The 56,497-nt window shown below is 47.3% G+C and carries 59 protein-coding genes and 4 tRNA genes (2 of these 63 running past the window's edge); 32 read left to right on the forward strand and 31 right to left on the reverse strand.

The window, feature by feature from the left end:
- The 5 genes from I8H75_00310 to ruvA form a co-directional block, all read right to left on the reverse strand.
- Positions 1-562 carry the 5' portion of a type 2 isopentenyl-diphosphate Delta-isomerase gene (locus I8H75_00310; GenBank protein MBH2005787.1) on the reverse strand. Its footprint begins 452 nt before the window's first position, so 562 of the gene's 1,014 nt are visible here — the first part of the coding sequence; its start codon is at positions 560-562; the stop codon falls past the left edge of the window.
- A 71-nt stretch (positions 563-633) separates the two neighbouring features.
- A complete protein-coding gene (locus I8H75_00315; GenBank protein MBH2005788.1) occupies positions 634-1,503 on the reverse strand; it encodes an Rpn family recombination-promoting nuclease/putative transposase in 870 nt (289 codons plus the stop codon).
- Between the two features lie 78 nt (positions 1,504-1,581).
- Entirely contained in the window at positions 1,582-2,280 is a 699-nt protein-coding gene (locus I8H75_00320) for a hypothetical protein (protein MBH2005789.1), read from the reverse strand.
- 84 nt (positions 2,281-2,364) lie between these two features.
- Positions 2,365-3,366 (reverse strand): Holliday junction branch migration DNA helicase RuvB, encoded by a 1,002-nt coding sequence (gene ruvB / locus I8H75_00325; protein ID MBH2005790.1) that lies wholly within the window; start codon positions 3,364-3,366, stop codon positions 2,365-2,367.
- Positions 3,363-3,923 carry a Holliday junction branch migration protein RuvA gene (gene ruvA, locus I8H75_00330; protein MBH2005791.1) on the reverse strand — a complete coding sequence of 187 codons (561 nt, stop codon included), beginning with the start codon at positions 3,921-3,923 and terminating at the stop codon, positions 3,363-3,365. The genes ruvB and ruvA overlap by 4 nt, the downstream gene beginning before the upstream one ends.
- A 12-nt stretch (positions 3,924-3,935) precedes the next feature.
- Here ruvA and I8H75_00335 point away from each other — a divergent pair, with 12 nt between their 5' ends.
- From I8H75_00335 to I8H75_00350, 4 genes are all read left to right on the forward strand, one after another.
- The gene (locus tag I8H75_00335) at positions 3,936-4,346 is read left to right on the forward strand and encodes a VanZ family protein (protein MBH2005792.1); all 411 of its coding nucleotides are present in this window, start codon (positions 3,936-3,938) and stop codon (positions 4,344-4,346) included.
- Positions 4,347-4,410: 64 nt separating this feature from the next.
- Positions 4,411-4,737 (forward strand): nucleotidyl transferase AbiEii/AbiGii toxin family protein, encoded by a 327-nt coding sequence (locus I8H75_00340; GenBank protein ID MBH2005793.1) that lies wholly within the window; start codon positions 4,411-4,413, stop codon positions 4,735-4,737.
- A 171-nt stretch (positions 4,738-4,908) separates the two neighbouring features.
- Positions 4,909-5,271 (forward strand): DUF1566 domain-containing protein, encoded by a 363-nt coding sequence (locus I8H75_00345; protein MBH2005794.1) that lies wholly within the window; start codon positions 4,909-4,911, stop codon positions 5,269-5,271.
- A complete protein-coding gene (locus tag I8H75_00350; GenBank protein ID MBH2005795.1) occupies positions 5,268-5,483 on the forward strand; it encodes a DUF1566 domain-containing protein in 216 nt (71 codons plus the stop codon). The genes I8H75_00345 and I8H75_00350 overlap by 4 nt, the downstream gene beginning before the upstream one ends.
- A gap of 172 nt (positions 5,484-5,655) precedes the next feature.
- On the opposite strand, the gene I8H75_00355 is transcribed toward I8H75_00350, so the two are convergent.
- Positions 5,656-6,321 carry a DUF1566 domain-containing protein gene (locus I8H75_00355; GenBank protein ID MBH2005796.1) on the reverse strand — a complete coding sequence of 222 codons (666 nt, stop codon included), beginning with the start codon at positions 6,319-6,321 and terminating at the stop codon, positions 5,656-5,658.
- A 229-nt stretch (positions 6,322-6,550) separates the two neighbouring features.
- Here I8H75_00355 and I8H75_00360 point away from each other — a divergent pair, with 229 nt between their 5' ends.
- The gene (locus I8H75_00360) at positions 6,551-8,905 is read left to right on the forward strand and encodes a hypothetical protein (protein ID MBH2005797.1); all 2,355 of its coding nucleotides are present in this window, start codon (positions 6,551-6,553) and stop codon (positions 8,903-8,905) included.
- Here I8H75_00360 and recF read toward each other — a convergent pair.
- From recF to I8H75_00385, 5 genes are all read right to left on the reverse strand, one after another.
- Positions 8,813-9,910 carry a DNA replication and repair protein RecF gene (recF, locus tag I8H75_00365; GenBank protein MBH2005798.1) on the reverse strand — a complete coding sequence of 366 codons (1,098 nt, stop codon included), beginning with the start codon at positions 9,908-9,910 and terminating at the stop codon, positions 8,813-8,815. The two genes, I8H75_00360 and recF, sit on opposite strands and share 93 nt — an antisense overlap.
- A complete protein-coding gene (locus I8H75_00370; protein MBH2005799.1) occupies positions 9,891-10,415 on the reverse strand; it encodes a hypothetical protein in 525 nt (174 codons plus the stop codon). Before I8H75_00370 ends, recF begins: the two co-directional genes overlap by 20 nt.
- 32 nt (positions 10,416-10,447) lie before the next feature.
- Entirely contained in the window at positions 10,448-11,296 is an 849-nt protein-coding gene (locus I8H75_00375; GenBank protein MBH2005800.1) for a hypothetical protein, read from the reverse strand.
- A gap of 93 nt (positions 11,297-11,389) precedes the next feature.
- Positions 11,390-12,688, reverse strand: a complete 1,299-nt coding sequence (locus tag I8H75_00380) for an AAA family ATPase (GenBank protein MBH2005801.1) — start codon at positions 12,686-12,688, stop codon at positions 11,390-11,392.
- A 98-nt stretch (positions 12,689-12,786) separates the two neighbouring features.
- Positions 12,787-12,981: an AAA family ATPase gene (locus I8H75_00385; GenBank protein ID MBH2005802.1), complete on the reverse strand. Its 195-nt coding sequence runs from the start codon at positions 12,979-12,981 to the stop codon at positions 12,787-12,789.
- Positions 12,982-13,023: 42 nt separating this feature from the next.
- On the opposite strand from I8H75_00385, the gene I8H75_00390 reads away from it, so the two are divergent.
- Together I8H75_00390 and I8H75_00395 are read left to right on the forward strand one after the other, a co-directional pair.
- Positions 13,024-13,233, forward strand: coding sequence for a hypothetical protein (locus I8H75_00390; GenBank protein ID MBH2005803.1), 210 nt, complete (start codon positions 13,024-13,026; stop codon positions 13,231-13,233).
- A gap of 35 nt (positions 13,234-13,268) precedes the next feature.
- On the forward strand, positions 13,269-13,763 hold the full coding sequence (locus I8H75_00395; GenBank protein ID MBH2005804.1) for a hypothetical protein: 495 nt from the start codon (positions 13,269-13,271) through the stop codon (positions 13,761-13,763).
- A gap of 69 nt (positions 13,764-13,832) precedes the next feature.
- Here I8H75_00395 and I8H75_00400 read toward each other — a convergent pair whose 3' ends face one another.
- Genes I8H75_00400 through rplC form a run of 3 tightly spaced genes read right to left on the reverse strand, consistent with a single transcriptional unit; the run spans position 13,833 to position 16,670 of the window.
- Positions 13,833-15,641 (reverse strand): ABC-F family ATP-binding cassette domain-containing protein, encoded by a 1,809-nt coding sequence (locus I8H75_00400; protein ID MBH2005805.1) that lies wholly within the window; start codon positions 15,639-15,641, stop codon positions 13,833-13,835.
- Entirely contained in the window at positions 15,620-15,910 is a 291-nt protein-coding gene (locus I8H75_00405) for a hypothetical protein (GenBank protein ID MBH2005806.1), read from the reverse strand. The genes I8H75_00400 and I8H75_00405 overlap by 22 nt, the downstream gene beginning before the upstream one ends.
- Before the next feature lie 13 nt (positions 15,911-15,923).
- Entirely contained in the window at positions 15,924-16,670 is a 747-nt protein-coding gene (gene rplC, locus I8H75_00410; protein MBH2005807.1) for a 50S ribosomal protein L3, read from the reverse strand.
- 160 nt (positions 16,671-16,830) lie between these two features.
- On the opposite strand from rplC, the gene I8H75_00415 reads away from it, so the two are divergent.
- Positions 16,831-17,718 carry a hypothetical protein gene (locus I8H75_00415; GenBank protein ID MBH2005808.1) on the forward strand — a complete coding sequence of 296 codons (888 nt, stop codon included), beginning with the start codon at positions 16,831-16,833 and terminating at the stop codon, positions 17,716-17,718.
- Here the strand turns inward: I8H75_00415 and I8H75_00420 are convergent.
- A complete protein-coding gene (locus tag I8H75_00420) occupies positions 17,675-18,805 on the reverse strand; it encodes a hypothetical protein (GenBank protein MBH2005809.1) in 1,131 nt (376 codons plus the stop codon). The two genes, I8H75_00415 and I8H75_00420, sit on opposite strands and share 44 nt — an antisense overlap.
- Between I8H75_00420 and priA the strand changes: the two genes are divergently transcribed.
- From priA to I8H75_00440, 4 genes are all read left to right on the forward strand, one after another.
- Positions 18,759-20,786, forward strand: coding sequence for a primosomal protein N' (priA, locus tag I8H75_00425; protein ID MBH2005810.1), 2,028 nt, complete (start codon positions 18,759-18,761; stop codon positions 20,784-20,786). The genes I8H75_00420 and priA overlap by 47 nt on opposite strands.
- A gap of 152 nt (positions 20,787-20,938) precedes the next feature.
- Positions 20,939-23,659, forward strand: a complete 2,721-nt coding sequence (gene secA, locus I8H75_00430) for a preprotein translocase subunit SecA (protein ID MBH2005811.1) — start codon at positions 20,939-20,941, stop codon at positions 23,657-23,659.
- Positions 23,656-24,462, forward strand: a complete 807-nt coding sequence (gene rsmA / locus I8H75_00435) for a ribosomal RNA small subunit methyltransferase A (GenBank protein ID MBH2005812.1) — start codon at positions 23,656-23,658, stop codon at positions 24,460-24,462. Before secA ends, rsmA begins: the two co-directional genes overlap by 4 nt.
- Complete coding sequence (locus I8H75_00440) at positions 24,435-25,499, forward strand: KamA family radical SAM protein (GenBank protein ID MBH2005813.1); 1,065 nt, start codon at positions 24,435-24,437, stop codon at positions 25,497-25,499. The genes rsmA and I8H75_00440 overlap by 28 nt, the downstream gene beginning before the upstream one ends.
- A gap of 9 nt (positions 25,500-25,508) precedes the next feature.
- Here I8H75_00440 and I8H75_00445 read toward each other — a convergent pair whose 3' ends face one another.
- The 4 genes from I8H75_00445 to dnaN form a co-directional block, all read right to left on the reverse strand.
- Positions 25,509-27,602 (reverse strand): AAA family ATPase, encoded by a 2,094-nt coding sequence (locus I8H75_00445; GenBank protein MBH2005814.1) that lies wholly within the window; start codon positions 27,600-27,602, stop codon positions 25,509-25,511.
- 174 nt (positions 27,603-27,776) lie between these two features.
- Positions 27,777-28,214 carry a hypothetical protein gene (locus I8H75_00450; GenBank protein MBH2005815.1) on the reverse strand — a complete coding sequence of 146 codons (438 nt, stop codon included), beginning with the start codon at positions 28,212-28,214 and terminating at the stop codon, positions 27,777-27,779.
- Between the two features lie 307 nt (positions 28,215-28,521).
- Positions 28,522-28,761, reverse strand: a complete 240-nt coding sequence (locus I8H75_00455; protein ID MBH2005816.1) for a hypothetical protein — start codon at positions 28,759-28,761, stop codon at positions 28,522-28,524.
- Positions 28,762-28,764: 3 nt separating this feature from the next.
- Positions 28,765-29,889 carry a DNA polymerase III subunit beta gene (gene dnaN / locus I8H75_00460; protein MBH2005817.1) on the reverse strand — a complete coding sequence of 375 codons (1,125 nt, stop codon included), beginning with the start codon at positions 29,887-29,889 and terminating at the stop codon, positions 28,765-28,767.
- 538 nt (positions 29,890-30,427) lie between these two features.
- On the opposite strand from dnaN, the gene I8H75_00465 reads away from it, so the two are divergent.
- From I8H75_00465 to I8H75_00475, 3 genes are read left to right on the forward strand one after another with little or no spacing between them, the layout of a single operon-like run.
- A complete protein-coding gene (locus tag I8H75_00465) occupies positions 30,428-31,057 on the forward strand; it encodes a class I SAM-dependent methyltransferase (protein ID MBH2005818.1) in 630 nt (209 codons plus the stop codon).
- A gap of 18 nt (positions 31,058-31,075) precedes the next feature.
- Complete coding sequence (locus tag I8H75_00470; GenBank protein ID MBH2005819.1) at positions 31,076-31,858, forward strand: ParA family protein; 783 nt, start codon at positions 31,076-31,078, stop codon at positions 31,856-31,858.
- Positions 31,855-32,718: a ParB/RepB/Spo0J family partition protein gene (locus tag I8H75_00475; GenBank protein ID MBH2005820.1), complete on the forward strand. Its 864-nt coding sequence runs from the start codon at positions 31,855-31,857 to the stop codon at positions 32,716-32,718. Before I8H75_00470 ends, I8H75_00475 begins: the two co-directional genes overlap by 4 nt.
- A gap of 6 nt (positions 32,719-32,724) precedes the next feature.
- On the opposite strand, the gene I8H75_00480 is transcribed toward I8H75_00475, so the two are convergent.
- Positions 32,725-33,447: a DUF2974 domain-containing protein gene (locus I8H75_00480; protein MBH2005821.1), complete on the reverse strand. Its 723-nt coding sequence runs from the start codon at positions 33,445-33,447 to the stop codon at positions 32,725-32,727.
- A gap of 129 nt (positions 33,448-33,576) precedes the next feature.
- Positions 33,577-34,725, reverse strand: a complete 1,149-nt coding sequence (locus I8H75_00485) for an alanine--glyoxylate aminotransferase family protein (protein ID MBH2005822.1) — start codon at positions 34,723-34,725, stop codon at positions 33,577-33,579.
- A 29-nt stretch (positions 34,726-34,754) separates the two neighbouring features.
- Here I8H75_00485 and I8H75_00490 point away from each other — a divergent pair, with 29 nt between their 5' ends.
- The 3 genes from I8H75_00490 to I8H75_00500 all read left to right on the forward strand — a co-directional run bounded on the left by I8H75_00490 (position 34,755) and on the right by I8H75_00500 (position 36,936).
- A complete protein-coding gene (locus I8H75_00490; protein MBH2005823.1) occupies positions 34,755-35,393 on the forward strand; it encodes a hypothetical protein in 639 nt (212 codons plus the stop codon).
- Positions 35,371-35,447, forward strand: a tRNA-Lys gene (locus I8H75_00495). Before I8H75_00490 ends, I8H75_00495 begins: the two co-directional genes overlap by 23 nt.
- 91 nt (positions 35,448-35,538) lie before the next feature.
- Positions 35,539-36,936: a cysteine--tRNA ligase gene (locus tag I8H75_00500; protein MBH2005824.1), complete on the forward strand. Its 1,398-nt coding sequence runs from the start codon at positions 35,539-35,541 to the stop codon at positions 36,934-36,936.
- 20 nt (positions 36,937-36,956) lie between these two features.
- Here I8H75_00500 and I8H75_00505 read toward each other — a convergent pair.
- Both I8H75_00505 and I8H75_00510 read right to left on the reverse strand, forming a co-directional pair.
- Positions 36,957-37,031: transfer RNA gene (locus I8H75_00505), tRNA-Gly, on the reverse strand.
- Positions 37,032-37,067: 36 nt separating this feature from the next.
- A complete protein-coding gene (locus tag I8H75_00510) occupies positions 37,068-37,466 on the reverse strand; it encodes a hypothetical protein (GenBank protein MBH2005825.1) in 399 nt (132 codons plus the stop codon).
- Between the two features lie 164 nt (positions 37,467-37,630).
- Between I8H75_00510 and I8H75_00515 the strand changes: the two genes are divergently transcribed.
- The 3 genes from I8H75_00515 to I8H75_00525 all read left to right on the forward strand — a co-directional run bounded on the left by I8H75_00515 (position 37,631) and on the right by I8H75_00525 (position 39,497).
- Positions 37,631-37,704, forward strand: a tRNA-Cys gene (locus I8H75_00515).
- Entirely contained in the window at positions 37,705-38,640 is a 936-nt protein-coding gene (mvaD, locus tag I8H75_00520) for a diphosphomevalonate decarboxylase (protein ID MBH2005826.1), read from the forward strand.
- Entirely contained in the window at positions 38,637-39,497 is an 861-nt protein-coding gene (locus I8H75_00525; protein ID MBH2005827.1) for a hypothetical protein, read from the forward strand. The genes mvaD and I8H75_00525 overlap by 4 nt, the downstream gene beginning before the upstream one ends.
- On the opposite strand, the gene I8H75_00530 is transcribed toward I8H75_00525, so the two are convergent.
- Genes I8H75_00530 through raiA form a run of 4 tightly spaced genes read right to left on the reverse strand, consistent with a single transcriptional unit; the run spans position 39,453 to position 42,284 of the window.
- Positions 39,453-40,211 (reverse strand): heme-dependent peroxidase, encoded by a 759-nt coding sequence (locus I8H75_00530; protein ID MBH2005828.1) that lies wholly within the window; start codon positions 40,209-40,211, stop codon positions 39,453-39,455. The genes I8H75_00525 and I8H75_00530 overlap by 45 nt on opposite strands.
- Complete coding sequence (locus tag I8H75_00535) at positions 40,208-40,900, reverse strand: tetratricopeptide repeat protein (protein ID MBH2005829.1); 693 nt, start codon at positions 40,898-40,900, stop codon at positions 40,208-40,210. The genes I8H75_00530 and I8H75_00535 overlap by 4 nt, the downstream gene beginning before the upstream one ends.
- Positions 40,900-41,745, reverse strand: a complete 846-nt coding sequence (rapZ, locus tag I8H75_00540; GenBank protein MBH2005830.1) for an RNase adapter RapZ — start codon at positions 41,743-41,745, stop codon at positions 40,900-40,902. The genes I8H75_00535 and rapZ overlap by 1 nt, the downstream gene beginning before the upstream one ends.
- Positions 41,742-42,284 (reverse strand): ribosome-associated translation inhibitor RaiA, encoded by a 543-nt coding sequence (gene raiA, locus I8H75_00545; protein ID MBH2005831.1) that lies wholly within the window; start codon positions 42,282-42,284, stop codon positions 41,742-41,744. Before raiA ends, rapZ begins: the two co-directional genes overlap by 4 nt.
- A 66-nt stretch (positions 42,285-42,350) precedes the next feature.
- On the opposite strand from raiA, the gene I8H75_00550 reads away from it, so the two are divergent.
- Both I8H75_00550 and I8H75_00555 read left to right on the forward strand, forming a co-directional pair.
- Positions 42,351-42,427: transfer RNA gene (locus I8H75_00550), tRNA-Asp, on the forward strand.
- Between the two features lie 115 nt (positions 42,428-42,542).
- On the forward strand, positions 42,543-44,123 hold the full coding sequence (locus tag I8H75_00555; protein MBH2005832.1) for a S8 family serine peptidase: 1,581 nt from the start codon (positions 42,543-42,545) through the stop codon (positions 44,121-44,123).
- A 120-nt stretch (positions 44,124-44,243) separates the two neighbouring features.
- On the opposite strand, the gene I8H75_00560 is transcribed toward I8H75_00555, so the two are convergent.
- Positions 44,244-45,083 (reverse strand): lysophospholipase, encoded by an 840-nt coding sequence (locus I8H75_00560; GenBank protein ID MBH2005833.1) that lies wholly within the window; start codon positions 45,081-45,083, stop codon positions 44,244-44,246.
- A gap of 84 nt (positions 45,084-45,167) precedes the next feature.
- Between I8H75_00560 and I8H75_00565 the strand changes: the two genes are divergently transcribed.
- The 7 genes from I8H75_00565 (at position 45,168) to I8H75_00595 (ending at position 53,099) form a co-directional block, all read left to right on the forward strand.
- Positions 45,168-45,974: a symmetrical bis(5'-nucleosyl)-tetraphosphatase gene (locus I8H75_00565; GenBank protein ID MBH2005834.1), complete on the forward strand. Its 807-nt coding sequence runs from the start codon at positions 45,168-45,170 to the stop codon at positions 45,972-45,974.
- 62 nt (positions 45,975-46,036) lie between these two features.
- A complete protein-coding gene (locus I8H75_00570; GenBank protein MBH2005835.1) occupies positions 46,037-48,685 on the forward strand; it encodes an insulinase family protein in 2,649 nt (882 codons plus the stop codon).
- Positions 48,682-49,293 carry a CPBP family intramembrane metalloprotease gene (locus I8H75_00575; GenBank protein MBH2005836.1) on the forward strand — a complete coding sequence of 204 codons (612 nt, stop codon included), beginning with the start codon at positions 48,682-48,684 and terminating at the stop codon, positions 49,291-49,293. Before I8H75_00570 ends, I8H75_00575 begins: the two co-directional genes overlap by 4 nt.
- The gene (gene panB, locus I8H75_00580) at positions 49,290-50,063 is read left to right on the forward strand and encodes a 3-methyl-2-oxobutanoate hydroxymethyltransferase (GenBank protein MBH2005837.1); all 774 of its coding nucleotides are present in this window, start codon (positions 49,290-49,292) and stop codon (positions 50,061-50,063) included. The genes I8H75_00575 and panB overlap by 4 nt, the downstream gene beginning before the upstream one ends.
- 30 nt (positions 50,064-50,093) lie before the next feature.
- Positions 50,094-50,726, forward strand: coding sequence for a DnaJ domain-containing protein (locus I8H75_00585; protein ID MBH2005838.1), 633 nt, complete (start codon positions 50,094-50,096; stop codon positions 50,724-50,726).
- 97 nt (positions 50,727-50,823) lie between these two features.
- Positions 50,824-51,015, forward strand: coding sequence for a hypothetical protein (locus tag I8H75_00590; GenBank protein ID MBH2005839.1), 192 nt, complete (start codon positions 50,824-50,826; stop codon positions 51,013-51,015).
- 71 nt (positions 51,016-51,086) lie between these two features.
- A complete protein-coding gene (locus I8H75_00595) occupies positions 51,087-53,099 on the forward strand; it encodes a hypothetical protein (protein MBH2005840.1) in 2,013 nt (670 codons plus the stop codon).
- On the opposite strand, the gene I8H75_00600 is transcribed toward I8H75_00595, so the two are convergent.
- Positions 53,048-53,377 carry a hypothetical protein gene (locus tag I8H75_00600; protein MBH2005841.1) on the reverse strand — a complete coding sequence of 110 codons (330 nt, stop codon included), beginning with the start codon at positions 53,375-53,377 and terminating at the stop codon, positions 53,048-53,050. The genes I8H75_00595 and I8H75_00600 overlap by 52 nt on opposite strands.
- A gap of 113 nt (positions 53,378-53,490) precedes the next feature.
- Between I8H75_00600 and I8H75_00605 the strand changes: the two genes are divergently transcribed.
- Complete coding sequence (locus I8H75_00605) at positions 53,491-53,982, forward strand: acyl-CoA thioesterase (GenBank protein MBH2005842.1); 492 nt, start codon at positions 53,491-53,493, stop codon at positions 53,980-53,982.
- On the opposite strand, the gene I8H75_00610 is transcribed toward I8H75_00605, so the two are convergent.
- A complete protein-coding gene (locus tag I8H75_00610) occupies positions 53,957-54,232 on the reverse strand; it encodes a hypothetical protein (protein MBH2005843.1) in 276 nt (91 codons plus the stop codon). The two genes, I8H75_00605 and I8H75_00610, sit on opposite strands and share 26 nt — an antisense overlap.
- Positions 54,229-55,818, reverse strand: a complete 1,590-nt coding sequence (gene mutY, locus I8H75_00615) for an A/G-specific adenine glycosylase (GenBank protein MBH2005844.1) — start codon at positions 55,816-55,818, stop codon at positions 54,229-54,231. The genes I8H75_00610 and mutY overlap by 4 nt, the downstream gene beginning before the upstream one ends.
- Before the next feature lie 20 nt (positions 55,819-55,838).
- On the opposite strand from mutY, the gene I8H75_00620 reads away from it, so the two are divergent.
- On the forward strand, positions 55,839-56,497 hold the 5' portion of the coding sequence (locus tag I8H75_00620; GenBank protein ID MBH2005845.1) for a S1 RNA-binding domain-containing protein. The gene runs 955 nt beyond the window's last position; 659 of the gene's 1,614 nt are visible here — the first part of the coding sequence; its start codon is at positions 55,839-55,841; its stop codon lies off the right edge, out of view.

Here is a 56,497-nt window from a genome sequence, read left to right on the forward strand (position 1 = left end):
CACCACGTTTCTGAAAATATTCGCAAAGGCGGACCATGGAAGGCTCTAGTTTGCGATAATCAACGTCTCCTTTTTGGCACACTTCTTGCATGGCATTAAAGTGAACAAATAAAGCATTGGCTTCCAACATATCCACGGCACGTTGAATGCTTTCGTTCGGCAAACCTTGAGCGACCTGCGCGGCACCGATATTGGCAAAAATACAAACATCAGGAGCCAAAGATCGGATTGAAAACGTTGATTCAAGTTCCGGATTCTCGATCGCTACACGCTGACTCCCGACTCCCAAGGCAATGCCAAAGTGCTGCGCAGCTCGAGCCCATAGCCGGTTCAGCTCAGCTCCTCGCTGCACTCCCCCAGTCATCGGTGCAATCATCAAAGGAGCTTTCAATTTCTGATTCAAAAATGGAACGGAGAGATCGATTTCTTGGAGCGCAATGCTTCTTCCCGCCTGATTCTCAAGCTCAACACACTCAAATCCAGCGCTCTTTCGATACAAAACTTCGTCGCTCAGACAAGCTTCTAGATGGGCCAGTTTGGAATGCGGATCACGAATACTCATAGAGATTCCGATGTTGCTATGGGATGCAGCAACCGTCAATCGGTCCTGGAATGACGATACGCACCCGCTCCTTAAGAATTTAGTTCTTTCTCAAGCTGCTCAATTTGCTCAAGGACGAGATCGGTGGCTGCCGCAATCAGAGATTTATCCAGACCAAGCTTTAACAGCTTGATCGCTGTTTCTACTTTGCCTTCGGCTCGGCCTTTCGCTTCGGCACACAGGTAGTAATCTTGCTCGGAGGCACTTTGTTTCAGATACCGCCAATAGTCCCTGCGCTCGACATCCGTCATCTTGAGGATCTGAAGCCGTTCAGAAACTTTTTCCATCCCTCTCGATTGGAAATCAGGGCGAATTTGTTCATGTTTGGCCATATAAAGCCACTCATCGATTTCACTTCGAATCTCATCATTGAATTTCGGGATGCAGACGAAAAAATACTCTGGAAACACGTTGTAGATATCCAAGTCTTTGGAACCGTTAGCGGACAAATGCAACGATACGGGATTCTGCGTGTCTCTCTCATGAATAATCGTCTTCCCAAAGGCCAAGGCGTGGTTCATTTGAGGGACTTCAAAATAGAGCAGGCTGATGTGAAACACTTTTTTAATCTGGGTAAAATCTTGACCTTGCTCCAGACTATCGATCATTCTGCGAGAAGTATTAAAGCAGGCTTTATGAGCAAAATGCGTGGTGTAAGAACGCTCAATCTCCACCACATACTTAACGCCATGAGCGTCTTCTACCACCAAGTCTGCGATGCTTCGCTTTTGGTCTTTGGCTTCTTTTTGACTTTCAGGATCGATTAAGGCCTTAATCTTGACCGGTGGATAACCTTCAGTAGCCAAAAGAGCCGATAGAAAGCTCTCAATAATGTCATAATCTGCCTGATTTTTGAGCAGGTATTTGATGGCATAATCGAAACTGATCAAAGGTTTTTCCATGAAAAGTGTATATACCCTATTAGGTGGTTAAATTCAATCGACAAGGTTGAAATGAGGCCCTGCATGACTGAAACATCGTCATTTTTCCTGAGTTCGTCTCACTTGCGAACAACGGCAGCCTAGGCTCTGTGGAATATCTGGATTGCTGGCGGCTGCTTGTAGGTGGCTCGAATTCACGGATGGAGAGGCCTGTGTTTCATCAGAAACAGGAATTGCCAGTAAACGTAGAGACTCTTGAATCGGAATCGCAGGAAGCGTGAGATAATCTCCATTTTCTTTCACTCTCGACTCCAAGGTTTTGTTGCCGTTTTGAATAAATTGAATCCCTTTGAAAATGAAGGCATAATAAGACTCCAAACGAATGGCTTGCTTGCTCTTCGTTAAGAGACCCACCACACGTTCTCCCTGCCCAGGAATTGAAGTCAGAACTGGAGAGCCTAAAAGAGGAGGTTCCAGTCCGTCCAATAAAAATAGGGATTCAGGGCTGATGCGATCGATCCAATTGGACGTGGATTGTTGCAAATTTGAAAAATAGATGGGGCAACCCTCTTTGATAAAACTCCGTTCCGCCATTTGAATGATAGGAACCGGATTCGGCAAACTCTTTCCTAATTTCAAAATAGCCAGGTTTGCATCAGGGCTTTGGATCGTTTCCAAGATACGCGTACGATAAGGCCATACAATCGAGGTGTGGGATCCCAAACAGGTTTTTAAGGACAAAACAATATCGGGCTCGATGAGAACACCCGCGCAGGTCGGATTCTCAAGCCATACCACTCCCCTATCTCGATTTGCCCCAAAACAAAGACCCCCGAAAAAGATCAGGAAACCATAAATCAAAACCATCGAGAGAAAAACAGCTCAGGAACCCAACTTAGTCCACTTGAGCTTTTCATAAGCCTTCTTTAAAGCAACCCGTCCTCTTGGCGTTCGCATCAAGTAGCCCTCTTGGAGCAAATAGGGTTCGTAGACATCCTCCAAGGTGGTCGCCGATTCTCCTAGTGCTGCTGCCAATGTTTCGAGCCCAACGGGATGACCTTCCGCGACCTCAATCAAATAGCCCAATATCCGTAAATCCATTTGATCGAGCCCGCCCGTTGCAACCCCGAGGCGACGAAGTGTATCTTCGGCAATGCCCATCGTAATTTGACCCGAATGCAGTACTTCGGCAAAGTCTCGAACTCTTCTCAACAACCGATTCGCAATCCGAGGCGTTCCACGACTGCTATCCGCAATCGTCTTGGCAGCCAAAGCATCGATTCGAACGCCAAAAATATGAGCAGACCGCAGGACGATTTGCGTGAGTTCTTCGATCGAATAAAATTCAAGCCGGGCAGCAAAGCCAAACCGATCCCGTAAAGGAGACGTAAGCAAACCAGCCTTGGTGGTAGCTCCCAGAAGCGTAAAAGGTTGAATGTTCAGAGGAATGCTTCGAGCATGCGCCCCTTCACCGATCACAACGTCAAATCGAAAATCTTCCATGGCCGGATAGAGATTTTCTTCAATCACACTGCTAAGGCGATGAATTTCATCAATAAACAAAATATCACCGTGCTGTAAATTGGTCAAAATACCAGCCAAATCCCCTTTTTTCTCCAAAGCAGGGCCTGAGGTTACATGAATCGAAGCGCCCAGCTCAGAAGCTAAAATATGGGCTAGAGTTGTTTTCCCAAGCCCTGGAGGGCCTGATAACAAGATATGATCCAGGGGCTCTTGTCGCTGTTTGGCTGCACGAGCAAATACCCGTAGATTCTCGATCAAGCGTTCCTGGCCAATATAATCAGCAAACTGCTGCGGACGCAGGGATGGCTCCTGAGGATCTTCGGAAGTCATTTGGGTACATAGAATTGATTCGGAAGTCATTGAATTCCTCGCAAGGCTTCTCGAACCAGTTCAGGCAATGGCTTTTGCGCATGAATCAAAGATTCAACGCGCTGAATCGCTTGCTCGGCCTGTTGCGGCTTATAGCCAAGATTTAAGATAGCCGATCGCAAATCCATCGAAAGAGAGGAGGCAACAGGCTCCATTTTATCCTTGAGTTCCAAAACCAACCTCTGGGCCATCTTAGAGCCAATCCCGGGGAGCCGCGTGAGACTGGCAATATCTCCAGACGCAATCACCTGAGTGAGGCGGGCCGGATCTCCATTGGACAGAAGGCTTAGAGCCATCTTCGGTCCGATCCCAGAAACACTGATGAGCTTTTCAAAACACAACAACCCTTCTTCTGACAGAAATCCGTAAAGCTCAATCGCGTCTTCTCGCACATGGGTATGAACATGCAAAACCACGCTGCTGCCTTCAGGCCCCAAACAAGACAAATCTCCCAGGGACATCGCTACCCGATACCCGACTCCACCCACTAAAACAATCAGGCTTCTCAAAGATTTCGCCTGGAGTTGACCACTCAAAAATGCAATCATATGATAAATCTCATGTCCGAAAACCTACAGCGCTCCGCAAAAATCGCAATCTATTACATTCCTTTTGCGGCTTTATGCGGCATCATTTTCTGGCTATCGAGCATGAGCAACCCCCCAATTCCCGCTTCTCTTCGCTTTTCCAACTCGGATAAGCTTCTTCATGCGATTGCTTTTGGAGCCGTTGGCATCGCAGCCGCCATAGGAACAGCCATACGAACGGCGTCTGCAGGTAGAAAAGTCTTTCTCGAGGCTTGGATTTTAACAGGATTTTATGGCTTTATCGATGAAATCCACCAACGCTATGTTCCTCAACGAAGTTCAGACATTGCCGACTGGTTTGCCGATATCCTGGGAGCCGCAATCGGAATTCTCTTCTTTTTTGCCTTTCTGAAAGTCGTTCAGTGGATGCGACGGTTTTGGTGATGCTTGCTTGTTAGAACGCCGCCTCGCGCACTAACCGAACTTGATTGTTTAGTCCCAGATTGTAATGGTTCCAGTGGTGTACCAAAAGCAACAAGGCTGCTTCTTACGAGTTTATTTTGGAAAGTTTGTCATGAATTTGCCAGAATCCGTTAAGCAACGCCTCAAAAATATTGCCACGCATCGTGGATACGATATCAATTCCATCTTTCAATACTATTTGATGGAACGTTTCCTGTACCGCATATCAAAATCTCCTGATGCACAATGTCTCGTTCTCAAGGGGGCTTTGATGTTGCGCACCCTCTCGCGAGCAACAAGAGATAAGGGGTTGCTCTTGTATCCCTTGCCATTTTTCCACGTTCGCTGGAATGGCTGTTCAACCCGGACATGATCTTGCCGATTGGTTTCTAAGGTGTATCTACAGGGGCAGCGTTCTAAATGGAGTCGTAACGAAACCAATTTAGTTGCTAAAGTCGGCTATCTTGCCCTGTTGCCAAATGGTACGGCAGCCCCTTCATCGGCACCTACCCCTTCGCCAATCCCAGCGCCTTCGGAGTGGGCGATGTGGAATGCTTCCACCGGTGTTTATCAAGACACGGCCAGCGAGTCCGTTCGTTTTAACTCAGCCAATGGCGTGGTGGTTGATTCGTACACCGGACTTCAATGGCAGGCGATGGGAAGTGCGGGCACCTATTTCTGGGATGCTTCGGCAGGCGCAGGTTCTGCTCAAGCTTACTGCATGAGCCAAACAACGGGTAATTATGACGATTGGAGACTGCCAACGAGTGAAGAGCTGATGACCTTGGTAGACTATACCATTGCTTCTTCTCCCATGATTGATACCGCTGTTTTCTCGAATACACAGTTTTTTTACTGGACTTCAACGGTTTACGAAGCGAAGCCTGGTTTCGCGCTGAGTTGGTGATTGAAAAGCAGGGCGATGGATCTTGGCGTCTTCCCAGCGTGAAAGAGCTACGCACGTTGGTCGATGTAACGACTAGCAATCCCAGTATCGACATCTACGCATTTCCAAACACTCCAGCCAGTTGGTTTTGGTCATCGACTCAGATAGCGGGTGGCGTTAATGCTTGGTTCGTTTATTTCCACGATGGGCAGATCTTCTCACCTTCGATATGAGCTTTTCTAACTTTGTTCGTTGTGTGCGCAAGTACGAAACTCCGCATGAAATACTGTGACCCATAACTTGGCTCGAAAGAGGCCGGAAACAGTCCATATTTTGGAAATAATGCTCGACTAAGGCCTATCTCGATACCACAAAGGTCGAGAGTCAAAACGTTAAAGGCCGTCCTCAGCGCACACAACGGACACCGTAAGGAAGGCCAACGTCATCGAGGCCCATACTACCATCGTTGAAATTGACCAACCAGGCGTACACAGAATTGGGCCCATCCGAAGTAGAGGACCAATACGCCCATGGTATGTAATTCCCGTTCAGCACACGAAGCTGCTGATAGAGCTCAAACAACTCCCAGATGCTCGGCAAGCGCCAATCTTGCCCCAAGCTCGAGCAATAGGATTCTGCTGCAGGCTGATCTAAAGCAGATACGTTTTCCCCACACTGCCAGGTCAATGCAGCAACACTTTGCGGTGGAAGTTGACCTGGGGATGGATCTACATCCGTTGCCGCCACAGTGTTGCAAGTCTGGCCAGGAAAGAGCAGCGCTGTATGGCCGGCTTTACTGGTGAAATTTGTCGAATTATACAAGGTGCATGCACCAGAAGAATTATACACAGCAGCAAGACACTGTGTATTTTCAGCGCACCAATCACAACAGTAGGCTGCTGAGCCTGTCTGGATCGCTGGATAGATTCCTTCCCCTAAAACAGACATATTATTGGTCTGAGAACAGGTAGCATTGCTATTCGCCAAGATGGAACGCTCAGCTCCAACGCTAAGAGGGAAAACTGAAAAAATGAAGAAGACTTGCAGGACAAAAGAAAAGCATTTACTCATCGTAACTCCTAATTCAGTGCGTCGCCAATCGACTTAATGGCCTAGATAGTCCTGTACTCCCAGAATTGCAACATCTTTGATCTCTTCGCTCAAGCAAGATTAGGATAAATGCATTTTTGCAATAAGATAAAACTTTTATTTTACTGAAAAACAGAAATCACATCGACCAATTTCAATCAACCCAAACAAGAATCGATTGTTATAGAGACAAGATTATGATACAGACTCAATGATGCGGCTTTTTCTCGCGCTGTTAATCGTAATCTTAGGTAACGGCTGCGGCACGCATCCGGCCAGTCAGACTCTTGAACAACAACGCAAGGCTGTGAAGCTGTTCTTTGCCGATACCCTGGACCCAGATCCTGCAGATACACACTCTGAACTTCCGTTCAAGGACGCTTGTTTCAAACATTTGGAGGCGCTTTATTTCATCATCAATTCGGAAGACGCGCTCAACGGTCTTCCAGAGGAATTGATCGCACGGATCCCGCCTCATTTCCAAGAGCTGAAAAAACAATCTTTAGAAACCATTTTTAAAGCGCTGGTCAAACAAGACGATGATTTCTATCGTTCCCACCAAAAAGCAATTCTTTCTGCTGTCGAAGAAATTCAGATGGAATTCGACGCGTTAAAAAATATCCAAGTACCGAAACTAGGGATCGCGTGGACAGAATTTTTTACTCGTGTCTTAGCCAACTATTTCCCTTCCCTCCCTTTGGAAGATAAAACACGTTTGTTGGCTTTTTCTTTCAGGCAATTTGACCCTGAATTGGACTCGAGCCAGAATCTCCTGAACTGGATTTATGCTTCTGGACCCTTCTTTCAGAAATACTTGCAGTTGATGGCTGAATATCTCGAACCAGGAGATAATCTGGAACTCAAAAAATTTAAGTCTAACTTGATGCGCATTAAGGAGGGATTGCCGTCAATTCATGATTTTTACCAGGAGCAATACTTAGCAGAACTTCGATCCAAAGGAGTTGATTTAGAAATTCTGAGGTCTTTGGGAGCAGCAAGCGTTGGAGAGGCCTACCTTGCCAGAGATCGCTCGACAGGCGCTCAGTTGGTGATTAAATTTCAAAGGCCAGGAATCCGTCAAATTGCCGAACGTGAACGGCTTTTCTTTGCCAAGCAGGCTCACTTACCCGCATTAAAGAAAAGCTTCGAGCAAATCGAACAGCAAATCCGTGAAGAACTGAATTACTTAATGGAACTGGAGAAAATCGAACAAGGAGCCCAAGCCTATGAAGGAGATGAAGAACACCCCATCCAAGTCGTTCGACCCATTCAGGGCTTCCCGCACACTCAAAACTATTTTGCCATGGAATTTATCGATGGAAAAACGTTTTTGAAGCTTGGCCATACGCACGCTGAGAAGCTGCTGAAGACCGTCCTGTGGAATCATCTGAGCTGGAAATTCATGCATCATGCTCTCTGGGAACTGGATGAGAAAAAAGTTTTTTTTCACGGTGACTTGCACGATGGAAACATCATGGTGTTACAAGATGCTCGATTTCAGCTGAATGATCAAACTACCCAGGCTGAGATCGAAGCCGCTTATCTACGTGGATATATTCAATTGGTTTTGATTGATTTTGGCAATGCACACAAGCTGGATCATGAAGCACGAAAAAGGCTCAAAGATACGTTCTTAAGCTGCACCAAACTTTCTCACTCCGCGCAGGAATTTCTCAGTGCCTATAATCGCAGTCTGCAGGGACAGAACCACCTGCTTGCTCAACTGGAACAAGACGCCTTCAAAGAAGAAAATCGCTCAAACCTGCAAGCTCATGAAAAACTCGGCATGGCGATGGACACTCTCCTCGAAGAAGGCTTTGCCGTTGATGGGACCCTCATGGCTTTCTATCGAAGCCTTGGAATGCTTCTGAATATCCGTTCTGAGCTTCAGGAGGCTACCACGCTTCACACCATCGCTCAGGAAGTCTATACGAAAGATCTCAATCAGCTGGTAGACGAAGCCAGCCCTGAGATGCTGAATTCATTGCTGAATGGGATCGTGCTCCGAGCTGAATCGGCAGATTGGGAAAGCGAGATTCTTGGCTCTTTCCTAAACAATCCCGCTTTTATACCCCAATGGTCTTTGTTTCGGAAAACCTGGGGCCAGCCGTCTGCCCCTGGCCTCAAGCAAGATTTGCTCTATCAAGCTTTGGATGATTTTATCCTAGAGTCCTTTTTGCCTCAAATATCGGATTTTCCGGGCTGGATACTCAAACAAGCCAAATCTTTAGCGGCTGCTTTGAGCGTCAGGCTTGGCTTCGCTTACTCCAACACTCCCGAACACACTCCTGCACCAGCAACACCAAGCGCTGGCCAAAAGCTATTTCATCAAATCGTTTCCGGCCAATACACTCAGCAAGCTTTGTTTCTTTTAGAGAAACTCGATTGGTCCGAAGACATTCTTTTGCCGATTTATCAGCTCGCCAATGGGAATGCGCTGGTCCAAACCCTGGCTCTGTTCGAACTGACCTGGCTAAGCCCTCGCCCCCTCAAGTGGCTCTTGATCAAACACCTGACCGGCTTGGATGAAAACTCGTTCCGCTTCGCCCTGCCAACTGTTTGGTAACAAATCGGCGTGAGTGGTGGTTAGAAAAGTCTGGGCTTGAACTTTTTCAATCGTGGAAAATAAGCGATTGGCGTTATCCTGATCCAATTCCCCGACCACATCATCCAAAAGCAAAATCGGGGTAGTTCCTCGATTGGCTAGGACACAACCCAATTGAGCCATTTTGAACGCCAAAATCATCATACGTGCCTGACCTCGAGAAGCTGAGAATCTCGACGGGCTACCGTTCATAAAAATGTCTAAATCATCGAGATGAGGACCCAAAATCGTCGTCTTTCTGGCTCGCTCTTCCAAACGCCTTGCCAACAGCGCATCGTACAGTTTGCCCTGGCTCGAAGGCTCGTATTTCAACTCAATCTTCAAGAATCCGCCCGAAAGAACCTGTATCGAATCCTGGTAAAAAGGGCCCAGTATCTGAAGCGTTTCATGCCGTATTTTTTCCAATTCCAAAGCGTAGTCCGACAACACGCGCGTAAAGGATTCGAGTTCCAGCCAATCCACAATAGGCGCTTTCAGTAGGCGATTTCTTTGCAGCAAGGCCTTTTCATACTGTCGATAATAACGAAGGTAGTTCGGAAACAAGCTTACACAGACTTGATCGAGCAATTTTCTTCGAGTCGAAGCACCCCCAAAGATAGCCCCCAAATCTTCCGGAACAAAAGCAATCAACGCAATTCGTTCTCGAAGCTTCAAAGAATCCCGCACGCTCTTTTTGTCCACCCAAACTTGTTTCCCATCGCAATCCAGGGTCATTGCAACATCCATTGGAGTATCAACAGCCAGTCGAGCTTCAAGCCTGGATGCTGGTTGGCCTTGTTGAATAAGCTCTTCGTTGGAGCGAATCGCTCGCATGGGCTTGCCTTGACATAGCAACGCAATGGCATCCAAAAGATTCGTTTTTCCCTGCCCGTTTTTTCCTAAAACAAGATTCAAGAAAGCACCAGGATTCCACTCTAGCAAGCCGATATTTCGAAATGAACGGATTTTAAGAGATTGAATTTTCACGTTCTGCCATCGCAGCATCTAATCTCAACTGATAGTCTGCTTTAAGCTTTCGATCAGACTCTTCGTTGACAAGATCGCGAAGGACCATGATACGCTTTTCGTTCATATTGGCAACGGCTGGCTTTGAATTTCCATTTTCTTGCATAAAAGTGACAAGATAGTCCAGAGCCAGCGCCTGAATACTGGGATTCGACTCTTCTGAGACAACACGGTTTAACATGGAAATCGCACTCTCAGCTTGCTGTCGCGCCAGCAAGGTAAACGCATAACTGATTCGGGCCTGTGATCGAGTTTCGCTTTTGAGGGTACAAGCCGCAATTTTGGATAGAATTTGGGTCGCTCCTTCCAAATCGTGTTCCTGGTGAAGCATGTAGAGTGCTAAACGATAGAGAGCTCGTATCGAGCTCTCGGATTCACGCGATAAGAGCAAGATTGCTTTTTTAGCCTGCTCTACTTCGCCGAGTGCTTTGTTGAAATTTTCTAATAAAATCTCTGCATCTGCCATGGACTATCTATGGCATCCTCTGGGTTGAGAAATCAAGCTCTGCTTCTTCTTTTGCATCCAAAACCAAAGATTCCGAGAACCAAAATGGCCAACAAGATACCCATTCCAGGCGTGCCAGTCGCGCTATTTTTACAACTTGGAATGGTGCTGGGGTCAATCTCACAGCTCAGCTTCTTCCCCAAAAATCCTGGAATTTGCACACAAATTCCGATGCTGATCAGGCCCCCTTGAAACGTAATGTCGCACTGAGCTCCCGCAGCCGATCCATCACACGATTCAATCAGCGCTTGGTTATAGCTTGCCAGATCTTTCACCACGATTTTTTCACTTGTGTCGGTGGAATCTACCTCACAGCTCCGCATCTCTGCAGACCCATCGCAGGCTTCAGCCATCGTTTGCTGAGCGCTTGAGAGATCGTTCATCGCGACTCCTTCGTTCGCGTGAACAGAACCCGTGTAACAACTTAGCTTTCCTTCGGCATATCTTGGAATCTGCTTACAGATGCCTTCATCGATCAAGCCTCCTTGAAACCTTAAGTTACACGCATCTCCCGCTATCGCTCCATCGCACGATTCGATCAGCGCCTGCCTATAGCTGACGAGATCTTTCACCACGGTTTTCTCACCTGCGTAGGTGATATGAATTCGACAGCTTAACCTTCCTTCGGCATGCTCCTCAGTCTGCTCACAAATACCCACACTGTTCGAGCCTCCCTGAAAGGTCACCCGACACTCATCTCCTGCTGCCGCCCCATCGCAGGATTCAAGTACCGCTTGTCCATAACTTAGCAGATCCTTCACCCTAGTTCGTTCATTGGCGTAAACCCAAGTACTGACCAAAGCCAATAGACCCAGGACGGCTGTTTGTTTTAATCGATTCATACGACTCCTTATGAAGAGTTTAGACACCAAGGCCACGCTTTGGCGCATGAAGCACCCAAGCCAGCCTATCTGTACACCCGATCAATGGCCCGGTTAGTGCCCTTTGCATGCATACAAACTGCTCACCCGTTTGCCATCGAACGCAATCGAATAACCATTAATCTGCCTACAGCCATGGGTTTGCAAGTCTTGATAGTAGGCTTTTTGTTCTATTTGCTGCAAACCTACTTCAACTTTTGGGCCCATTTTCACTTCGATCACAATTCCGGGATCTTGGTGAGGTTCGCTGGGATATAAGGCCAAATCATAGCGTCCATATCCACTTTCTCGGTTCGACCTCACCGTGTAACGTCCTCTGAGACCTAAGGTGATGCCTAGCAAAAACCCATGATAAAAAGATTCTTGCTTGCGTTCGGTCACATCCTGAAAACTCATTGTTTCTAAAATCAGCTTCTGTAGTTTGTTTTGGAGCTCTAGAGCATTGCCTAAAATCAGATCTTCCAACAAAGCTGGCATAAACGAATCGCCCTGTTTTCCTCCAAACCAAGTCAGAAGAATTTTTTTGAAAAAGTGGCGTACTTCCAAATTAGGAAGAGTCATTTTTCTATCAATATCTAAGGTCAAGTAGCCAGAAATAAACAATAGATTCCAGAAAGAAGAAGGGTTTTCTTTCAGATTGTCCATGACCGTGTAGGGCTCTATCTCAATGTTTAAGCTTCTGCTCTCGATCAACCTACGAGCATCTTTCAATTTATCCGCGGTCAAACATTCCCTAATTAAATCGTTTGAAGAGGTATTGATCCAGTAGGGTTCTAGTTTGTACTGGTTACTGAGAAAATGCAGAATGGACCAGGGATTGTAAATGGTCAGCCCATCTCCAAAACGATAGCCATTATACCAAGACTTGAGGTCTGATACATGTTCTTGTGGGCATATCGCCTCAACTTCGGATTCTGTAAAACCAAAATACTGCGCGTATTGATTGCGGGTAATGTCATAAGTCTGAATGTTGTTGAGGTCTGAGAAAAGGCTTTCTTTGCTAATGCGCGTAATACCTGTCATGACGCCTTTATAGAGAGAGGGATTACTTTTTAAAACTTCACCTAAAAAGCCTTTAAACAGGGCAATGGCCTTTGGAAAGAATCCATTGAGATAAGCCTGTTGCAAAGGTGTGTCATATTCGTCAATCAGGACCCAAACTTTTTGCCCATGGTGCTTCTCAAGTGCTTCCGTGAGATAGCGAAACGAGTTCTTGAGTAGTTCATCTGAGAAATCCGTTTCAAAATAAGGGGCGATTGTTTGTCGATCCAACCCATCTAACTTTTCGGAATGGCGCAAATAAGCATACTGTCGGTAACAATCTCGAATGCAGATTTTCAAGGAACTTAACAAGTTTTCGTAATTATCTGCTTTAAGTCCTTTAAAACCAACAAAAATAACCGGAAACTTTCCCTGCCAGCCTTCTAAAATATCTTGATGCTGACTAATGGCTAAATCTTCAAGAGCATGGAAAGGTTCAAAGATTTTCCAAAGCGTCTAGGCCTTGGTAAGAGGATAATTTCAGAACCATCGTCAATAAGATCTTTGATCAATAAAGATTTATCACAATAGAAATTGTGCCTCCCTTTCGAATCAACCAAGGTTCTTAGTTTTTTAAAGTCATCTAAACCAATCGCGAAGCGCATAGCGTTTGAAGTATCTCATAACTTAGGATCTCAATCAAGCTCGTGTCCGGATTCAAGACATTTGAGACTGGAAAGGGCTCACTTGGATACCTAACGATCTTCCATGAGATCGACACTGCGCATCCTGTCCCCTTAGAGATTTTGAAGATGAACGATGAGCAACGGATGGGAGCGGATAAGTCTTTTATTTCCCAAATAACAGGGCTATCTTTTGAGCGGATTGAGCAGTTGGAAAAAGAAATGCGTTCTTAAAAAAGCCGATGATTTGTATTATCCCGGAAAATAAGATGAAAAAGATTTTTTACTTGCCATTGATTGTGTTTGTTTCGATGTTTTCAAGTATTTTGGCTGCTAAAGTGATTCCAGACGCGGATCTTAACATCGACGCGCTGCCGCACTGCGCACCCACTCGTCTCTCGAATAACGATGCACCGCTAGAAGCAATCCTTCAAGAAATCGATCGTTTGCCCAAATATTATCTGAGTCAATTGATCGGTCTCTCAGAAGAGGAAGAACCTCCTTACCAAGCGCTTAGCAACCCTTCTCACTTCAAGAAGGAATTGGAAGCTTTTGCTTTTAAGATGATGCAAATTGCAGATGAAGATGATGCTTGCGACAGAGTCGGTATTTTATATGTCGCACGTTTTCATTGGTATTTTTGCCCGAGCCAAAGCGCTTATAACAATCTCGGTCCAGAATCCCAAAAAGTCGTTAAATCTTTTTTACTGTGGAACGAGAATGTGATGCAAAAAGCGAGAAATGTCTCCGGTTGCCAATTTTAAAAAAGAGCGATTCCGGTTTGAGATGATTTAGTACCCACAGTGTTTAAACCATTTCAAACCGGAACCGCTCTAGCTCAGCAAAGTCTCCCAAAGAATCATCCGTTCTTCGAGTTTTTGGTGGTTTTGATTTTGGCGCTCTTGAAGTTTTCGTTGATCTTCAAGGCTCGTATTGAGGTAAAAACCGTCTTCAGAAAAGCAACGCTCGATCTCTTTCTGTTCAAGCTCCAGATTCTCAATCTCACTCAAAATCTCTTGCACTCTTTTTTCATTTTTTCTTTGCTCTCGATTATCTCGTCGAGGTTTCGCAACTTTGGAAGATCGATTGCCCGAAAGAGAGACGGGTTGCAGATAATCTTCTCCGTTTTTTTGCAGATAATCTTCGAAACTTCCTAAAAATGGAGAAAGCCCTTGATGCGTAATCTCCCAAACCGTTTTAGCAAGACGCGAAACAAACCAACGATCGTGTGAAACAAATACCAGCGTTCCTTCATAAAGAGAAAGAGCTTGAACCAGCGCCTCAATGGCTTCCAAATCCAAGTGATTGGTTGGCTCATCTAAGATCAATACATTGGGCTGCTGAATCATTAAGCGAGCGAGGTCTAAACGAGCCAGCTCCCCTCCCGATAAAGCGCTCAATTTTTTCAATGCATCGTCTCCCGAAAAAAGAACACGCCCGAGATAGCTTCGAACAAACCCGAGCGACTGTTCGGGACAAAACTGCCAAAGCCAACTTTCTGCCGTTTGATCTAATTTTTTGAGAAATGCTTCATGATCCTGAGCAAAATACCCAATCTGCGCTTCGTGTCCCCAAACAAAGTGGCCACCCTCTGCTGCAAGTTCAGACGTGAGGATCTTGAGCAAAGTCGATTTTCCAACGCCATTGGGACCGATGATGCCAATTCGCTCTCCTCGACGAATGGATCCACTCACCCCTGTCAAGACAACCTTATCTCCAAAAGATTTACCCAGTGACTCTATTTTCAGCACTTCACGCCCACTGGATCTTCGCAGAGGAAAAGCAAAGCTTGGATACCGACGAGAGCTTTCTACCCACTCTGGAATATCCATTTTCTCGATCTGCTTCACTCGGCTTTGTGCTTGCCGAGCCTTCGTCGCCTTCGCCTTAAATCGATCCACAAAAGCTTGCTTATGAGCAATTTCAGCCTCAATACGAGCGATCTGGGCTTTCTTTTGCTCTTGAATCAAGCGTTTAGCGTTCTCAAAAGCCTCGTAATTCCCTGTAAACAAAGTCGCTGTTTGATAATCAATATCGAGGATATGCGTGCTGATTCGATCCAGAAATCCTCGATCGTGAGAAATCACCAGCAGCGCTCCTGAAAACTGCAGCAAAAACTTTTCCAACCATCGAATGGTGACAATGTCCAAGTGATTGGTTGGCTCGTCTAACAGCAAAACATCTGGAGCCGAAACCAAGCATTGCGCCAAAAGCACGCGTAACTTAAACCCGCCCGATAAAGAAGATACGGGCTGTTGATGTACCGAACTTGCAATCCCAAGCCCTTCTAAAATCGCTGCTGAACGAGACTCAAGCGTGTAAGCATCGGGTGGAATCGAGTCGCTCTGCCCCTGCAAGGCTTCGTAGGCAAGGCGATCGCCAAGCATCACACTTTGCAAAATACCAAGCGCATCGTTCAGAAACTGATCTTGCCTGAGAAAGCCAAGGCGAGAGGATTTAGGCCAAGAAATACGACCCAGGCTCGGCTCTTCTTCATCGGTTAAGATGCGCAGAAGAGTCGACTTGCCTGAGCCGTTGGAGCCAACCAGCCCAATGCGCTGACCGGGATTTAATTGAAAAGAAACATTCTCAAATAGGACCCGGGGCCCATACTGCTTCGCTAAGCCGCTGACGGATACCATTCGTGGATGACCCGAGCGATTTCCTTAGCCTGTGCTTCTGAAGAAATATTAAACTTAGATTGAGGCAAGTATTGCTCGCCTCGTTTTTTGTAGCGGCGAACACTGATTTTAGGTTCGCGATACTCCTTCGTCTTTGGATCTATCTCTTGATAGAGAAACATCAAAGTCGCCCAAGCCCCTTTACTCAAAACATAACGTTTCAGTTCTTTGACTTTAAGCTCGCCTTCTTCTTCCCAGTTAACGGTCAATGCATCCAAAGCTTCGGACATGTCAGACTCCTAACTATTTCTTCTTCGCTGCGGGCTTGCCTTTAGCGCCTGCTTTCGAAGCCTTCATCGGGTTCTTGCTGCCTTCTTCTACCACGTGGCCGGCAACTCCTGGAAGCGCCTTCGGTTTATGCGTTGAAGCAAAGACGTTCACAATCTTGCCTTTAGCGCCTGGAACCGCTCCTCGGACCAGTAAGAGGTTGTCTTCTGCAAGGGTGCGAATGACGCGCAAGTTTTGGGTCGTAATGGTTTCGTCACCCATGTGCCCTGCCATGCGTTTACCTTTCAAGACTTTGCCAGGCTTGGAACGCATCCCAATCGAACCACCGTGTCGGAAATATTCATGAGTACCGTGCGTACGGGGAAAACCGGAAAAATTATGCCGCTTCATTACCCCGGCAAAACCTTTTCCTTTGCTGGTTCCGGCAATATCAACGGAGCTGACCTGATCAAAAAGCTCAAGCCCAATGGTGGCGCCTAGCTCGTAGGAATCTAAAGTTGTTTGATCCACGCGAAATTCGCACAAATGACGCAAAGCGCCCAAATTTGCTTTTGCCAAATGGCCTTTTTTCGGTTTGTTGAGCAACGAATCGCGAATGCTTCCCACGCCTAACTGCAAAGCGGTATAGCCATCTTTTGCGATTATTTTCTTGGACACCACGTGATTAGGTTCAATCTTCAGAACCGTCACAGGAACGCGAACGCCGTCCTCTAAAAACACTTGTGTCATGCCAACTTTCGTAGCCATCAATCCAATCGTCATTTTAATACTCCTTCGATCATTCAGGCAATAGCCTCAGAGGATCGCATGCAGGGAGCCTTATCGGTTACTTCAGCCAAAATGTCAAAGGGGAGCCGGTGAAAATGGCTGATCTTCTAAATCTCCCCGTTGACATGGTTCTATTTTTTAGGCATCAGGACGAATGCTTAAAAAGCCTTTTTTGTATTGTTTATTAATAACATTACTAAACAATAATGTCGCTCAAGCCCAAGCAGTTCCTGAAAGCTATAAGTGGACACATAATATGGTTTTATCGCTTTTCAATACAATTTACTTTACGCTCCTGAACTCCAACAATCAAGTTGCCGACATCCATCAATGGACCCTTGATTCTCGAGGACTCACGAACATTGTCTGGAACACAATGATTTACGGCTGGTCTAATAAGCTGGAAACGAGCTATATCCCGGAGCAGAATGAACGGATTAAAACCTTGGCGAATGTCGAACAAATCCAAGCGATTCAAGAAGGTATTGCCCAAGCGAAATGGTGGGTCAATTGCGTTGGCTCTACCAGCCCGATGCTCACTCTCAACACCAACATGACGATGTTGGAAGAACGTTTTTATGAGCGAAAACTCTGGGCTGAAAACCATGGAGTGGACAGCGAGCTATCCAACACCGTCGGCTTCGGGCTTCTTTTCTTGAGCAACGTTGGATTTTTTTACATCGTCCCTCCATTGCTAAAATCGATCAACCATCGCTTCTTTTCAACACTGCCCAGCGCCAACTGGATAGCTGAGAAGGCGTTCTCAAAAATTCCAAGCAAAATAGTGGCCTGTGCGGTTTTCTCAGGAGTGAGCGCAACCTATCAGGAAATCTTGATTTCGATCAAACATTTAGCCAATCAATGGATACCGCAGCCCAACACGTTGAGCATCGCGCGTTTCGACGACTGCACACGCTGCTGGTTCGGAACCAATCTGTTTGGGAAAAATGGTCCCATTGGCTCTTATTTATCGGATTGGCGTCAAGCGTTTTTGGATTTTATGGAAGAGCCGATTGGGGCTGATCCAGAAAGTAATTTTTAAGAAAATCAGCGCATTTTCGATAACGCGACGCATGCTCGTGGTTGTTGGTCGGGACCCCATCCTGACCCATTCGGTGCAGAGCATTTTCCTCGAATCCATAACTCAGCTGCTGAAAACCTCGCGTATATCGATTGTTTACCTGTGTTCTTTTCACCTGAGCCTTGGCTAAGACGTAAGAGATCATCAAATCATCGGAAAAACGGCAGTCTTTGCTCTTTTTTGCAATTCGCTCCAGCTGATCAACCTCGATATCCGACACGCGATAAACCACCCCATGAAATCCTTCCAAGATATCGCATGCGGAAATATCTTTCGAATCACAGCGGCTTTCTTCGACCAGCCGAGGAAATTCTCGAACGCCAAAATCAGAAGCATCTCTGCCTGAGCCTCCAAACGCTCCAGAACCCTGAATCGTCTGGTAAACAAGCTCTTGAGGCAAACCCATGGGATACACCGTATCATCATCTAGGGTCATCACCACTTTTTCGAACCAGGATCCAGGTCGTTGACGCGCTTCTTTGACAGCGGGTATGAGCTTCATCACAGGCCCTAAATCTTCTTCTTCTCGGAGAATCTCGATTTTGTTCGAATAATTTCGAAGTTCAGCCAAGAAGGAATCCGAATAAACGTTTTGAGGATCGTTTCGATAGTATTTGGGTAGAGAAATAAAAACAGCGGTCGCCAAATCGAAATCCAGGGTGGATAGAACTTGCTGAAGATGCGGAATTCGCTCGGGGCTGGTGGTTAAAGAAAAATAAATTTCGTATTTTTTCAACTTCTGCCGGGAAGCAGTGTCTAACAGACGTTTCGGAGTATTTTTTACGCTTTCAATCGCCTCTTCATCTGTGATCTGATTTTTGCAACTTGGCAGAACATTGATCAGGACAATGATTCGTGTGATTTTTAAAAAAACATCGATCACATTTTTCACGGACACTATTTTGTCGAACGGTTTATGAAGTGTCAAGCTCTCATCGACGAGCTTAAAAAAATCCGCTCCATCTTGCGTATTTCTAAAATCTAGGGTCAACTGCCGAGCCGTGCATGCAATCGATGTTGCCGTTCCAAACGCAGGAATTTTCGGCACACTCACCTATACGTTCTCACTCGCTTTGCCATCCGAAAAACTCATCGGGTGTCGAGTGCTGGTTCCTCTTCAATCGCGTTCTGTGGTTGGGGTAATCCTTGCAGTATCTCCATTGCCCAGCGATTTTCAAGTCCGTTCTCTGAAAGCGATTGAATCCATCCTCGAGACAGAGCCCATCGTCACTTCCGAGCAAATCGAATTGGCTCGGTTCGTAGCAGACTATTACCGGGCTCCGCTTGGAGAAGTGATCAGACTGTGTTTGCCTCCCAATACTCCGCGTTCCTTGAAAGCCGGAAGCCTACCTCAAAAAAGAAAAAAACCGAGCGCTCGTAGGGTTTTAGAACCCGCAGAACCCATCCTTTTAAACTTTGAACAAGAACAGGCCTTGCAAACCATTTTAGGACCTCAAAAAACTTTTCTCTTGGAAGGAGTAACAGGCTCTGGAAAAACCGAAGTTTACATCCATACCACCCAAAGTATGCTGGACGAGGGGAAAAGCGTTTTGGTCGTCGTGCCAGAAATCGGCCTCACGCCTCAACTCAAAGATCGATTTGAGCAACAACTCGGCAAACCCGTCTGTATGCTCCACTCAGGGCTCTCTCATTCGCAAAGAGATCAAGCTCTCACCGCTCTTCGTACCGCTCAAGTTCGAATTGCCATCGGAGCGCGTTCGGCCATTTTCGCGCCTCTTCCGAACCTTGGCCTGATTGTCGTTGATGAAGAACACGACCCGAGCTTCAAGCAAGAAGAGTCGCCTCGCTACCAAGCTCGAGACATTGCTTTGTGGCGGGCTAAAAACGAAAATGCCAAAATTATTTTAGGTTCAGCGACTCCTTCTTTAGAGAGCATCAATAACGTTCAAAAAGGCCTCATTGCTCATATTGCCCTGAAAAACCGGGCCATCTCTACCTCCTTCTTACCCCAGGTGGAACTTGTTGACTTAAAAGGCGTGCGCTCGACAGCAAAATCCAGCGGGCAGAGCCGATCGATTTTATCGCCTCGCCTGCTTTCCAAGATGCGGGATACCATCGCTCAAGGAAATCAGGTCCTCCTTTTTTTGAATCGCCGGGGCTATTCTTCCTTAGCGGTTTGTGATTTTTGCGGCCAACAAGCTCATTGTCCTTCCTGTTCCGTATGCCTCACCCTGCACTATCAAGAGCAGCTTCTCCGCTGTCATTTGTGTGATTATCAAAGCTCCCCCAGCCAAAGTTGCTCACACTGCCAAGAAGGGCCTGTGCTCTACTTGGGCATTGGGACGGAACGGGTGGAAGAAGAAGTTCGCTTGCATTTTCCGAAGGTACCCGTTGCCCGATTGGATCGCGATACCGCTAAGACCAGTCAACGAACCCAAGAAATTCTCAATCAGTTGCATGATGGAGAAGCGCAAATCTTGATTGGAACGCAAATGATTGCCAAAGGACACGATTTCGAACGCCTAACCTTGGTGGGTGTTGTATTGGCTGACCTTGGACTGTCTGCTCCTGATTTTCGTGCCAGCGAACGAACTTTCCAATTGCTCATTCAGGTCGCTGGACGTGCCGGAAGGCGCTCTCAATCCGGAACCGTGATCATTCAAACTTTTAATCCAGAAAATAAGCTTTTTGAAAACCTAGTAAATCATAATATTACGAACTTTAACAAAAACGAACTGGCTCACAGAAAAAGCTCTCACCAGCCTCCTTTTGTTCGAGGAACGTTAATACGATTTGAGTCTACAGAACCGCTCGGAGCCGAACAAAAAGCCTATGAAACAGCGGAAAAAATCACTCAAGCCATCCACACGCTCGGCCTCAAATCCCAGGCTCAACTCTTAGGACCCGCCAAAGCACCGATTGAAAAATTACGCAATCGTTGGCGCTGGCAGCTCTACTTGAAAACAAGCAACCATCAGACTCGCACCCAAATCCTAGACACTCTACGGCTTCGAAATACCCCTAAATTACGGATCGTCATCGATATCGACCCACAGCAATTTAGCTAATTTCCCTTGAATAACCCCGGTATTTCAGGGGAGCTTACCCTGAAATAGGGTTGTTTTATCGGTTAGTGTCGTATAAAATTCCAATTAGAACGATTGATGAACAAGAGCAGTATGCTTGACCGAAGTGGCCAGGTTCGATAGAAATGCGCCCTATGCAGCTAATTACCAAAATATTTGGCACCCAAAACAGTCGAGAACTCAAGGCAATGGAACCGCGAATCGCTGCGATCAATGCTTTAGAGCCTCAGATAGCGAGCTTGAGCGATGTCGAATTAATTTTCAGGCTGCAAAACATCAAGCAATCGGTTACTGCCGCTTGCCAAGACCATCGTAAGGCTGCTGTTAACAGCCTGCTCGATCCGATTCTTCACGAAGTATTTGCCATTGTCCGAGAAGCCGGTCGCCGGGTTTTGAACATGCGGCATTACGATGTTCAACTGATTGGTGGCATGACCTTGCACAGTGGAAGAATCGCCGAAATGAAAACCGGCGAAGGCAAAACCTTGATGGCTACCTTGCCAGCGGTCTTAAACGCCATGACAGGTCGCGGCGTTCACATTGTCACGGTCAACGACTATCTGGCTTCTCGAGATGCGGATTGGATGGGTCGAATTTACCGATTTCTGGGTCTCAGCGTTGGTGTTGTGATCCCGCACCAATCGGAAGAAGAAAAATGCCAAGCTTATTTAGCCGATATTACTTACGGCCAAAATAACGAATTCGGATTCGATTACCTGCGCGATAACATGAAATTCGAACTGTCCGATTACAGGCAAAGAGGGCATCAATTTGCCATTGTGGATGAAGTCGATTCGATTTTGATCGATGAAGCCAGAACGCCTCTGATTATTTCAGGCCCTGCCCAAGAAAACGCCGAAAAGTATAAACACACCAACTCCATTATCCCAAGACTCCGCAAAGATGCCGATTACAGCATCGATGAAAAAAGCAGATCCGTCATGCTCACCGAAATTGGCAACGAAAAAGCCGAAAAGCTGCTCGGTCTTGAGAACTTATACGATCCCGCCAATATCGAGACCTTGCATCACTTAAATCAAGCCCTTCGCGCGCATTCCCTGTTTAAGCGCGATATCGACTATGTGATTGAGCGCGGTGAAGTGGTCATTGTGGATGAACATACCGGTCGCCTCATGCATGGCCGTCGTTGGTCGGATGGACTTCATCAGGCCATTGAAGCCAAAGAAAACGTTCGTGTTCAAGCCGAAAATCAAACCTTGGCGACCATTACCTTCCAGAATTACTTCCGCATGTACCAAAAACTCAGCGGAATGACGGGTACGGCCGATACCGAAGCCGAAGAGTTTGCTAAAATTTACGATTTGGATGTTCTGGTCATCCCCACCAACAAAGCCATGAGCCGCTTGGACGAGCAAGATCAAGTTTATAAAACGGAGCGTGAGAAGTTTGATGTTATCGCAGCTGACATCGAAGTCGCGCACAAAAAAGAGCAGCCGGTTCTCGTTGGAACGGTCTCTGTTGAGAAATCGGAGATACTTTCCAAAAAGCTGAATAAGCTTAATATTCCTCATCATGTTCTGAATGCGAAGAAGCATCGAGACGAGGCGGCCATTATCTCTCAGGCCGGTCGATTGGGATCGGTCACGATTGCTACCAATATGGCGGGCCGTGGTACCGATATCATTCTCGGTGGTGACCCGGAATTTATGGCTCGAGATGCCGTAGCCAAGCAACTTTCTGAAACCGACGAACAAATCGCCGAGTTTGCTTTCTTATCGGGCAGGCCGGACCTGATTATTCCAGACCCGAACCGACAAGAGTTTCAAGAAAAAGCGATCCAGCTTTATGCACACGAGCTCGAGAAAGCAGAACAAATTTGCAAAAAAGAAAAGCAGAACGTGCTCGCAGCCGGCGGTTTACGAATCATTGGAACCGAACGTCATGAGTCTCGCCGCATAGACAATCAACTTCGAGGTCGTTCTGGGCGGCAAGGAGATCCAGGATCCAGCCGCTTCTATTTGTCTCTTCAAGATGACCTGATGCGCATTTTCGGTTCGGATCGCATGATTAGCGTGATGGAGCGCTTAGGAATGCAGGATGGAGAGCCCATTGAACATCCTTGGGTATCGAAATCGATCGAAAATGCTCAAAAGCGTGTAGAAGGCTTTCACTTTGATAGTCGTAAGCAGATCATTGAATACGACGATGTGATGAACCAGCAAAGAAATGCGATTTATTCGCTTCGCCGACAGGTACTCGGAGGCGAAAACATTCGAAAATTGGTCTTTGATCTGGTGGAAGAAGCCATTATTAATCAGGTGCAAATCGCAACTCCGGAAAAAACATCCCCTCACGAATGGAAGCTTGAGGAGCTTTGTGCGGACGTAAACGCTTTGACTGGAGTCCGCATCGATGTCCAGGATCTACCACTCGATCGAAACGAGTTAATGGATTTTATCTATACTCAACTTTCTAAATTCTACACACAAAAAGAAAAATCCATTGATTCGGAAATGATGCGACGAGTCGAACGACTCACTTATCTTCAAATTATCGATCAGTTTTGGAAAGATCACCTACAAGCGATGGATCATCTTCGAGAAGGTATTCACTTCCAGGGTTATGCTCAGAAAGATCCGAAGCAAGAATATAAGAAAGAAGGATTTGTTCTCTTTAATACCATGCGTTCTCATTTACGTTACGCGGTTTTAGAACGGATTTTTAAATCTGAGATTCGAATCTCTTCGCATCAGCAACTCATGGAAGATATGGCTCGTTTGGAAGCCATGCAAAAAGCCGCCCAAGATGAATTAGAACGACGCCAATCCTTGCCTGATCAGCCCGAATCTGACCCCAAGCCTAATCGCCAGCAGCGTCGTCGACAAAAAGCATGATCGAGCCTATCCGCTTTAAACCCAAAAAATCCTTTGGGCAAAATTTTCTCAAAGACGCCAATGACCTGCGATCGATTGCGGTGGCTGCTTGTCGTTTGCGTGAAAAGGAGAGTACTCGGGTTTTTGAAATTGGGGCCGGATTGGGGGCTTTAACGGCCTCTTTATTGGAGCAGCAGGCTCAAGTGGAAGCGATTGAACGGGATCGGGATTTAATTCCCATTCTTCGACAGACATTCCACTCTGCGTTGGAAACAGGCCAGCTGATCTTGCACGAAGCCAACGCCACAACTTTTTTCTCAGCTTACTCTTCTAAAGTGGTGATCTGTGGCAATTTGCCTTATCATCTCACCAGCAGCATTTTATTCGAGATGGCGAAACTGCATTCTTGCTTAAGCGGTTGCGTGTTTCTGATGCAAAAAGAAGTTGCAGAACGAATCGTAGCCAAGCCAAACAATCGCGTATACGGACTCCTGTCGGTTCTGCTGCAATCTCGATTTGAAGTGCAAATCCTCCTTCATATTCCGCCAGAATCCTTTTGGCCTTCGCCCAAAGTAGAATCCAGTGTTTTAGAACTGAAGCCGCGTAGCAATCCTAGCGAAATCGATTGGGAAAAATTCGTACTTTTAGTCAAAGCGGCTTTTTCTCAAAGAAGAAAAACTTTAAGCAATTCGCTCAAAAAATTTGATTCGATTGAATCTATTCTACATTCAATCCCTATCTCCCCTCAAAGTCGAGCTGAAAATTTATCCTTCCAAGAATACGAAAGAATTTTGCAATGTCTAGAAGCTGGCAAGAAGAATTAAGAAGATCTCCCAAATCAATTGAAGACTTGGAGCGTTTTTTGGTTCTTACGGATTCGGAACGTTCAGCTTTGTTGCAATTAAGCTTGAAAGGCGGATTGCCGTTCCAAGTGACGGAACATTTCTTAAAGCAAATCAACCCAAACGATCCGAATGACCCTCTAAGACAGCAAATTGTTCCACGAGAAACAGAGTTTATCCCATTCGATTTAGAACGCCGCGATCCCCTCGGAGAAGAAGATCACGAAGCAGTTCCCCATTTGATTCATCGATATCCGGATCGAGTTTTATTGCTTGTGACAGACCGGTGTGCCAGCTATTGCCGCTTCTGCACCCGAAAGCGTTGGGTGGGTCAAGGACCTACGCCAAACCTGGAAGATTTCCAAAATGCGCTTACCTACATCCGGTCTAATCCCGCCATCAAAGAGGTCATCTTCTCAGGAGGGGATGCGCTTTTGCTAAGCGATCGCAGGCTACTGGAGTTGATTCGAGCGGTTCGCTCCATTCCTTCCGTTGAGATCATTCGCCTGGCGACTCGCATGTTGGCATTTGCTCCCCAGAGAATCGAAGATTCCCTGCTTCAAGAGCTGAAGGCTTATCAGCCGATCTATTTTCTCACGCACTTTAACCATGTCAACGAATTGCCACTGGAAACTCAAGAAGCCATTCTCCGCTTAGTCGACAACGGATTTCCCGTCCTGAATCAAACCGTGCTTCTCAAGGACATCAACGATTCTTTTCAAGCGCTGTCGGAATTGTTTCGTAAGCTGACTTATTTGCGTGCAAGACCGTATTATTTGCATCAATGCGATCTAGCGCCCGGGACCGAATCTTTTAGAGTCCCTTTTCAAAGAGCCCTGGAGCTCCTTGAACAGCTTAGAGGGCATATTTCAGGCCTATGCCTACCAACCTTCGTGATCGATGTTCCTGGAGGCTTTGGGAAGGTTCCTATTGTTCCCAATTCGATCGTTGAAACTCTGCCAGATCGCATTCGTCTCAAGGGGTTCCGAGGGAATGAAGCGGATTACCCTTCAAGATAAGAGGATCCCTTAGGGCTTGATACACAAAACAAAATCAAAGCCCTTGGAAGGAATATAGCTCGAAAACGGCGCTTGTTTAAAATCCAAAATCTTGCGATCGCCGGAGCCGCACATCGAACCAACGCGCATGTAGCTGCCCGGATTTTGATCGACAAACTTCGCAAATTGAATCCAACGATTCAAAGTCCGGCTTCGAGCAATATTCGTGTTTTGATAACGGCGATAGTTCTGGCACGAAGGCTCTAAAAAGCCCTCCACCAAAGCGCCAACCGTTGCACCCGTTCCTGGAGCCAGCACCAAGCTCGCTACTTTCCGTAGATTTTGCCAGGTCGTCACAGCAGGAGGACGTCCTCTGCGTTTCGGAGAGGCTGCAAGTTGTTGATAAACCCAACTCAAGACCCCTAAGCTTCCTCCCAACAAGGTGGGTTCGAGCCAACACAGACGCTCCAGCCCTCTCCAATCTCCGAAATTTCTATCGATTTCTTTCAAATCTTCTTCGTAATAAACACCAGCCAACGACGCAAAATCCGCTAGCGAAAGGCCTTCTTTCGACAGCATAATTAGCGAACTGGAATCATTGTAGCGTTGATAAACCGTTTTAAACACCGATTCATCGCCCGTCAGGATTGCCATTTGAAGAAAATTGAAGTTCCACTCATCGGAAAACGCCACGGTCCCGTGCTTCTCGAAGAGCGACTCTAATTGAGCGCTGTCTTTTCGGGAAACGGCTTCAAAAATGTAACCAACGCCGTCTAACTCTTCCAATCTTGGCAACCGCTTCTTTGTTAGCAAAGACTCTAAAAAGTCCCCATAAGCACATGCAATTTCCCGATTCGGAATCTTTAAATCACAAACGATACCGCTCGTCTCCCGCCCCTGCTGACAATCCACGACCGTCAGATAACCGGCGTATAAAAGCAGAGGCCATAAAGCTTTCGGATCTTGTTCAAATTTAAAAAAATCAATATTCTTATCAAAGCTCTTGCGAATGATTTCCCGATTTCGAAGCTTGGCCAGATCCTCCTGGATATCCTCGCTCACTAAAGCGCGATCAATGAGCTGGGTCGTTCCAGAGGCAACCCAGTAGATTCCCAACTCGCCATTGTCCAGATAATGCGAAATAGACCAAGGATTGTAAATGGTAATTCCGCCGATGTTGTAGCCATTGTACCATTCTTTCACTTCCGCCTTGTTGTCCCTTTGCGCCTTCACTAAAAGCTCATCGACCTCTTCTTCCGTAAAGCCGTAGTAAGGAGAATAGCGATTCGAGAAGAGGCTGTCTTCGGCAAAATTATTCAATCCAGAGAATAGGTTAACACCGCCTACTCGAAGAATACCGGTCAATACTGCTTTTTCGAGGGAAGGATTTCCTTTCAGTGCAGGGGTGAGGAAGCTTCTGAGTAATTGAATCGCTTCTTTGGCATAACCGTGTTCGGAAGCCTCATTGATCGGGGTATCGTATTCGTCGATCAAGATATAGACCCCCTTCCCATGATGTGCGTACAGCCAATCGCCTAAAGTAATCAGAGATCCGCCCAAGCCAATCGTTGGGCTCTGGATCACTTTTTCTCGAATTTTCTCTAAAAAATCGGCTTCCTTTCTTCGGGAAGATTCCCACCAGTCTGAAATTTGATCCAGGTACCGATACTCCGCAAATAAACGCACGATGACCCACTCTAGAGCCGTTTGCATCCGCGCGTAGGTTGGTGCTTTGACAGTTTGTAGGTTGAGCAGAAGAGTGGGATACTGCCCCTGATATTGCCCAATAAAGCCCGGCTCTTGCGAGATCTTCAGATTTTCGAAAAGGCGTCGATAGGGCTGAGGATCCAATCTTTGGCCTTTCTCATCCATTTCTTCCTTAAAAAAGTATTTCAGCATGTCCATATTGGTGGACTTGCCCCAACGCCTAGGGCGAGTGATCAGAGTGACTTCTTTTCCCTGCAACAAGCTTTTAATAAACAGGGTCTTATCAACAAAACGTTTGCCTTCAAGGGCTAATTTTTTGAAATCACTGGTTCCACCATAGGAAACCGAAATGGTTTTTGCTCTTAGAAGCGAGGAGCTTCCTAAAAACAACAAGATGGCTAAAATGTAATCTTTCATATCGTTCTCCACTCAAATTAAAACTGATTTGGACAATTTTATTCTACACATGAGTTTAACTTTGGCAAGACTTTGACCTCTCTTGGGCCGAGTCGCGTACGGCCTCCTCGACTATGGCATTCTCGCTAATTCAGACTCTCTCTTACTTAAAGAGCGTTCATGACAAAAGGGGGATCATTCGGCCTTAATACACAACACAAAATCAAAGCCTCTGCGAGAGATATAAGTCGGAAATGGGGCTTGTTTAAAATCCAAAACCTTGCGGTCGTTCGACTCACACGTCGAACCAGCTCGCATGTAGCTACCCGGATGGTGATCAATAAATTTCGCAAACTGAATCCAATGATCCAGAATTCCGCTTTCAGAAATATCTGTGTTTTGATAGTGACGATCGTTCTGGCACGAAGGCTCTAAAAAGCCCTCCACCAAAGCGCCGGCCGCTGCACCCGCTCCTGGAGCCAGCACCAAGCTCGCTACTTGCCATAGATTCTGCCAGCTCGTCACAGCAGGAGGGCGTCCTCTGCGTTTCGGAGGGGCTTCAAGTTGTTGATAAGCCCAACTCAAGGCTCCTAAGCTTCCTCCCAACAAAGTAGGTTCCAGCCAACGACGCAAAATCCGCGAGCGAAAGGCCTTCTTCGGACGGCATCGTTAACGAACTGGAATCGCTGTAGCGTTGATAAAGCGTTTTAAACACCGATTCGTCACCCGTCAGAATCGCCATTTGAAGAAAATTGAAGTTCCACTCATCTTAGCCCCTAGACCCAGCGAGGCTCCGGAAATCAGCAAGATGACTAAAATGGAATTTTTCATAGCGTTCTCCGCCTGTACTCAAACCCGAATCGGTTGAGATGCCCTCACTATACAGACGCAGTTGACTCTTACAAGCCTTCCGCCGAAGCCGAAGAGTGACAATCCTGACTTAGGGGGACTGAAGCGAGTGATCTCTTAAAATAGAATCCAACCGATCTCGATCTTGATCGGAGTAATCCGGAGATTGAGAAGGGCTCATATCTTGAAGGAGCTGAGACGGTGCACGAATTTCCGGCATATCGAGATCGAGGACTCTTCGCTTTAAAAGATCCCACACTCGGTTTTGATCCGAAAACAAGAAATAGCCAGCAGCCAATCCAATTAGTACAAGCAGAATAATGCGTATCATAGCTTAAAGACGAATCGGCATCACCACGCAGAGATGATGATCTTCGTGAATTCCGGTGACAATCGCTGGAGAATAGGGATCCGTGAAACGCATCATGATATTGCTATCTCCCAAAGAGGCAATGGCCTCCATCAAATACCCAACGCTAAAAGCGATTTCCATATCTGGACCCGCATACTCCAAAGGAACATCATCCGAAACTTCTCCCGCTTCAGGGTTCACGCAAGAAACGGTCATTTCGGTCGATTTCAGAGCGAGCTTAACGCTTTGATTTCGCTCGCTGGTTAAAACAGCCACACGCCGCAAGCTCGCCACAAAGTCTGATTTGGTCGATCGAATAATTTTATCGGACAATTGGGGGATCACTTGCTTATAATCCGGAAACTTACCATCGATGAGGCGCATGGTGAGCTGGACATCTTCGGTTTTTAGAACCGCTTGCTGCTTGGAAAAACCAAGTTCAAAGACGTGATTTTCATCTTGAGCGTGTGATTCCAAGATCTTGAGGACTTCGTTCAGTCCTTTTCGGGGCAAGATAACTGGATGCTCGAGCTTAAGAGGCTCTTGATTCAAACTAAGTTTATATTGACTGAGTCTGTGTCCATCCGTCGAAACGAAATGGACGGGATCATCGGGATTGGTTCCGGGCTCGACGTAGACTCCGGTTAAATTGTAGCGATTTTCATCCAAACTGGAGGAATAGATGGTTTTTTGAATCGCTTCTAAAAAGCCTTTCGAATTTACGCGGCTACAAGCAATTCCTGATACGTCTGCCAGTCGTGGAAATTCTTCGGGAGGCAAAGCCAATAATCGAGCTTGAGTTTTCCCACTTTTGACCATCAAGTGCTGATTCGGAAGTGCGATCAGCGTTACGTGAGGACCCGGCAAAAGTTTAACAATATCAAGCAAAGAGCGCGCCGAAACCGTGATCATACCGGGCTGGATTACCTCGCATAAGCGGGTAATTTGAAGTCCAATATCCAAATCGGTGGCACTGAGCCGCAGCGTATGATCCTGAGCTTCCAGATAAACATTCGCTAAAATGGGCATCGTATTTTTTCGTTGTGCAACCCCTTGAAGCAATTGCATTGCCTTTGAAAGTTCCGATACGGCGATTCGAATTTCCATAGGCAGCGTTTATCCTGATTGCTCAGGCAGATCAAGGTCATCCGATGATCTTTCAATTAAATTAAAAAAACTCATCATCATCATAGGTCCTGTGGAAACTGTGGAAAACTTTTTTTCTTTCTTAAATTCAATGCATTAGGGGTTGATCAGTCTGTGGGCAAAAGCGTGGGGAATCTGTGGGAAACCTGTGGAAAAAAAACACAGACCTAAATTTCACAGATTTCCCACAAGTTTTCCACAGAAACGCTGTGGAAAACTTTTCGAAAGAAAACTCGATTTGTGGAAAACAGGCTCCCCTGGGGGGCTCATTTCTGTGGAAAAAGGGGTTTTTTTCCACTGGAGTTTTCGAAGCTTTCCACAAGGATTCTACACCTTATTCACAAGTTTTCCACAGGGGCTGTGGAAAACTAAATTCACCTAACAAACTGAAATTAAAAGAAAAAATGAATTAGAGCTCGAGTTTTCCACAGGCAGTGTTACACTTCGCTGCGATTGGATCTGTGGAAAAAGAAATCTGTGGAGAAAGAGAGCCTGATCTGTGGAAAACTTGTGGGAAGAGCTAAGCTCTCAAAATATACACTTAAGCTTGAGACAAAAAGAGCAGTTGAGGATTCATCGCGATCTTCTGCAAAAATGGGGAGACGTCCATAATTTGACGGCTCTCAAAGATCCTGCACTTATTTTGAAAAATCATTATAAGGATTGTCTGTTGGGTCTACACGCTCTTCCGATGGGTTTTTTAGAGCCCAGTTCCGAAGTCTTCTACGATTTGGGAAGTGGAGCAGGATTTCCAGGTTTGGTGGCAGCTGTCTTGTGGCCTGCGCGAGCGATTGTTTTGGTAGAATCATCCCAGAAAAAAAGCTCTTTCCTCCATCTAGCCGCTTTTGAAATGGGATTAACTCAAGTCCAGGTTTTATCGAAACGTGTAGAAAATCTTCGAGGTATCCAACGAGCGCTGAGCCGTGCCGCGTTCTCTCCGGAAAATTTCAAGATTTTGAAACATGCTTTTGGACCTGAAGCAAAATTGGCTTTGTTTACTTCGTGTGCTTTTGAACCGGAGTCCTTGGGAAAAGTGAAAATGAGCCTTGAACAAATTTGCAAATATACGCTAGAACCCAACAACGAGCGTCAGCTGGCAGTAGGTGTTTCACGTGGAACATCCAGATAAAAGGGTTTGGGTATATTGATGGGTCGAATCATTGCGGTTGTAAACCAAAAAGGGGGAGTCGGAAAAACGACTACAGCGGTGAATGTTGCCGCTGGGCTTGCGTTGTTAAAACATCGAGTCTTATTATTGGACTTGGATCCGCAAGGGAATGCGAGCAGCGGTTTCGGAATCTTTGCCGACCGAGACTCAGCGACCATCTATCAAGTTCTGATCAAGAAAGCGAAGCTCCAAGATGCGATTCTTCCCACGCAGGTCGATCGTCTGGAAATCGTACCTTCGAATATTCAACTCGCAGGAGCCGAAGTGGAGCTTGTCGGGACTTTGTCTCGCGAAACGCATCTTAAACGAGTGCTTCAAAACCTGGAATCAGACTATCACTATATCATTCTTGACTGCCCTCCATCGATGGGTCTGTTGACGATTAACGCCTTGACGGCTGCAGAAGAAGTTCTTGTACCCTTGCAGTGTGAGTATTACGCCTTGGAAGGGCTCTCTCATCTCTTGGAAACGATTGAATTGGTTCGAGGTTCTCTTAACCCTTCTTTGAAACTGGCTGGATTGGTTCTCACTTTATACGATTCTCGGAACAAAATTTGTCGACAGGTTGTCGATGAAGCTCATCAACATTTCCCAGAGAAGGTCTACAAATCCATCATTCCTCGGAATGTTCGATTGTCTGAGGCTCCAAGCCACGGAATGCCGGCTGTGGTCTACGATGCTTCATCGAAAGGCTCCAAAGCCTATATGGGCTTGGCAAAGGAAATCGCCAGCAAAACAGGTAAAGGAACAGCGAAAAAATGAGTGCTAAAAAATATCCTTCGGGTTTGGGTAGAGGCTTGGGCTCTTTGATTCCTAAAATCGAGTCTCGACCTCCAGAAGGCTTGGTTCAGTTGGGGATACAAGAGATTTACGGAAGCAGCGGGCAGCCCAGGCAGCATTTTGAGCCGGAAGCGTTGGAGGAACTTGCTTCAAGCATTAAAAAGCATGGAATTCTTCAACCGATCGTTGTTCGAAAAGATCCCAAAGGAAGCTATGAAATTGTTGCAGGAGAGCGCCGTTGGCGTGCCGCGGAACGAGCGGGTCTTAAGACTGTGCCGTGCATTATTTCCGAAGTCTCGGATCGCGACCTATTAACTCTGGCACTGGTGGAGAATATTCAACGAGAAGATCTCAATGCGATTGAAGAAGCGGAAAGCTATCAGCGCTTGGTGCTGGAACAAGGTTTGAATCAAGAACAGGTGGCTCAAGCTGTCGGCAAAGAGCGCAGCACGGTTGCTAATGCGCTTCGTTTGCTTAAATTGCCTCCCGCGATTCAAAGCCAGGTGGTATTGAAGAAAATTACGATGGGACATGCCCGTGCACTGGTTTCTTTAGAAGATCAGTCCTTAATCCATCAAGTGGTGAACCAAATTACCGAGCGGCAGCTTAGCGTCCGTGCAACGGAAGCCCTGGTAGCAGAAAAGCAACGTAACTCTTCTCAGAAGAAAACGAAAAAATTGGAGTCTGGCGACGAGAAAGAAGTTCGCAGGCGCCTGGAACAGGTTTTGGGAACACGCGTGGAACTTCGAAACCATCAGGGTAGTGGCACCTTGGTCATTCACTTTGCTTCCATTGATCAGTTCAATGACTTGGTCGATCAGATTACCGCTCGTAAGGCCTAGAGCGGTTCAAGAACCTCTCAGGTCTTCTAAAAAAAGCTCCATCTTGTGTTCGTCTGTGAGGCTTTCAAAACGGGCTGCAGGAGGGTAAGAGACCACGTGGCCTTCGTGCGTGTTGAGCCAGGCAATTGGGTCGCTGATTCGAAGATGGTTGTAAAACTGCTGGAGCTGCTTCGCGGACGTTGTAGGAAGTTTCAGCGTTTTTTCTCGGATCTCTTGGGTTCCGGGGGCATTGAACGTGTGGCATTCGAGGATTCGTTTGGGTTCAAGCTGTGCGATGTCTTGGGCCAACAGGTTTGCCATCACTCCTCCATAAGAATGTCCTGTGATCACGAGGCGGTGGTTTGGGTAGCGAGCGAGGATTTGAAGGGTAGCTTCTTTCAAATCGCGAAAGGCTAAGCGAAACCAGAATTCAGGGCCTTGCTTCACCTTTTGGTAGGATTCGAAGAGCCAGTCCGGCATGATCTGTTCCATAAAATCGTTTGCAATATGAGCGTTGGCGAACCAGTTCTGCCATGGACCGGTTCCCCGTATCGCAAAATAGAGAATGGGTTTGTGCTCGTCTTTCGCCACCAGCAAGCGATTGCCGAGCAGGAGGTTCTCATGGTCTAAGATCACTTCTTTTTCAGAATCTGGATGTGGTTGATAGACCGCATGAGAAAACTTGGCAGCCTCCAAAACGTGATCATCTGCAAAAAGCGCAAAACTGAGAAGGCAAATCATAAAAATCATCTTGGATTTAGCTAGTTCAGACTCTCGCGCCCTATGCAAGACTCTCTTGCATAACCTCCTATTTCTTCATTGCGAGGAGGCGTAGCCGGACGAAGCAATCCATTTCAAACTGGAATCGCTCCAATGGGATTAAATCTTAAATCCTTCTGAGAGGATGGGATAAACTGCTTTGAGCGTGCATCCGGGTTCGAACTGCTCGTAGCCTTCTTGCCTGAGCACGATTTCCAGAGCACTCAAAACGGTTAGAATATCGAGTTCATCGAAATATCCCAGATGCGCGATGCGAAAAATTTTGCCTTTCCATTCACCCTGGCCGCCTGCAATCGTGAGCTTCGCTCGATCCTGTAATCCCGTGTAAACACCATTCGGGCGTATTTCTTTGGGGGTATAGATGGCTGTGAGAGAGTCTGCAGGAGATTCGGAAAATAGTTTCAGCCCAAGTGCTTGGATGGCGGCTCGTGTCGCTCGAGCCACGCGTGCATGGCGTTCAAAAATCGCCGAGAGTCCCTCTTCTTTCATCATTTTTAAAGACTCTTGAAGGCCTGCTATCAGCGAAACGGCTGGGGTAAAGGCAGTTTGATGGCAGGCTTGGGCTTTCTTTTCTTGGGCTAAATCAAAGTAGAATCGAGGCATCTGAGCGGTTCGGTTGAATTCCCAAGCCTTAGGGCTTATGGCCAAAAAAGCCAAACCGGGTGGAAGCATCAGAGCCTTTTGAGAGCTTGCAATCAAGACATCAATGTGATCCCGTTCAGGGGAAATATCCCAGACGCCGAGTGCGCTGATCGCATCCACAATCAATAGACAATCCGCTTTTTGTTGAACGACGCGACCAATGGCTTCATAAGGTTGTCGCGTGCCTGTAGACGTTTCGCTGGCAACGCAAATGACGGCTCGGCATTCAGGGTATTGCTCAAGAGCTTGGCGCACCTCCTCTGGGTTTGCAGATTTCCCCCAAGGGACTTCGATGGTATGGACTTTAAGTCCAAAGCGTTCGGCCATTTTTCCCCAGCGCTCGCCAAATTTGCCTCCTGTCACATTAAGAACCAAATCACCCGCAGAGAAAAAATTCTGGAAAGTTGCTTCAAAAGCTCCAGTTCCGGAACAAGACAACAACAAAACATCTTCTTTTGTCTGCAACACCCACTTGAGTCCTTGGATGCAATCAGCAAAAATGCTTTCAAAAGCTGGGGTGCGGTGATGAATCATGGAGCGACTCATGAGGCTCAAAACGCGCTCTGGCACAGGAGTCGGTCCAGGTGCTAGCAAACGATACTTCATTTTATTCTCCTTGTAAGGTCTTCCTTGAGGTGTCAGGGCCCGACGCAACGTCGTTTCTTCACCGACTCTCAACCCGAGATGTTTTTGGAGCAGCTCCAGCAGTCGCTTTTGGAAATTGTTTTTTAACTCCAAAGGGTCGCCTGATCGATGTCGTACACCAAATTACACTCAGCGAAGGTCGATGGCTGCTGACCAGCAGTCATGACCGTCCTGGTAAACTGAAATCTTGGTTCGAACAATATCTATTCTCCGAGCAAGTCCTGCTTCATGAATATGCGCTTGACGATTCTCCAGAAACTTTGTCGGAGAAAGAACGCATCGCAAGTTGCATCCCTAAATTTCCGAATGAGATCAACGAAGATCATAACCCCTTCGAACTGGGACTGGGCCATTGGATAGATTGGAATAAGGGTTGTTACGTCGGTCAGGAAGTCATTTCGAGGCTGGACACTTATGATAAAGTATCGCACCGACTGATGGCTGTTGCTTGTCGAAAAGAAGACTTTGAACGCTTACGAACGTCTTCTGAGATCACTTCCATGAGTGACGAACATGCTCCCAATGCGCCCATTGCTTTGGGTGTATTTCGAAAAGCAGACTTGACAGATGGTCAATTTTTGATTACATCGTCGGGCGTTCCAGTGTGGGTCGTTAGCTCAGCCCGGTAGAGCATCGGACTTTTAATCCGTTGGTCCACGGTTCGAATCCGTGACGACCCACCACTTGGTTGAACGCTCCAAATCAAGACGATTCCGTTTGCAAAGCCCTTTTGGGGCTTGAGCCTGGCTCCGAGAAAGGCTAAGCTAGGATTCCATGCATCTTAAGCTTTACAATACCCTGAGTCGCGCGATTGAGCCATTCAAACCCAACCAAGCTGCGAAAGCCAGCCTCTACACCTGCGGTCCAACGGTTTATCACTACGCGCACATTGGTAACTTAAGAACCTACGTGTTTGAAGATGTTCTGAGCCGAACGCTTCAGCGTTTTGGGTTCCACGTGGAACATGTGATGAACATTACCGATGTTGGGCACTTGGAGTCCGACTCGGACGTGGGCGATGATAAGATGGAGCTGGCATCAAAGCGTGAAAAAAAGAGCCCTTGGGAGGTTGCGCGTTATTATGAGAGGGCTTTTTTCCAGGATACGGAAGCGCTTAACATCCTAAAGCCTACGATTGTTTGCCGAGCAACCGAACACGTTGCAGAGATGCAGCACATGATCCAGAAATTAATTTCGAATGGCTTTGCGTATGTCGTTGAAGGCAATGTCTACTTTCGAATTCATCGATTTGAGGATTATTCTAAGCTTTCACGACGTAATTTAGAGGAGCTGATGGAAGGTGCTCGGGTCGATATCGATTCCAGAAAAGAAAATCCTTTGGATTTTGTTTTGTGGTTTTCTCAAAGCAAATACCCAAACCAGGTCATGAAATGGGAATCTCCTTGGGGAGTCGGCTTTCCGGGTTGGCACATTGAATGCTCGGCCATGGCCCTTAAATATCTGGGAGAGAGAATTGATATTCATTGTGGAGGGGTGGATCACATATCGGTTCATCATACGAACGAAATTGCTCAAACGGAAGGTTGCTTGGGTCATCGTTGGGTGAATGTCTGGATGCACGGCGAATTTTTGGTGTTGGATAAAGCTAAGATGTCAAAATCAAAAGGAGATTTTTTGACTTTATCCACGTTGAGAGAGCAGGGTTTTGAGGCCGTGCATTATCGTTATTTTTGCTTGGGGGCCCACTATCGATCTCAACTTTCGTTTAGTTACGAGTCTTTACAAGCTTCTAAAAATGCCTTTGAATCATTGAAAAATCGAGTCTTGGGGTGGCGACTAGAACCGAAGAAAGGGAAAGCTCCGGAGAAAAAAAATTCGTACCAAGAAGCATTTAAGCAGGCATTGGCGAACGATCTGGATCTACCGGTTGCCATGCGGGTTCTTTGGGACGTTGTGAAAGACGCTGATTTGGGGACTGAAAATCAATTAGAACTTGTGGAAGATTTTGATCAGGTTTTTGGATTGGGAGTGAGTCAATTTGAGCGTCCGGTTCTATCCTGGGAACTCTCTCAGATAGTAGAAGAGCGAAATCAAGCTCGAGCTCAAAAGGATTGGCAGAAAGCGGATGAGCTGCGCCAAAAACTCTCAACCTGCGGTTTGCAAATCAAAGACACCCCAAAAGGCCCAGATTGGTATTTCGATTTTTCGTGAGCTTTCATGGAAAGGGAGAGTGGAGCGGGAAAAGGGATTCGAACCCTCGACTTTAACCTTGGCAAGGTTACACTCTACCACTGAGTTATTCCCGCGGTGCTTTGCCGTTATGCATCGAGTAAGGAAAAAGGTCAAGAGAGTAAATGACGAAGGTTTTCTTGAATCCACTGATCGGCCCTATCGGCTCCAATAAACAATCGCTCATTCCGCCTGAATTCAGCATGGTGGATGGAACGTCGCCCGAAAAGAGTGCGTTTGGCAGGAAACAGTTGGTGAAGCATTTCGTGGTGGACAATCCGTTCAATGCAAATACATGGAACGCACGCTTGGTCGAGTGCGGGATGAATGGTAATCTTCTTTCGACGCATACAATAAGAGCCTAGGCGGATAGAACGTTTTCGAGCGGTCGTTTTGCCGTATTTCCCCCAAGCAATGGTTGCTTCGACACGATTCTCGAAATAGCGAGAATTGATCTGATGATAGAGATCTTCCAAGTTATGGTAGACGCCTTTTTTGTAGAATGACTGCATAAGACGCCTTTCATCGTAGCAAGATAGCATGTTTGAGTATACTGCTTAGGTCGTTAAGATGGCCAATGGGCTCGTGCTGGAGAAAAGATCAAAGCCGATTTTATGGAATTCAGCATATTGTTGACGCCCCGAAGGGACTATGGCATAGCGAGGGAACTGTTTGGGGTGCCGTGCTCGAGTGGTTAGGGAGCGGTCTGCAAAACCGTTAACATCGGTTCAATTCCGATCGGCACCTCCAATGCTTCCCGTTACAGCCCGCGCGCATGCGAACATCGCTCTCATTAAATACTGGGGCAAAGTTCCTGGACCCGGTAATTTACCGGCCGTGGGTTCTTTATCGTTGACGCTGGATTGTTTTTACTCTCAAACGACAATCCAAGCATCGGAAGCCGATCGATTTATCTTGAACAGCGAAGTACAGTCTGGTGCTTCCAGTCGACGGGTATTTGAATTTCTTGACCCAATTCGAAAGCCGGGGGAACGGTTGGAGGTGGTATCGAAAAATTGCGTTCCAACAGCGTCGGGGCTTGCTTCCTCGGCTTCAGGATTTGCAGCTCTCAGCGTGGCTGCAAACGCATTTTTTAAGCTCGGCCTTAGTCCGCGTGGCCTCAGCGAACTGGCGCGAACGGGATCGGGTTCGGCCGCACGCAGTATTTTTCCTGGGCTTGCTCGGATGCATCCAGAAGGCTACGCGGAGCCAGTCCAAGCCCCATCGTTTGATTTAAATCTACTGGTGGTGCATTGTTCCGATTCAAAAAAACATAGGGATTCAAGAACGGCCATGAATCATACGGCCGAAACATCGCCTTATTACGCTGCTTGGGTTCTGACGCATCCCGAAGATTTAACGGCCGCGCTTCGCGCTTTAAAAGAAAATCAATTTGAAGCCCTTGGTCAGGCGATGGAATATTCCACGCTGAAGATGCACGCGAGCATGATGGCGGCAAAGCCAGGAATCTGGTATTTCGAGCCCCTATCATTATCGGTTCTGAATTGCCTTCGAGAGCTCAAAGCCGAGGGAGTTAAGGCTTACTTTACGATGGATGCAGGCCCACACGTCAAAATTTTATGCCAGGATCAAGATGTTCCAGTCCTGCTCAAGAGGCTGAATCAAATACCCGGCGTGATCGAGATTCTTCAGGCGAGACCGGGTCCTGGAGCGATGATTCTGTGATCAGTGCGCCAGGAAAACTTGTTTTAGCGGGAGAGTACGGGGTCTTAGAAGGTCAACCCGGGCTGGCCATGGCGGTGAACCGGCGGGTTTTTTTGGTGCCTTCACGAATTCCAAGTCCTTCTCAATTGTGGGACTGTGTTTCGAGACATTCCCAAGATCCCTTGTTTCAACTTGATTCCAGAGCGCTTTATGAGGGCAAGCTCAAATTGGGCTTAGGATCTTCGGCTGCTGCTGCGGTTTGTATGGCAGCTTATGCGGATTCTCAAAACGTATATGAAGTTGCTCTGAAAGCGCATCGAAAATTCTCAGGCGGTTTCGGTTCTGGGATTGATATTGCTGCCTCGTTTACAGGCGGATTCATTCGCTTTGAAAGAGGCGTTGTTACTTCGCTGAACCCTAACCAAAATGCTCAATACTTGACGTGCGTATTTTCAAAAAAAACACAAAGAACCAGTGATTTTTTAAAATCCTTTTTGGATTTCAAAAATCGATCGACCAAGCGATACGATGCTCTTGTGGAAACGCTTGGGCAAAATAGCGATGCCTGGCAGGACTGGTGGACCGGTGCTCTAGAGTGGTCGGATGTATCAAATTTGATGATGGAAAACATTCAAGCACTTCGCCAATTAGAAACGGGAGCGGGAATCCCGATTTTGGGTCACGCGTTTGACGCGATTGAGTGCATTGCCGGGCAGCACGGAGCTTATGTGAAACCGAGCGGTGCTGGCGGTGGCGATACCCTGTTGTGCTTTGCTTTGCCAGAGAAACAAGAAGTTTTACACCGAGATTTACTCAAAGCCGGCTACGGGGTCTTAAACCTTGGATATTTTGAACCCGGCGTTCAGATCGGCGAGTGAGATGCGATTGCCGAGGTAAAAAGTCCCAAACTCCGCAAAACGGGCGCTTGCTTCATCGAATCGCATTTCCGTCACCAGATGTTTAAAATGAAGCGGATCATCGGAAAACAAAGTGACTCCCCATTCCCAATCGTCGAATCCAATCGAGCCACCGATCATCTGGAGGACTTTGCCCGCGTAAGTGCGCCCAATACTCCCATGCTCTTTCATCATCCGACGGCGCTCTTCCAAGGGCTCAAGGTACCAGTTGGCTCCAACCGCCCTGCTTTTACTCATGGGATAAAAGCAGACGTGTTTCAGATCAGGCAAAGCAGGTTTTAATCGAGCATCCAACAGGGCTTGTACTTCTGGGCTTGTGGCGCTTTCAGAGCTGACATAGTTGCTTAATTCAACGACCGATACGTAAGAGTAGGTGGGGACTAAAAAATCGAATAAACGTGATTTTTGCAGACGCTGTTCGGTTTTTGAAAGTTCGTGCAAATCGGTTCGAAGGTTTAAAAAAAGATAATCTGCCTGATGGCCTAGGATTTGATAGAGCCCAAAAGCACCGGAACGGTTTGAATTCACACGCTCGAAGCTTTCTAGAATTTCTGAAAATTCGGATTGAATCTCTTCTTGAGCCGCATCAGAAAGTTGGCGCCATTGGGCCTGATCGAACCGGCGAAAGTCATGCAAAATATACCATCCTTCAAGAGTGACCATTTTTCCGCTCATAGATTCTCCGCAATCCTCATTCGTTCGTGCAATTTGAAACGCCTTGCATAAGCAGGGTCACGTTGCAAGACTTGCTTCCAGCTCCGAATGGCGTTTTGAGGATCTTGATTCATCACGTATGCCATTCCTTGATAGTGCCATGCTGGCACGTAATGAGGGTGCTTGGAGAGAAGGCGTGCAAAGATTAGCAGGGCTTTGGAGGGGTTCGAATTCTGGATGTACGAACGTGCCAAGTCCGTGGCTTTTTTAGGATTCTTGAGCATTTGAATCTCTGCCAATCCCGACTGAACTTTTGCTTTAAGATCCGTGTGAGGAGATACCTTCAAGTACAGTTTCCAAGCCTGTTCGCCTTTTATGTCATTGCTGGATCGAAGACTCGCCGATTCGAGTGAGATTGCGCCCATCAAGAATAGAGCGTCCAAGCTTGCTTCGGAAAGAGGTTCGCTGCTTTGTAGGACGAATTCGAGTTCTTCAAAACTGCGATTGGGATTGCCTAAAAAAAAGAAACAGCGCGCCAGCAAGTTGCGAGCGCCGGGTAGAGTGGGTTGATCATCCAACAAAAAAGATAAGATTTTCGAGGCTTCAATAAATTTCTGCTGTTCAAAGAGCTGCTCAGCCATGGCATAGCTGGGTTTGGGCTCAGGTTTTGGGGAGCAGGCTAAAAAGAGCAACAGCCAGAGAATTTTCATCACTTTTCCAGATCCCGGTGGGTGATTTGAAATTTGCAACCGGATTGGGCAAGATGTTTGCCGAGTTTTTCTACGAAAGCGACCGAGCGATGTTTCCCTCCCGTACATCCGATGGCAACGGTTAAATAAGACTTTTTTTCAGCTTTGTAACACGGAAGCAAAAAATCGAGCAAATCGATCAAGCGATCGATTAAGGGATTGGCTTTTGAATCTGAAAACACAAAATCGGAGACTTCGGGTTGAAGACCCGTTTTGAGTCTTAGGGCATCGATAAAATGAGGATTTTTAAGGAAACGGACATCAAAACATAAATCAAGCTCCGGAGGAATTCCATGTTTAAAACCAAAACTCATCAGGCGCACAGACAGGCAGTTCTCCGGTTCCATTCCGGCTAATCGGCTGATCTCGGTCTTTAATTGGTGGCTGTTGAACCCATCCGTTGAAATGGTTTGCTCGGCCAGGCTCGCTATTTCGGATAACCAGGCTCGCTCGTTTTGAATGCTTGCTAAGAGACCTCGACCGTTTGAATCCATTGGGTGAGGGCGACGTGTTTCCTGAAAACGTTGAATCAAAGTGGCATCCGAGGCGTCTAAGAACCACAGCTGGATGGGCTGCCCTTGGGCAAGTACCTGCTTCCAATCTTCAACAAATTGATTGATTCCTTCTCCGCTGCGTGAATCGACGACCAGAGCTAATCGGCGCAGGGGATGTCCTTGTTGAGAAAGTTCGATGAGTTTCAAAAAAAGCTCGGCAGGCAGATTATCCACCACAAAGTAGCCAAGGTCCTCCAAGGCTCTTGCGGCAGTGGATTTACCTGCCCCCGATAATCCGGACAGCGCGATCAAACCGCCTCGATCAATCCGAATTTTTGATTCTTTTTTCGGTAAAGAATGTTGAGATGCTCGGTTTTGGCGTTTAAAAAGACCAAAATTTCGCTTCCTAGGAGATCCATTTGCAGGCAAGCTTCATCCAACATCATCGGCCGGGCTTCGACTTCTTTACTCTCAATAATATTGGCTGGCAGATTGCTGGAATGCGCATCAATCTCCGCCAAGGTGTTGAAAGTGACCCGTTTGCGTGCACCCTCTTTGACTTTATGGTGGGAAAGACGATCTCGATACCTTCGGATTTGATTCTCAAGCTTCTCAACCGCCCGATCAATGGAGTTGTAGAGATCGCTGGAGTCTCCTTTTCCGCGTATGAGCATGCCATGGGAGCTGATCTGAATCTCCGCTTTCTGGCCATGTTTATCGGCGCTCAAGACTACGTGTGAGTACGCGCTGTCATCGGTGTATTTTTTTAAATGATTGTTAATTTTATCGACTGCATGTTGCCTAAGAGCCTCGGTGGCTTCCAAATGACGAAAAGTAACTGAAATTTGCATTTACAAATCCTCCTCTCTTGACGAACCTAACGGAATCATTCTACAAGGGCAACTCCTCCCTTAGGTGGGGTGGTAGTTAAGTTGGTTATAACGCCGGCCTGTCACGCCGGAGGCCGCGGGTTCAAGTCCCGTCCACCCCGCCATTCCCCTTCAAGATAATTTATAACACAGTAAGGTTTACTTTAAGCTTTATTTTATATTATTATTTTCATATCGACTAAATGAGATCGATATAAATAATACAGGGGGATACTCAGAGTGTTTAATATTATTTTTTTATTTGTGATATTGGCAGCGCCATGGGCTTTTTCTGCAGAATACCGAGCGGGTAGCATTTTAGTGAAGCGTAAAGAAACGGGTTCTGTGAGAGCGATGAGCGATATCCATATACAAGCCAAAACGTTTCGCGTTCGTCGGTTTGAGCATCCCAGAGGACTGGAATTGGTTCAGGTCAATTTGGGCCAAACGATGGAAAAAGCTTTGGCAGCTTATCGAAACGATCCAAGCATTGAATACGCCGAGCCAAATTACATCGTTCATGCGGTTGGCACCCCCAATGATCCTTATTTTCAGCATCAATGGGGTTTGAACAACGAGGGTCAAACTGGCGGAATCTACGATACCGATATCAACGTGGTTTCGGCCTGGGATCGCTTTAAGGGTAGCGCATCTGTGGTTCTAGGGGTGATTGATACGGGAGTTGATTACACCCATCCGGACCTCAAAAACAATATCTGGACCAATTCACTCGAAATTCCCGGTAACGGGATCGATGATGACCATAATGGCTATATCGATGACGTTCACGGGATTAACGCTCTCACAGGGTCTGGGGACCCGATGGACGATAATCAGCATGGAACCCATGTCGCTGGAATTATGGCTGCAGAAGGCAATAATGGAATTGGGATCTCAGGCGTTGTGCAAAAAGCAAAAATAGTTTCTTGCAAATTTTTGGATGCGGAGGGTTCGGGAGATACTGCCGGGGCGATTACCTGTATGAACTATTTTGCTGCTTTGGCGAAGCGAAGCCGAGATCCGGTTCGGATGTGTGCAACCAATAATTCGTGGGGAGGGGGATTGGAATCGCAGGCTTTTGTGGACGCGGTTCGGGCTCACCAAAAATTAGGCATTTTGTTTGTTGTGGCTGCCAGCAATGAGAGCAATGATAATGATGAAAACCCCTCCTTTCCATCGAATATTAGTCTCAGCAATGTGATTTCTGTGGCTGCGGTCGATCACAAGGGTCGATTGGCTTCTTTCTCAAATTACGGAAAACACTCGGTGATGGTGGCGGCTCCCGGCGTCGATATTTTAAGCACCACCCCAGACTCGAGCTATGAATATTTGAGCGGAACTTCGATGGCGAGTCCTTTTGTGGCCGGTTTGGCTGGATTTATCAAAGGTGCGCATCCGGATATGGACTGGGTATCTCTCAAGAACCTGATTCTTGCAGGCGGTAAGCCCGTGCTTGGAGCCATCAATACCACCGCGACCGGCCGCTTAATACGAGCCATCGGTCCCCATGGAACCGGTTCGATATCGTGTCATGATCAGGTGGTTCAAGCAAGGCTTTTGCCGCTCGGCAATGCTCATACGATGGTCTTGGGCGATTCGCTGAAACTTTCGCTGCTGAAGATTCGTTGTGCAGAGTCTACACAAGCAAGATTGAGCATGGATTTAGTGAATATCAGCGGAAATCTTTTAAATGACTTGGGGAAAGAGAAGGACGATGTCGCTTACGATGGTGTGTTTAATGGAGCCTTTACTCCCAAGGCAAGAGGATTTTATGTCTTAGCTTTCCCGAACGGAGATCCTGTGCACGTTACCGTTCGGTGATGGGATTGCTTCGTCGGCTACGTCTCCTAAAGATGAGGATTTTTTTCTTTGAGAGAGAAAAAGATCGCGCTCTTCTTGAGAAATTTAAAGCGTACCATCGGGATCAAATCCAAGATTCGCTTAGAAATCCGGATTGGAGGGCTGGCTGAGCCATCTGAGCAGATCTTGGATGGGTTCTTCTCGTTGGATTTCGTTGTAGATTTCATGGTAGAGCCCTTCGTAAATTTTCAGGATTGAATTGTGACTGCCAAGGCAAGTGAACCACTCTTGATTCGTCTGAAAATCAACGATGTGGTCTTTGGCTGAGAGCTGAAGTAAAATGGGGGTGTGAATTCGCGGAGCCAGATCAAACACTTTTGGGCGGATGTGAGTCATAATCTCAAACCATCGAGCGGTGACGTGATGAAAGACCAGAGGATCTTGCTGGAAAGCTCGTATCTTCGCTGGGTCATGCGTCAGGTACTGAGCCTCCAAAGTACTTTTCAGCGAAAATCGAGGGGCTACACAGGAAAGAAGGCGGCTGGCTTGACGTTTCCAAGGCGGAACTTTTAGGGCGATTTCAATGAGAGGAGATGACAGAGCCAGGCCGGTTAATGGCCTGCCAGGCTGGGCGGCGTAGAGCATGGCGACGAGGGCGCCCATGCTGTGGGCGACTATCCCTATTTTCGAATCCTGATTGAGATCACACGCGTATCGAATGGCCGCATCCAGGTCTTCAACGTATTGCTGGATCGAATCAATATAACCCCGATCTCCATGCGATCGGCCATGCCCTCGCAGATCCGGTGCCACAACGTTGAAGCCAATGGCATGGATACGCTGAATCAATTCTTCATAACGACCCGAGTGCTCGGCAAAACCATGAACCAGCACAACGGTTTGAGACGGGCCTTTCACAAGCGCCTTGCGGAGGAAAAGCTTCGTTCCATCAGCCGAATGAATCCAATCGGAAGCTTTCATCTTCCCTCCTCTGGCACAAGAGTTTGCAATTGACAAGTGAACTGCCTTGCTGTGCGACCGAATGATGCGCTATGACCTTCGTCGATGGCTACTTACGCAATCGGTGATATTCAAGGCTGTTATCAAACTTTTCGAGCACTGCTAAAGCGCGTTGCTTTTGATCCAAAACACGATCGCTTGTGGTTAGCGGGAGATTTGATCAACCGTGGTCCCAGGTCCTTAGACGTTTTGCGCTACGTTTTTGATCTGCAAGATCGCGTGACCTGTGTGCTGGGGAATCATGAAATCTATTTGCTCGCGCTGTACCATGGGGTGGTGCAGCAAGAAGCTCCTGATCTGCAACCCATTCTAGATTCCAAGCATGGGGACGAGTTGGTTGGCTGGCTTGAGTCTCAGCCCCTCCTGCATGTTCACAAGAGCTTTGCTTTGGTCCATGCGGGAATCTTTCCTTTGTGGAGTGTGCGCCAAGCGCAGAAAGAAAGCTTGCTCATTGAGCATTACTTGCAAAACAGCCAGGTGGGTGCCTTTCTAGCGTACGCTTACAGCCATCAAGAAGAGAGAGGGCGTCAGACTCGCACAGGCTATGATCGCGCAGCATTCGCTTTGCATGCCTTTGTTCATATGCGTACCTGCCAAACGATCAGTCGGATTCGCTACGGCTACAGGGGAAGTCCAGAGCTGGCTCCCCAAGGCTATCGACCTTGGTACGCCATCAAAAATCGACCCGCGTTGAGCCATACGATTTTATTTGGCCATTGGTCCGCACTGGGACTCCGGGTCCATGCCAACTGCATTTCGCTTGATTCGGGTTGCGTCTGGGGGAATTCTTTGACGGCCTATCGTTTGGAAGACGGCGCTATTTTTATTGAACCATCCGTAGAAAATCGATAGATATCCTCATTCGTATGAGCAAACGGATTTTAATTTTTCTTTGCACGATAGGTGGTTTTGGCATGGCAGCGAAATTTGAGATGGTTCGAGAGTTTGAAGGCATTCAGGAATATCGGATGTCGAATGGTTTATCGGTTCTACTGTTCCCCGATTCTTCCCAGTCGACGGTGACGGTTAATATCACGTATCTGGTGGGATCTCGACACGAAGGCCGTGGTGAAACAGGCATGGCGCATTTACTCGAGCACATGCTTTTCAAAGGAACGCCTCAATTTCCAGATGCTAAGGGCGTCTTGCAGAAACATGGAGGGCTCTTTAATGCCACCACCTGGCTTGATCGAACCAATTATTTTGAGACCATGCCTGCAAGCGATGAAAATCTGAAGTTCGGGCTGCAGTTCGAAGCGGATCGCATGACCCACGCCTGGATTCGAAAGCAGGATCTGGTTTCCGAGATGACTGTTGTTCGAAACGAATTTGAAATTGGCGAGAACGATCCGATTGGAGTGCTGCATGATCAAATGCTTTCAGCGGCTTATCGCTGGCATAACTACGGTAAAAGCACCATTGGAAATCGAAGCGATATTGAACGCGTTCCGGTTAAAAACTTAAAGGCGTTTTACAAAAAGTATTATCAACCGGACAATGCCGTATTGATGATTGCAGGAAAATTCGATGCTCAAAAGGCTTTAGGCTATGTCAACGAATTTTTTGCGAAGCTCCCCAAGCCCAAACGCAAACTCGACTTGACCTATACGGAAGAGCCTGCACAAGACGGCTCGAGGCAGGTTCGTTTGATGCGATCGGGTGAGGTGGCGGCGGCTGGCGTCGTGTATCACGTACCCGCGGCGGCCCATGCAGACTTTGCAGCGATTCGAATCTTAGTTGAGCTGTACGCGCAAGAGCCCGGTGGATTTTTGTATGAGCAATTGATCAAAAGCGGCAAAGCTTCTGAAATGTTTGGCATGGTTTACCCGTTGGCTGAGCCCGGAGTGCTTATGATGATGGCAAAACCGGTGAAAGCAGAAACCGTCGAGGTGCTTTTGACGGATTTAATTGCCGACTTGGAGCAAAAGCAATCACAGGCTATTACGAGCGAAGCGGTTGAGCGTGCCAAGACACGCATGCTCAAAAATTACAAAATGATGGCTTCGGACAGCAAAAAGCTGGCTTTAAACCTCAGCGAGTCCATTGCTCAAGGAGATTATCGTCTCCATTTTTGGGCACGAGACCAGATTAAAACCGTTTCTTTGGAAGATGTTCAGCGTGTTGCTAAGAGCTATTTGATTGAAAGCAATCGGACTGCAGGGGTCTTTGTGCCGACCTCCAACGCGGCACGAGCAGAAATTAGCCAGGTCAAGGACATTGCCGGTATGCTTTCAACGTATCGTGGCTCGGAGCAGACCGAGCAAGGCGATGATTTTGAAGCAACCCCTGAAAATCTGGAGAAGCATATTTCCCGAGTCGAGCTTCAAAATGGCATCAAAGCAGCCTTTCTTCCCAAAAAAACACGGGGCCATGGAGTGAAAGCGAATTTCATTTTGCGGTATGGAACCGAAACTAGTTTAACGGGTCAGAACGAAGCCACGGCTTTGTTGCCGCATTGGATGATGCGCGGGACGCAGAAGAAGAGCTTTCAGCAGATTCAGGATGAGTTCGATCGATTGCAATCCACGGCGCGCTTCAACGGTACACCGGGTCGGACCACCGTTGAGATCAGCAGTGACCGAGATAACATCGTTTCAGCGATACGGCTCGTGGCTGAGATTCTCAAATCTCCCGCTTTATCGGTGGATGAATTTGAGATTCTTCGCAAAAAAGAAATGAGTGAATTAGAAGAAGCACTCGCGGATCCCAAGACCCTCGGATTCAATGAGTTAGATCGAGAACAGAACCCCTGGGCTCAGGATAGCATCCATTACGTGCCCACCATTCCAGAACGAATTTCCGGGCTAAAAGCGTTGGATCCGGCGCAGGTTCAGCAGCTCTATCATGATCAGTATGGTGCGAGTCACTTAGAGCTGGCCTTGGTCGGTTCGTTTGAGGTGGAAGCGGTTCAGCATGCGCTGAACGAAGAGTTTGGGTCTTGGAAGGCAAAGCAATCTTTTGAGCGCATTATCAAGCCTTATCGGCCTACTTCCGCGGGTTTAAAAGTCATCCAAACACCCGATAAGCAAATGGCACTTTTAGCGATGGGCATGAACCTGCCCTTGCAAGATAATGCCACGAACTACCCCGCTATGCGAATCGGTGCTTACGTGTTGGGTGAAAGCATGCAGTCTCGGATTTGGAATCGATTGCGTGAACAAGGAGGGCTTTCTTACGGCGCGGGTTCTTGGCTGGAAGCCAGCAAAATGACGGCCAACGCTTCTCTGGGCCTGTATGCGATGGCAGCGACGGATAATGCAGAAAAGGCCCTCAACGCTTTGAGCGAAGAGTTGAACAAATGGCAGAGCAAGGGCATTACGGAGCAAGAGCTTCAAGAAAGCAAAGAGAGCTTTTGTTCCATGGTGCAGAATATGCTGGCGAACGATGCTTACGTGGTTGCAAGTTTGAGTGGGAACTTGGAATTAGGCCGGACCTTTGAATTTCAAGCGGATTTGCTTCAACGAATCCAAGCGCTGACAACGCAAGAAGTTCTGGCGGCCATTGAGCAGTACACGAAAACAGCTCCGATTGCTCAAGTCAAAGCGGGAGACTTTAAGCATTGAGAATCCAGGCGGCTTGGGCAGCGTTCGGGCTTTTGCTTTGCTTGGCGCTCTTAAAGCCGCTGAGTGGAGACCTCGCTTTTTTGGCTGCGTTTGCCTATCAGATCTATGTGCCAGGCTGGATACGTCCCATGGATAGTCCCTTGGCCTTTCTAAATACGGTCGATTTACGTTCTTTCAAGTTCGTTCTGTGGCTGGCCTTCATCACGTTTTCGCTCTACGGGGGATTTTATTTTTTAGCCCAGACTGGTTGGGCCAGTCGAGCGGGCTATCAAACGGCGTTTTTTCCAGCGAAGCCGAATACTGCCATGCTATGGAGTTTCTGCGTTCAATTTTTGTTTGTTGCGCTTGCGGAGGAATACTTCTATCGCGGATTTTTGCAGAAAATTTGGGGAGGTCTCTCAGGCGTTTTGTGCGTGAATGCCGCTTTTGCTTTGGGGCATTTTATAGGAGAATACGATCCCGTTAGGCTTCTCCCCTTTTTCCCAGGCCTTCTTTTCTCTTGGATTTACCATCGCTCAGGAAGCCTGTTCGCGGTTACTTTGTTTCATGCCCTTTGCAATAGTTATTCGGAATGGTTAGCAGCTTCGTTTCATTGGAGCCCAAAATGATTCGCATTCAAGATTTGTTGAAGAAAAAAAATGCTTCTGAACCAATTGTCATGCTAACGGTCTATGATGCGGCCTTCGCTCGAATTCTGGATGATTCAGGGGTCGATATTTTGTTGGTGGGCGATAGTCTGGGCATGGTGGTTCAGGGGCAAGAGACGACTTTAGGGGTTACGGTCGAACACATCGTCTATCATACGCAGATGGTGGCACGTGCCGCTCATCGTGCGCATCTTGTTTCGGATATGCCATTCATGAGCTATCAACACGATGTGAAAGAGGCTCTTCTAAACGCTGCTCAGCTGATGGTTGCTGGGGCTCATGCTGTGAAGTTGGAAGGCGGTTTGCGAATTGTGCCTACGGTGCAAGCCTTGGTGGAGTCGGGCATTCCGGTCATGGGGCATCTGGGCCTCACTCCGCAGAGTGTTCATGCGTTATCGGGCTATAAGATGCAAGGCAAAACCGAGCAAGCTCGGAAGCGATTGCTTCAAGAGGCATTGGCCCTGCAAGAGGCAGGAGCTTATGCGTGTGTGTTGGAGTGTATTCCTTCGGATTTAGCGGGCGAGATAAGCCAAGCGTTGAGCATTCCAAGCATTGGAATTGGAGCGGGTCCACTCTGCGATGGACAAGTTTTGGTATTGCACGATATGCTCGGATTAAACCCAGAGGCAAAGCCTCCATTTGCTAAAGAATATGTGCAAGGGAAGGCCCTGGTGCACCAGGCTTGCGAGGCCTATGTGAACGAAGTCCGCCAGCGTGTCTTTCCTGCGTAGGTTTGGTGTTTATCCTGAGGGTAGGTTTCTATGTCGGTTCAGTTTCAAGATTACTATAAAGTGCTGGGTGTCAGTCGAAAGGCTACAGCGGATGAGATTCAAAAGGCTTATCGCCGATTAGCCCGTCAGTATCACCCAGACATGAATCCAGAAAAAAGCGCAGAAGAAAAATTTAAGAAAGTTTCGGAAGCTTATGAAGTTTTGAAGGACCCCGAATCCAGAAGAAAATACGATACGCTCGGTTCCAACTGGAAAGCCGGCGATCATTTCCGAACATCGCCAGGCTTCCAAGACGTGCACTTTGATTTTAGCCATGCTGGAACGGGTAGCGGGTTCAGCAGTTTTTTCGATACGATTTTTGGCCATGCTTCGGAGCCGAATCGCGACTCTGAAACCACTCTCGCACTGAGTCCTTGGGAAGCGGCTTTGGGTACACAGGTCACACTCAAGACCTTATCTGGGACTGTTAAGCTCAAAATTCCTGCGGGCTCTCAAAGTGGGACACGCATGCGTTTGAAAGGCAAAGGAATGTTGACTCGCAACGGTGCAAGTGACCTCTACGTCACTTTGGAGATTAAGATTCCGACGTCTTTAAGTGCACGGGAGAAAGAGTTGTTTGAGACACTTCAAAAGGAGTCTCGTTTTCAGGCACGAAGCCGGTGATTCGATAGCTCGCTCCTGCTGCAACGGCTTGGCAAAATGTACAAAGTAGCGAGTTTGGTGCTGGCTTCAGGGACAGGTTCAGCGGGTTGGCGCTTTGGTGAATCGGTTGCTGGAGCCTTCGTGCGAGAACGATCGTCGCTATCAAGACACAGATATTTCTGAAAGCGGGACTCTGAATCATTTGGATTTTAACCAAGCGCCATTCTCGAGCGATGTTCCTTCCAAGGGCTTTGATTTTGTCTTGTGTCTGAAGGCAGACAGAAAAGAGACGATGCATGCGTCACTTTAAGCATCACAAAGTCGGCTATTTTAAATAAATAATGCTTGTTTTTAATTATTTATTTGAAATAAAATTTAATCATGATGAAGAACTTATTGGGCGCCTTGATCGTGTGTATTCTCTGTTTTGAGGTCGGGTGCTCTGCAAATTCGGAGTCTACGCAATCTGCGAATGTGCAAAGCGATGGCGTGACTTCTACGGTTCTTAACCTGGATTATGAACGGATTCTACAGTGTGCATATGCTTTTTATCCATTGGGATTTCCGACACCTGTATCGAATGCCATGAGCACTTTTAAGAGCTGTTTGAGTACAGAAAAAGGACAATCGATTGTTTGGAGCCTTGGGAAAGATTCCATGGTGCTTCCAGCTTTGATTGGGGAAGCGCTTCCCGTTGAGCAGATCGCGTTATTGCCGGACTTGTGGAACACGTCTTCGCCTGTGTTTCAAAGATGGCCCAGGCATTTTTTGCAAGCCGCTTTCGAACCAGCTCAGGCAGAGGGACTCGTTCATTTTTTCAGCGCGGTATGGAACTTAACCCAGAAATCGCCCAGCGATTTTCCTGCGGATGATCCTTACGCAACGCAGTTTTACTGCGGCGCTCAATCGACTCAGAATTCCAGTGAATGTGCCAAGGGTTGCGACCGCTTTTGCGACCGGATTGCTTCGATCAATCAAGCCGAAGCCAGTGTTTCAGGGATGCAGGCGACTTTGAGTTCCGCGTCCAGAGAACTCGGTTTGCCTGCCGTCAATACGACTCTCTCGGTCGGCTCTCAAGAGCGATTGTCCATTACGAATGGCACTTTCTGTGGGACGGTTGCCTTTGGGGACAAGACGCTGACAGCACAGGGGAAAAGCGATGTTTACATTGCCGCCATGAAGCCAGATGGAAGCTTTTCTTGGGTTTCTCAGATTAAGAGCGGGGCTGAAAGCTCGCTGGATAGTTACTCAGTTTCGCTTTTATCGGATGGATCGTCTCTGGTTACCGGCCTTTTAAGTGGAAGCGCTACCTTGGGTCAAATAACCATCGCATCTTCGGGGCAGAAGAGCGCATTCGTTGCCAAAATAAGGATGGATGGAAGTTTTGCTTGGGTCTCTCAGATGACCAGTGATCAGTGGGTTGAAATCAGTTCCATCTCCACTTTGGCAAACGGCTCTTCGCGAGTGACCGGTAGTTTTCTTGGAACCGCTGTTTTTGGATCCAAGGTATTGAGCTCTCAGGGAAGTGAAGGCGCGTTTATTGCCGAGCTGAATGCCGATGGAAGCGTGGCTTGGGTCAGCCCGATGAGAGCAAACGCGGATGGGTGGGCGCAAGGATCCATCGTATCGGCTCTCGCAGATGGCTCTGCTTTGGTGACGGGTACTTTTCAGGGAAGCGTTGCTTTTGGGGAAACGATTCTGAATTCTGTTGGAGAAAAAGATGCGTTTATCGCTAAAATTCAGGCAAATGGGACTTGGAGTTGGGTGACGCAGATGAGCGGGCAAGTTGAAAGTCCAACGGTGTCTGTTTTTGGAGACGGCTCCTCGGTGCTGGCCGGGTATTTTGTGGGCGATGCTTTATTGGGCAGTACCCGATTGACTGCTGCGGGAACGAGAGGGTTGGATGGCTTTGTCGCTAAAGTGGGAGCGGATGGAAGCTTTGTTTGGATCAGGCAGATGAGCGGTGCCGATTCTCTGTGGAGCCTTGCGGTGGTAGCGTTAAAAGATGGCTCTTCGGTGGTCTCGGGTAGTTTTTATGGAAAAACGATTTTGGGCGATATCACTCTGAATCATTCTGGGCATCAAGATGGTTTTATGGCTAAATTGAATGCTCAAGGAGACTTTCTATGGGCTCAAACGATGCCAAGCACCGAATGGATGGATGTTTACTCCCTCTCAACACTATCGGATGACTCCTTCCTGTTGACCGGTATTTTTAAACAGCAAGCTATCTTTGGAAACACCACGCTGACTTCAGCAGGAGGCCTTGATATCTTCATTGCGAAGTTAAGTTCAGCTGGCGCCTTTGTCTGGGTTCGCCAAGTGGGAGGAAGTGGAGATGATTACGGGAATTGGGTCTCTGGATCGGGCGAGCCAGGCAAGGGTTTAGATTGATGGTGTTGCCACTTTTCCAGCTTCTTCTGTGTGTATTCGGCTAAATCTTGTGGAGATTTGCCTTGTGAAAAATAGATCGACAGTGCGACAAGCACAATGTCTACGCATTCGCCAGCAATACCGTCTGCTCCCGCGGTTTTATGTTGCGTGCCGGAGGCGTTTTGGGCAATCAAGACTTCTTGGGCGAGTTCACCGGTTTCTTCTTGCAGTTTGACCATGCGTTGCAGAAGAGTTTTGGGCTCTTGAAGAGACAGCTTTTGGATGAGCTCATGGTTCATGGTTGAAACTCCCTATTAAAAAACCCAGCCTAGCCCAAGCTTGCGTTGGGGTAAAGATGGTTGAAGTATGGACGCGTTCACGCTACGCAGTCGCATGAGGCAGGAGAACTCTTATGACCCTTCGTACCGTTGAAAATACCTATGTCGAGATGACTCAAGTGGTTTTACCGGTGTTTACAAACGCAATCGGGACTGTATTTGGTGGCCAAATTGTCAGCTGGATCGATATTTGTGGAGCGGTATCGGCTGGGAGGCATGCACGGGCGCCCGTCGTGACAGCTTCGATCGATAGCGTTCACTTCATCGCTCCTGTGAAGCAAGGGCAAATTGTGATTTTAAAGTCGCAGGTGAATGCGGTTTTTAAAACCAGCCTGGAAGTGGGTGTGGTTGTGCTGGCAGAGAATCCTTTAACGGGAGAACGTTACAAAGCTTGTCGTGCTTACTGTACCTTCGTGGCACTGGCTGAGAATGGCAAGCCTATGAGATTACCGCTGATTGAGATCAAATCCGAAAAAGACAAAATCCGTGCGATGGAGGCTCTTACGAGGCGTCAAATGCGTTTAAGCGCTCGCAAAGATTTTAAACCTGCTCACGAATCAAGATGAGAGTTGCTCCGACTGCGAGCCATAGTACGATTCGTTCAAGCGTAAGCCGAGGGTATAGAGAGAGCAAGGCAATCCCGCTGCTGAGCCAAGAGGGCCATACAGCGAATAAGAGGAAGCACAAGAGTTTTGCTTGCCGAAGAGCGAAAAGATCCAGTGCATCGAAGGTCTCAACACCGGAGGCAGGGTGCGCAAAAGACTTTGCCAGCGATCCCAAGCTGAGCAGCCATAGAAATGCCAGTGCCCAAATCACAAGATTCTTCCAAAGCTATCGAAAACTTCGGCCGCTGTGTACGATTTTCCATTTCCAGAGCGTCTGAGGATATGGTTCAACCTTGTTTTATCTTTGGGGCTGATCTGAAGATTGGGATAGTTGAGGTTCATTCGAGATCGTACGATCAATCCGCTCATGTGATGAATCAGTAAAATGGTCTGATCGGGCTGTATGGCTTCAACAAAACCAATGTGGTTAAGTGACTTGGGCTGATTTCCGGTATGAAAGAAAATTAAATCACCGGGTTTGGGGTTTTTTGAAAAGATCTGCCCAGAGTCTTTGACGACTTTGTATATCGCCTTGGTTCCTTCTGCGTTGCCAAGAGGCCAACCCGCAGCATCATAGATCGCTCGAACGGTTCCGGAGCAATCTGCGCGATAGGTTTTTCCATTCCATTGGGCTGCTTTTTGACCGATCAAGCTTCTCGCGTAGGAGACAGCGTCGGTTGTGGGCGCTGCAGGAATTGCTTGGCGAATGTAGCGAATCGAAGGTCGGTTGTGAACGCAAGCAACAGGCCCCGAAAGAACCCAACACAAAAGACCTGCTTTGAGCAACAGAGCTTTGAACGCCGCGGACAGGCCCACCTTTCTGAGATCCGATTTGAGGATCCAATGGCCCTTGGGAACCGCATTTTTCATGGAAATGACTTTAGCATGCAAATGAAGATTGCGGTGTGACAGCGTTCGCTCGATCGAGATAAATGAGCCGCAGGATTTGTTTTTCAGTTCAAGGGTTCGAGTTAATGTTTGAAAATCTTCTTCCAGACTTCTCGGACTACTGAGTGCGTTCGGGGGAGCGTAGAGGCCTTTAAAGAGCAGGTCTTGCTGATTTTTTTCCAGCCAGATGGCGTCAGAGGTATGAACCAGCGCGCACACTCGATCCAGTCGAGATTTTTGTGTTTTGAGGAGCTTCACCGGCCGTTCTGGGATATTTTGTTGCTGATGCGCTCGACATCCCGATAATAAAGGGCAGTGATGGCAATCGGGATGAGTGGGTTTGCAAACTAAAGCGCCCAACTCCATCAAGCTTTCCTGCCAAAGCCGACAATCGGGAGCTTCTTGAGCCAGTTCCAGGCTCATTTGTTCGAAGTGCTTTTTTCCAGTTGAATCGCCCCAGGGCGTCTCGTCATTATACAGTCTTGAAAATACGCGAGCGATGTTGCCATCTACAACGGCCGAAGGCTGATTGTAAGCGAATGCGACAATGGCGCCAGCGGTGTAGGATCCAATACCCGGAAGCTGGCTTAATTCGCTTGCATGGGTGGGAAACAGACCCTGGTAACGACTCTCGATGATTTGAGCACAACGATGAAGATTTCGAGCACGAGAATAATAACCTAGGCCGGACCAAAGCGCGAGAACGTCGTCTTCATGCGCTTTTGCCAGATCTTGAACCGTTGGAAATCGTTCTGTAAAGCGTTTGTAGTAGTCCAATACCGTCGATACTTGGGTTTGTTGCAGCATGATCTCAGACAACCAGACTCGGTAGGGAGTCCGGTCGTGACGCCAGGGTAAGTCACGCTGATTTGCTTGAAACCAGGATACAAGCTTGTCAAAAAATATCATATGAGCTAATCAAAATCGCTATGGAATCACAAAACGCGCCCATTTGGAATGCCATCCATACGGCTGAGGTTACCCACACAGCGGAGCACGGACTTCACGTCAAGATGGGTGAAGTCGAGGCTTTCCTCCCGAAAGAAGAGCTTGAGCAGTTTCAAGGCATGCTGAGCAGTACCGTTCGGGTTTATCTTGAAAACCCCAAAAGGCCGTCCGTGTCTTTATTGAAAGCGGAAGAACTTTCGGAGATCGAGTGCATTGAAGCGGCGATGCAAAAGAACGAGCCTATTCAAGGCATGATCGTTGCTCCCATCAAAGGAGGCTTTAGCATTGCGCTTCTCGCAAAAAGCCGAGAGGAAGCGGAGAGAGGGGTTGGGCTTCGAGCTTTCTTGCCGTTCAGCCATGTCGGATTGGATCCGAAGATGCTTCCGGAGATGAACGACCGTGAGCCCTACTGGTTTAAAGTGAAGGACTTTAAGCCTACGGAAGGCAATATCATCGTGAGTCGACGTTCTCTTTTGCAGAAAGAAAGGCGTGAACACCAGAAAGCATTTTGGGAGAGCACGCAGGTTGGCGATGTGGTGAGTGGCACGGTGAAATCGCTGGTTGCGTACGGGGCTTTTGTCGAATTGGAAGGGGCCGATGCTTTGCTTCATGTGTCGGATATGTCCTATGAGCAGCATCC

It is taken from the genome of Myxococcaceae bacterium (assembly GCA_016000045.1).
Classification (GTDB): domain Bacteria; phylum Myxococcota; class UBA727; order UBA727; family JABDBI01; genus AER2-1.

Excerpts from the sequence above, each read along its gene's own strand:
- I8H75_00315 (MBH2005788.1), bottom strand. The coding sequence starts at position 1,503 with ATGGAAAAACCTTTGATCAGTTTCGATTATGCCATCAAATACCTGCTC.
- ruvB (MBH2005790.1), bottom strand. The coding sequence starts at position 3,366 with ATGACTTCCGAATCAATTCTATGTACCCAAATGACTTCCGAAGATCCT.
- ruvA (MBH2005791.1), bottom strand. The coding sequence starts at position 3,923 with ATGATTGCATTTTTGAGTGGTCAACTCCAGGCGAAATCTTTGAGAAGC.
- I8H75_00335 (MBH2005792.1), top strand. The coding sequence starts at position 3,936 with ATGTCCGAAAACCTACAGCGCTCCGCAAAAATCGCAATCTATTACATT.
- I8H75_00340 (MBH2005793.1), top strand. The coding sequence starts at position 4,411 with ATGGTTCCAGTGGTGTACCAAAAGCAACAAGGCTGCTTCTTACGAGTT.
- I8H75_00345 (MBH2005794.1), top strand. The coding sequence starts at position 4,909 with ATGTGGAATGCTTCCACCGGTGTTTATCAAGACACGGCCAGCGAGTCC.
- I8H75_00355 (MBH2005796.1), bottom strand. The coding sequence starts at position 6,321 with ATGAGTAAATGCTTTTCTTTTGTCCTGCAAGTCTTCTTCATTTTTTCA.
- I8H75_00360 (MBH2005797.1), top strand. The coding sequence starts at position 6,551 with ATGATGCGGCTTTTTCTCGCGCTGTTAATCGTAATCTTAGGTAACGGC.
- I8H75_00370 (MBH2005799.1), bottom strand. The coding sequence starts at position 10,415 with ATGGCAGATGCAGAGATTTTATTAGAAAATTTCAACAAAGCACTCGGC.
- I8H75_00375 (MBH2005800.1), bottom strand. The coding sequence starts at position 11,296 with ATGAATCGATTAAAACAAACAGCCGTCCTGGGTCTATTGGCTTTGGTC.
- I8H75_00385 (MBH2005802.1), bottom strand. The coding sequence starts at position 12,981 with ATGCGCTTCGCGATTGGTTTAGATGACTTTAAAAAACTAAGAACCTTG.
- I8H75_00395 (MBH2005804.1), top strand. The coding sequence starts at position 13,269 with ATGAAAAAGATTTTTTACTTGCCATTGATTGTGTTTGTTTCGATGTTT.
- I8H75_00400 (MBH2005805.1), bottom strand. The coding sequence starts at position 15,641 with ATGGTATCCGTCAGCGGCTTAGCGAAGCAGTATGGGCCCCGGGTCCTA.
- I8H75_00405 (MBH2005806.1), bottom strand. The coding sequence starts at position 15,910 with ATGTCCGAAGCTTTGGATGCATTGACCGTTAACTGGGAAGAAGAAGGC.
- rplC (MBH2005807.1), bottom strand. The coding sequence starts at position 16,670 with ATGACGATTGGATTGATGGCTACGAAAGTTGGCATGACACAAGTGTTT.
- I8H75_00415 (MBH2005808.1), top strand. The coding sequence starts at position 16,831 with ATGCTTAAAAAGCCTTTTTTGTATTGTTTATTAATAACATTACTAAAC.
- secA (MBH2005811.1), top strand. The coding sequence starts at position 20,939 with ATGCAGCTAATTACCAAAATATTTGGCACCCAAAACAGTCGAGAACTC.
- rsmA (MBH2005812.1), top strand. The coding sequence starts at position 23,656 with ATGATCGAGCCTATCCGCTTTAAACCCAAAAAATCCTTTGGGCAAAAT.
- I8H75_00440 (MBH2005813.1), top strand. The coding sequence starts at position 24,435 with ATGTCTAGAAGCTGGCAAGAAGAATTAAGAAGATCTCCCAAATCAATT.
- I8H75_00445 (MBH2005814.1), bottom strand. The coding sequence starts at position 27,602 with ATGAAAGATTACATTTTAGCCATCTTGTTGTTTTTAGGAAGCTCCTCG.
- I8H75_00455 (MBH2005816.1), bottom strand. The coding sequence starts at position 28,761 with ATGATACGCATTATTCTGCTTGTACTAATTGGATTGGCTGCTGGCTAT.
- dnaN (MBH2005817.1), bottom strand. The coding sequence starts at position 29,889 with ATGGAAATTCGAATCGCCGTATCGGAACTTTCAAAGGCAATGCAATTG.
- I8H75_00470 (MBH2005819.1), top strand. The coding sequence starts at position 31,076 with ATGGGTCGAATCATTGCGGTTGTAAACCAAAAAGGGGGAGTCGGAAAA.
- I8H75_00475 (MBH2005820.1), top strand. The coding sequence starts at position 31,855 with ATGAGTGCTAAAAAATATCCTTCGGGTTTGGGTAGAGGCTTGGGCTCT.
- I8H75_00480 (MBH2005821.1), bottom strand. The coding sequence starts at position 33,447 with ATGATTTTTATGATTTGCCTTCTCAGTTTTGCGCTTTTTGCAGATGAT.
- I8H75_00485 (MBH2005822.1), bottom strand. The coding sequence starts at position 34,725 with ATGAAGTATCGTTTGCTAGCACCTGGACCGACTCCTGTGCCAGAGCGC.
- I8H75_00500 (MBH2005824.1), top strand. The coding sequence starts at position 35,539 with ATGCATCTTAAGCTTTACAATACCCTGAGTCGCGCGATTGAGCCATTC.
- I8H75_00510 (MBH2005825.1), bottom strand. The coding sequence starts at position 37,466 with ATGCAGTCATTCTACAAAAAAGGCGTCTACCATAACTTGGAAGATCTC.
- mvaD (MBH2005826.1), top strand. The coding sequence starts at position 37,705 with ATGCTTCCCGTTACAGCCCGCGCGCATGCGAACATCGCTCTCATTAAA.
- I8H75_00530 (MBH2005828.1), bottom strand. The coding sequence starts at position 40,211 with ATGAGCGGAAAAATGGTCACTCTTGAAGGATGGTATATTTTGCATGAC.
- I8H75_00535 (MBH2005829.1), bottom strand. The coding sequence starts at position 40,900 with ATGAAAATTCTCTGGCTGTTGCTCTTTTTAGCCTGCTCCCCAAAACCT.
- raiA (MBH2005831.1), bottom strand. The coding sequence starts at position 42,284 with ATGCAAATTTCAGTTACTTTTCGTCATTTGGAAGCCACCGAGGCTCTT.
- I8H75_00560 (MBH2005833.1), bottom strand. The coding sequence starts at position 45,083 with ATGAAAGCTTCCGATTGGATTCATTCGGCTGATGGAACGAAGCTTTTC.
- I8H75_00565 (MBH2005834.1), top strand. The coding sequence starts at position 45,168 with ATGGCTACTTACGCAATCGGTGATATTCAAGGCTGTTATCAAACTTTT.
- I8H75_00570 (MBH2005835.1), top strand. The coding sequence starts at position 46,037 with ATGGCAGCGAAATTTGAGATGGTTCGAGAGTTTGAAGGCATTCAGGAA.
- panB (MBH2005837.1), top strand. The coding sequence starts at position 49,290 with ATGATTCGCATTCAAGATTTGTTGAAGAAAAAAAATGCTTCTGAACCA.
- I8H75_00585 (MBH2005838.1), top strand. The coding sequence starts at position 50,094 with ATGTCGGTTCAGTTTCAAGATTACTATAAAGTGCTGGGTGTCAGTCGA.
- I8H75_00595 (MBH2005840.1), top strand. The coding sequence starts at position 51,087 with ATGATGAAGAACTTATTGGGCGCCTTGATCGTGTGTATTCTCTGTTTT.
- I8H75_00600 (MBH2005841.1), bottom strand. The coding sequence starts at position 53,377 with ATGAACCATGAGCTCATCCAAAAGCTGTCTCTTCAAGAGCCCAAAACT.
- I8H75_00605 (MBH2005842.1), top strand. The coding sequence starts at position 53,491 with ATGACCCTTCGTACCGTTGAAAATACCTATGTCGAGATGACTCAAGTG.
- mutY (MBH2005844.1), bottom strand. The coding sequence starts at position 55,818 with ATGATATTTTTTGACAAGCTTGTATCCTGGTTTCAAGCAAATCAGCGT.